Consider the following 57671-nt stretch of genomic DNA (forward strand, 5'->3'; position numbering starts at 1 on the left):
GGATGCGAGGTACCGGCGCCCACCTCCATGTCGAAGGGTTGCATGATGACGCACCCTTGCTCGTTCCAATAATTCTGGAGGGTAAGGATGATTTCCTGGAAGGTAAGCATAGACGTGGGGTAGCGAGTAAAAAGTCAAAGGTCGATTCTACCGCCTAGCGTCCCCGGCGCAAAGCAAGGCAGTGGCTGAAAGCTGCCGTGCGTTGTGCATTGCATGAAATCAGGCGGTGCATGTGCCGCCTGCATACCAGGGTGTTGATCAACCCAGGCTGAAGAGACGCGGGCATGAAAAAACCGGCTCACGCCGGTTTCGATAAACATCAGGCTGTGCCCTGGCTGCTTCAGTTCCAGTCCAGAATCACCTTGCCGCTCTGACCGGACAACATGGCGGCGAAGCCCTGCTCGAAATCATCCACCTTGAAGTGATGGGTGATGATGGGGCGGATATCCAGCCCGGACTGAATCAGCGCCACCATCTTGTACCAGGTTTCAAACATCTCGCGGCCATAGATGCCCTTGATTTCCAGACCCTTGAAGATGACCTGGTTCCAGTCGATGGCGGTATTGGCCGGCGGAATGCCCAGCAGCGCAATCTTGCCGCCATGGTTCATGGTTTCCAGCATCTGGCGGAAGGCCTGCGGGTTGCCGGACATTTCCAGGCCCACATCAAAGCCTTCACACATGTGCAGCTCGCTCATCACCTGTTTCAGGTCTTCACGCGCCACGTTCACCGCACGGCTGGCACCCATCTGGCGTGCCAGATCGAGGCGGTAGTCATTGACGTCGGTAATCACGATATGGCGTGCACCCACATGCTTGGCAATGGCCACCGCCATGATGCCGATGGGGCCGGCACCGGTGATCAGCACGTCCTCGCCCACCAGATTAAAGGACAGCGCGGTATGCACCGCATTGCCGAAGGGGTCGAAGATGGCAGCCAGATCATCGGAGATGTCGTCCGGAATCGGGAAGGCATTGAAGGCCGGAATCACCAGGTATTCGGCAAACGCGCCTTCGCGGTTCACGCCCACGCCCACGGTGTTGCGGCACAGGTGACGACGGCCGGCACGACAGTTGCGGCAATGGCCGCAGGTGATGTGGCCCTCGCCGGACACGCGCTGGCCGATTTCAAAACCACGCACTTCGGAGCCCATGGCCGCCACTACGCCCACGTATTCATGGCCGACGTGCATGGGAACCGGAATGGTCTTCTGCGCCCATTCGTCCCAGTTCCAGATATGGATGTCGGTGCCGCAGATGGCGGTTTTGCTGATCTTGATCAGCAGGTCGTTATGGCCGATTTCCGGTTGCGGCACATCATTCATCCACAGACCGGGAGCGGATTTCAGTTTGGAGAGTGCTTTCATTGCGTTTGCCTGCCTGTGCTACGCCCGCCAGGCTTGTGGCCAGCGGGCAGATATATGGAGGATCAGTCGATCACTTTCAGTTCACGGCCCACCTTGATGAAGGCGGCCACCGCACGCTGCACCTGCTCCACCGTGTGACCAGCAGACATCTGGGTGCGGATGCGCGCCTTGCCCTTGGGCACCACCGGGAAGGAGAAGCCGATCACGTACACGCCCTCCTGCAGCAGGCGGGCGGCCATTTCACCGGCCAGACGGGCATCGCCCAGCATTACCGGGATGATGGGATGCTGGCCCGGCACCAGGGTGAAACCGGCAGCGGACATCTCGTTGCGGAACAGTTCGGCATTGCGTTTGAGCTGGGCACGCAGGCACTGGCCTTCGGACTGGATCAGCTTGAGCACTTCCAGGCTGGCCGCGGCAATGGCCGGTGCCAGGCTATTGGAGAACAGATAGGGGCGCGAGCGCTGACGCAACAGGTCGATGATGGGTTTGCGGCCGGACACATAACCGCCGGAAGCCCCACCCAGCGCCTTGCCCAGCGTGCCTGTGTAGATGTCCACCTTGTCAGCCACGCCGCACAGCTCTGGCGTACCGGCACCGTTTTCACCGATGAAGCCGACGGCATGGGAGTCGTCCACCATCACGATGGCACCGTGACGGCCAGCCACTTCGCACAGGGTTTTCAGGTCGGCAATGATGCCGTCCATGGAGAACACGCCGTCGGTCACGATCAGCTTGAAGCGCGCACCGGCCGCCTCGGCGGCAATCAGCTGGGCTTCCAGATCGGCCATGTCGTTGTTCTTGTAACGGAAACGCTTGGCCTTGCACAGGCGCACGCCATCGATGATGGAGGCGTGGTTCAGCTCGTCGGAAATCACCGCGTCTTCTTCGCCCAGCAGGGTTTCGAATACCCCACCGTTGGCATCGAAACAGCTGGAATACAGAATGGTGTCGTCCGTGCCGAGGAAGCCGGAAATGGCTTGCTCCAGATCCTTGTGCACCTGCTGGGTACCACAGATGAAGCGCACCGAGGCGCAGCCATAACCGTACTCATCCAGCCCGCGCTTGGCGGCGTCGATCAGGCGGGCATCGTCGGCCAGACCCAGATAGTTGTTGGCACAGAAATTGAGTACATGGGCTCCACCGGACAGGGCAATATCGGCACGCTGCGGGGTGGCAATCACCCGTTCCGGCTTTTCAAAACCATCAGCGCGGATTTGGGCCAGCGTGGCTTCCAGGTGGGCAAGATAGGTATGGTTCATGGCAGGGATGTCCTTGTAGGCCAATCGTGAGGCGCCGGGACTGCAGTCGCAGCGGGATCACCGCGCGCCGGAAACTGTCATCCATTCTAGCCCAGCGTATCCGGCTTTATCAGTGACAGTTGTCAAGGATTTCACCGGCCAGCTGTCACCTTGCGGCAAGCCGCCTGGGAACAACTGTCATCATACCCCTGGCAGAAACGTTCACACGGGGGCATGGCAGGCCGGTGGCCTGCCACCACTCACAGGTCCAGCACCAGGCGGGAACCGCGGGCCCGCGATACACAGATCAGCAGGCTGTTTTGCGCCTGCTTTTCTTCTTCACTCAGGTATTGGTCGCGGTGCTCGGCCTCGCCCTCGACAATGCCTACTTCACAGGTGCCACACACGCCTTCGCGGCACAGGCAATCCACCGCCACAGCACCATCCGACTCGATGGCTTGCAGGATGGTTTGTTCTGCCGCCACCGGGATTTCGCGCCCGGAACGGGCCAGCACCACGGTAAATGCCTCCCCGCTTTGCGTACTGGCCGAAAACTGCTCCCAATGCAGATGCGCTGGCGGTATGCCCTGCTCTGCTCCGGCCTGCTGTACGGCCTCGATCAAGGACTGCGGCCCGCAGACATAGACATGGTCCGGCTCGGCCATGTGCTGCAGCAAGCCGGCGACATTGCACAGCTCGCCTTGGGCGGCATCATAAAAATGGCAGTGCATGCCGTAACGGGCCGCCAGTTCATCAACAAAGGCTGCCTGCTCGCGACTGCGAAAGGCATAGTGCAGTTCAAACGCTGCGCCGCTGGCCTGTAGCTCTTCCATCTGCGCCATGAACGGCGTGATGCCGATGCCACCGGCAATCAGAATCTGTCGCCCCGGCGTGGCATGCAGCGGGAATAAATTGTTGGGCGGCGATATCTGCAAGATGTCCCCCTCAGCCACATGTGCGTGCATGAAAGCCGAGCCACCACGGGAGGCATCCTCGCGCCGCACGGCAATCTGGTACTGCTGCAGCTGAAAAGGCGAGCCAAGCAGCGAATAGGCATTATGGATAAGACCGCTGGCGGTAGGCATTTGCACAATGATATGGCTGCCACCACTGAAGGATGGCAGCGGGCCGCCATCTGCCGCCTGCAGGGTAAAGCGTTTGATCAAGGGGCTGGCTTGTTCGATCCGCACCACGCGGACATTCATATTCGGGGACTGAAGGCTCATGTCGATTCATGCTCGGGGTTGACTGGAAAAGCCGGCGGCAGTGCTCAGCACGCCATGCACAGATATTTGGACTCAAGATAGTCATCAATGCCGTAGCGGGAGCCCTCACGCCCCAGGCCGGATTGCTTGATGCCGCCAAAGGGGGCCACCTCGTTGGACACCATGCCGGTATTGATGCCGACAATGCCGTATTCCAGTTGCCGCGCCACGCGCCACACCCTGGCGATATCCCGACTGTAGAAATAGGCGGCCAGGCCGTAAATGGTGGCATTAGCCAGTTGCACGACCTCTTCGTCACTGGCAAACGGCATCACCGGTGCCAGCGGCCCAAATATTTCTTCTTCAAGCAGTCGCATGCCTGGTTTCACATCGGCAATGACAGTGGGCGGAAAGTACTGCGGCCCGGCAGCCAGGCTGCACCCTCCGCTTAGCAAGCGGGCTCCGCCCTGTAGCGCATCGTCCAGCAGGGATTGCACCTTGCTGACGGCTCGGGCAGAAATCAATGGGCCGATCTCCGTTGCTTCGGCAAAACCATTCCCCACCCGCAATTCGGCGACGCGGGCGCAGAAGCGCTCCAGAAAGCTGGCATACACTGACTGGTGAACATAAAAGCGGTTGACGCAGACACAGGTCTGGCCGGCATTGCGGAATTTGGCCTGGATGGCCCCTTCCACCGCGGCATCCAGATCGGCATCGTCAAATACGATGAACGGCGCATTGCCACCCAGTTCCAGCGATACTTTCTTGATGGTGCTGGCGCACTGCCCCATCAGCAGCCGGCCTATCGGCGTGGAGCCGGTAAAACTGAGCTTGCGCACCAGTGGATGGGTACTGAGTTGCCAGCCGATGGCCTGGGCATCACCAGTAACGATATTGAACACACCCGGCGGAATACCGGCGCGGTCGGCCAGCTCCGCCAGCGCCAGCGCCGACAGCGGGGTTTCGTTGGCCGGTTTGATGACGATAGTACAACCGGCGGCCAAGGCTGGTGCCGCCTTGCGGGTAATCATGGCGGAGGGGAAATTCCATGGCGTGATGGCGGCACAGACGCCGATCGGCTCGCGCATCACCAGCAGTTCCTGCTCCTTGCGGGGCGAGGGAATCACGTCGCCGTACAGACGCTTGGCTTCCTCGGCGAACCATTCGACAAATGAAGCGGCGTAGCGGATTTCTCCCCGCGCCTCGGCCAGCGGCTTGCCCTGCTCCCAGGTCATCAGCCGGGCCAGATCATCCTCGTGCTGCTCCAGCAGGAAAAACCAGCGGCGCAATAACCGGGCGCGCTCTTTTGCGGTCAGGTCGCGCCAGGCCGGCAGGGCTGCATCGGCGGCCTGAATGGCGCGGATGGTTTCCTGCTCACCCATCAGCGGCACATGGGCAATGCGCTGACCGGTAGCCGGGTCGTGTACGGCGAAAGTGTCCGCCTGGTCGGCAGCGCACCACTGACCATTGATATAGGCGTGCTGCCGCAACAGCAGGGGGTCATTCAGTTTCATGCAGGACTCTCCAAGCGGAATAGCGGCAGCGCGGACGCGCTGCCGCGAAGGATGGACTTACTCGGCGTGCTGCTGCGCCACCAGATTGTGGAAATGCGCAATGCCGTGCTCACTGATGCCGCTGCGCTGGCGGTCGGTCATGATGCGGCCCTGGCCACGATAGCCACGCGATTTCAGCCCGCGCTGCACGCTTTCCACCAACCGCAGGTCTTCCGGCCGGAACACGGTGCGATACCACTCCACCAGTGCCTGTTGCTCAGCAGTCAGCTCCTTGTTGCGGAAGTAGATGTCGTAGTGCTGCAAGGTGGTCTCGGCATCCACCGGGTATTCATAGATAACCGTCATGAAGTCGGCACCCGGCGGTACATTGAACATGGTGCAGGGCCAGGCCCAGTAGCCGCTGAAGCTGGGGTCCTTGACCGAGGGGTCGATCTTGAAAGATTTCTCGGAGGAGCGGGCCAGGCCAAACTGCAGTGACCAATTGCCATGCAGGGTGTGCGTGTATTTGTCCACCTGCACCGAGTCGGCAAAACCCGGATGGGCGGGCGCACAGTGGTAGCACTCCATATAGTTGTCAACGATGATTTTCCAGTTGGCCGGCGTGGCGGTAACAAAGCGCTCCGCCAGATGCAGCTCGTCGATCACCGGACATGCCTTGCGCAAGCTGTCGGCCAGGCCGGGCAATTGCTGCTCCACCGGCTTGGCCGACAGATTCATGTTGATGAATACAAAGCCGGCATACTCCTCCACCTTGAGCGGCGACAAGGTAGCCTTGTCCGAATCAAAATCGACCACGTTTTCGCAATTACGGGCATGGCCCAGTTGACCGTCCAGTTTGAAAGTCCACGCGTGATAGGGACAGGTAATCACGTTCTTGGCCCTGCCACTGCCTTGCAGTAACTGGTGCCCCCGATGCGGACAGACATTGTAAAAACTGCGCAGTACACCATCCCGACCACGCACCACGATGATGTTTTCACCAGCAACCTCGCGGGTGATGTAGTCGTTGGATTCGGCCAGCTCACTGCCATGCGCCACGCAAATCCAGCTATGGGCGAAAATCTTCTCCTTCTCAAACTGATAGACCTTGTCCGAGGTGTAATACGCGGCGGGCAGGGTCCAGGCACGTTCGGGATCGGCACAGAAATCCGGGCTCAATTTGGTGTAGTCATTCATGGAGGTTCTCCTCTGCTTGGGGTCGTCACAGGGCTGCAAATGCCTGCCCTTTTCTTGTCCGGTCATGCCTGACGAATAAGCATGGCAAGCCGGGGGGAAGGTGGCGCAGCACCACATGGCATGCCGCTGCGCCACCAATGTCATGTCTGGTCAGCAAGCATGTGAGCAATGGCCGTGACCAGTGCGCGGTACATGCGGGCTGTCTCAGGCCCCTGCGGCCAGAAGCGCAGGCAACCATGCACCAGGCCACGGCCCAGATGGCACTCAGCCACAGCACCACTGGCCAGCAGGCGCTGGACATAGCGCAGGCCATCGTCACGAAGCGGGTCGTACTCCGCCACTGCTACAAAGGCTGGTGGCAAACCTTGCAGGTTGGCGGCTGCCAGCGGTGCCAGACGTGGATCGGCATGCATGGCCGGATCCGGCGCGTACTGCGCCAGGTAATAGGCCATGTCGTCGCGACTAAGCAGCGGGGCATCTGCATGTTCGCTTGCCGCAGGCTCTGTCGGTACGGCCGCCAGTGCGGGGTAGATCAGTGCCTGCCCACACAAGGGCGGTCCTTCCCGGCTACGCGTAGCCAGGCATAGCGCTGCAGCCAGATTGCCACCGGCACTGTCTCCTGCCACCACGACACGAGCAGTGTCGATACCCAGTTCCAGGCTATCCACGCGCAGCATGTCCCACACCGCCAGGCAATCTTCAAAAGCAGCCGGAAAGACATGTTCCGGAGCCAGACGGTAATCAACCACCAGCACGGCTGCGGCGCAGTTCTGCGCCAGTGGTGCTGCGATAACGGCATGTGAATCCAGACCGCCCAGCATCCAGCCACCACCATGCAAATACAGCACACAGGGCCAACCGGCTGGCGGCCTGGCAGCAGTTGGGCGGTACAAGCGCAGCGGGATATGTCGTCCGGCCACCGGCAGCATATGGTCCTCACGCTGCAGCCCATCCGGCAGTGCCGGGGTGAAGTAACGGCACTGGGCATCGTAGGCCGCACGCATCTCTGCCAGGCTGTCATCTGCAGGCTGGAACAAGGCGCTCTGGTTGACAAAAGACTGCATTTCCGCAGAAAGCTGATAAAAGCTCGCCATGGCCGAACTCATGAGCCGGACTGGTTGCTGGCCACAGCAGGGGGTGGCTGTTCGCCTATCTGATATGCCGGGACATCACCATAATCTTCACGCAACCACTTGAGCAGGCCATACACCATGACCAGCGTAATCAGCGCAAAGGGAATGGCCGTCACAATCACCGTGGTCTTCATGGTATTGAGTGGGGCTTTGGCAAAAATCATCGCCAGCGGTACCAGCGTCAGCATTACGCACCAGAACAAACGATCGACGGGTGACGGGTCTTCGCCTTCAGCCAGATTGCGGGTACAGGTGGCGGTTACCGCATAACCCACGGCATCCATATGGGCTGCCAGAAATATCGCCATCACTGCCAGGAAAAAAGCCATTACCCAACGACCAGCCGGCAATAAGTCCAGCAATTTGCCAATCGCCACCTCACCACCCTGCTCACTCAGCACTTGTGGCACATTGATCAGACCGCTGATGAAGCTGTGCACGCTATAGCTTTCCAGTACGCCATAGACGCACCAGATACCGGCACAGCCCCCTACTACCATAGCCAGCAGTACTTCGCGAATGGTGCGGCCACGCGATACCCGGGTCACAAACAACGCGACTCCCGGCGCATAGGAAATCCACCACAGCCAGTAGAACACCGTCCACTCCCGGGTGAACTTGCCATCGCCCATCGGATCGGTGAACAGACTCATGTCCACAAAGCTGCTCAGCATCAGTCCCAGACTGGACAGCGCATTACTGGTAATGAACTGGGTGGGACCGAATAAATAGATGTAGCAGGCCAGCACCACTACGCCCCAGCACACCAGTTGGCTCAGGCGCTTCATGCCGCCATCCATACCCACCCAGGACGACAGGGTAAACAGCACGGAGACCGCCAGAATAATGATCAGCTGCGTGGTGAAACTGTCGGGAATGCCAGTCAGGATTGACAGCAGTCGGGCAAAGGTTGTTGCGGTCAGTACCAGCGAGATGGTCAATGCCCCGAACATGCACAGCATGAACAGCAAATCCACCAGCCGCCCCAGGGCTCCGTCAGGCTTGCGGCCGGTGATGGCACCGATAATCGCCGCCAGACTCAGCCCTTTGTTTTTGCGTACGTGAAAGTGATAACACAGAGCCACCGCCCCCAGCGCATACATGGCCCAGGCGCTCAGGCCGGAATGAAAAAACGAGTAGGCCACACTGTATTTCAATGCCTGCGGCGAGGACGGCGGCAAATTCAGGCCTGGCGTCTGATAGTAATAGGCCCAGTCAAGAAAGCCCCAATACAGCGTGGACGAACCCAGCCCGGACATGATGAACATGAAAATCCATGTCGATGTTGAGTAGTCCGGCCCGCCCTCCCCCAGTCGGATCTGCCCGTACTTGCTCAGGCCCAGCCAGATGACAAACAGGACCGAACAAAAGGCAAACAAGAGGATGGGGGAGGCAAACACCGTGGTACACCAGTACATCAACCGGTCTGCAACCGCGATGGAAGCCTGCGGCATGAGGGTCATGACAAGCACCATCGCAAACACAATCACCAGGCTGACTACTGCCAGCGGAATATCCCGCCGGCCTTGCTTGTTGTTGTCCATGATTTCTCCTTTGTGCCGGCAAAAACACCGGTTTGTCTTTCTCATGCACGACGCCCGGCCCTTGCCTTGCGGCAAGGCGGTGCGTAATAACCGACCTTCGGATCTATGCCTGACCAAGCGTGCTGGCCACCGCATCGGCAATGGCCTGTCCCACCTGCGTCGTACTCGCCCGCCCTCCCAGGTCTGGTGTGCATGGCCCATGCAACAGGACGGCCTCAATTGCCTGCATGATCAGGTCATGCGCCTGGCGGCAAGGTCCCGTGCCGTTACCGAGGAAATCCAGCATCAAGGCCCCGGACCAGATCATGGCGATGGGGTTGGCAATATTTTTGCCGAAGATATCCGGTGCCGAGCCGTGTACCGGCTCAAACAGGGAGGGGAAACTGCGCTCGGGATTGAGATTGGCAGAGGCGGCCAGACCAATGGTGCCGGTACAGGCCGGCCCCAGATCGGACAGGATGTCGCCAAACAGATTGGACGCCACCACTACATCGAAACGGTCGGGCTGCAATACAAAACGGGCAGCCAGAATATCCACATGCTGCCGCTCCCATTGCACGTCCGGGTAGTGCTGTGCCACCACCGCCACACGCTCATCCCAATAAGGCATGCTCACGGCGATGCCATTGGATTTGGTGGCGGCAGTCAGCTTTTTGCGCGGCCGGCTTTGTGCCAGGGCAAAAGCATGGTGCAGGATGCGGTCCACCCCATGGCGGGTAAATATCGATTGCTGTAACACCAGCTCCCGCTCCGTTCCTTCGAACATGCGGCCACCAACAGCAGAGTACTCACCCTCGGTATTCTCGCGCACCACCAGGAAATCGATATCGCCCGGCTGGCGATTGGCCAGCGGACAGGGCACCCCAGGCAATAGGCGCACCGGTCGCAGATTGACGTATTGGTCAAACTCGCGGCGAAACTTCAGCAGTGAACCCCACAGTGATATGTGATCCGGTACTTGATCCGGCATGCCGACAGCACCGAAATAAATGGCATCAAAACCCTGCAAAATGGCAGACCAGTTGTCCGGCATCATCTTGCCGTGTTGCAGGTAGTAGTCACACGATGCCCAGTCAAACAGCGTCACGGACAGCTCAATGTCAAAACGCCGGGCAGCCGCATCCACTACACGCAAGCCTTCCGGCAGCACTTCCTTTCCAATGCCATCTCCCGCAATGGCAGCAATCCTGTAAGCCTGCATCTTGCTCTCCTCTGTTCTTTCGCCGTAATGACCTTGTACTGCGAGGCCTAGCATGGCGGAAAACAAAGCCCTGATAATCGGCAATTCCGTGCATACAGAAGACACGAAGCATGAAGGATCTGCTGCAGCTTGAAGATTTGCGTGTTTTTTGCCTGGTCGTCCGCAAGGGCGGATTTACCGCGGCTGCCGAAACCATGGCCGCTTCACCAGCCTATGTCAGCAAGCGCATCCGGGTACTTGAGCAATGTCTGGGCTGCCGACTGCTGGATCGCACCACCCGGCGCATTGCCATGACCGAACGCGGCGAACACATCTATACCTGGGCCGGCAAGATACTGCAGGATGTGGAACAGATGAGCGTGGAGATAGGGGCTGCACGGCAGCAGCCGCGCGGCATCATCCGCATCAGCAGCAGCTTCGGCTTTGGCCGGGTTCATCTGGCACCGGCACTGGGCGAACTGGCGCAGCATTATCCGGAACTGAGTATCCGCTTTGAGGTGGCAGACTGTCTGATCGACTTGGCTCAGGAGGGAATCGATCTGGACATCCGGGTGGGCAACGAGATTGCCCCGCAATTGCTGGCGCGCAAGCTGGCCAACAACCGGCGCATCCTGTGTGCTGCGCCAGCTTATCTGGCGCGTCATGGCACCCCAGAGCAACTCAGTGCACTAGGCAAGCATAATTGCCTGGTGATCAAGGAAAGGGATCACCCTTTCGGGGTGTGGCGTCTGAATGGTCCGCAGGGGGAATGCAGTATCCGGGTGCAGGGGGCGCTCGCAGCAAACCATGGAGAGGTAGTGCACCAGTGGGCCTTGCAGGGCCATGGCATCATGTTGCGCTCGCTATGGGATGTTGAGCGCGAGCTGAAACTAGGACTGCTGGTACAGGTACTACCTGACTATTACTTACCGGCGGATATCTGGGCAGTGTATCCGGAAAAACTGGCAAGTTCGGCCAAACTGCGGGTCTGTGTTGAATTCATCCAGCAGTATTTCCGGCGTGGCGGGCTGGCGTGATACCAGCCCGTACGCTACCAAAACGGATATCGTCCCTTATTTAGGCTTGCGCAAGCTGGCCGGGGTATGGCCGGCAGGGCTGTCGGCATCATCCTCGTCGTCGTCGTCCGCATAGGGCTGCGACTTTACCCCCGGCAGGTCAACCGGCGGCGGGGCCTTGGACAGTCTGGCCAGCGAGCCGATGGTGGACATTACCAGTGCCACGATGACAAACAGCCAGAACCAGGTGGAATGCAGAATATCCATCATCTACTCCTTCATTGATCAGCTACCGCCCCGCCACGGGCAGGCCGGTAGCAGCTAAGCGCTCAAGTGCGGCGCAATACGCGGGCCGCGTCCAGCGCAAAGTACGTCAGGATGCCATCAGCACCGGCACGCTTGAAAGCCATCAGGCTTTCCATCATGCACTTCTCCTCGTCCAGCCAGCCGTTCTGGAAGGCGGCCTTCAGCATGGCATACTCCCCGGACACTTGGTAAGCATAGGTCGGCACGCGGAAGGTGTCCTTCACGCGGCGGATCACATCCAGGTACGGCATGCCCGGCTTGATCATCACCATGTCGGCCCCTTCTTCCAGATCCATCGCCACTTCCTGGATGGCTTCATCCAGATTGGCCGGGTCCATCTGGTAGTTGTTCTTGTCCGCCTTGCCCAGATTGCTGGCCGAACCCACGGCATCACGGAAGGGGCCGTAGAAGGCAGAAGCATATTTGGCCGAGTAGGCCAGAATCTTGGTATGGATGAAGCCTGCTTCTTCAAATGCATCACGCAATGCACCGATACGCCCATCCATCATGTCGGAGGGGCCGAACACATCCACGCCGGCTTCGGCATGGCACAGGCCCTGACGGATCAATACTTCGGTAGTTTCATCATTCAGCACATAGCCGCTGTCATCGATCAGGCCGTCCTGGCCGTGCACGGTATACGGGTCCAGCGCACCGTCAGTCATCACCCCCAGCTCGGGAAAGCGCTGCTTGAGGGCACGAACAACCGTCGGCACCAGGCCATCCGGGTTGTAGGCTTCCTGCGCGGCATTGTCCTTGCCGGTTTCAATCACCGGAAACAGCGACAGCATGGGGATGCCCAGCTCCAGCGCCTGCTCGGCGGTATACAGCAGCTTGTCTAGGCTTTGGCGCACAACACCCGGCATGGAGGCGACTTCCTGCTCGCGATTCTCACCTTCCAGCACAAACACCGGATAGATCAGGTCATTGGTGGTCAATACGTTCTCGCGCATCAGACGACGGGAGAAATCATCCTTGCGCATGCGACGCATGCGGGTGGCCGGGAAATAGCGATTGGCAAAAATCATGGTGTTTCCATCACAGGGGACAATGGCAATGGCGGGAATTGTACGCCTGTTGGCCCTGACTGGCAGCGGCATTCCCCACTTGGCCATCAAGGTCTGCCCGATTTTGATCACCTGCCTCGCAGATTGGACAACTCCGCCCTCCTGCATGATGACCAGCGGCCACCCCATGCGTAAAAATCATATCAATCATTCTTGACACTCATGGCAGGCCCCGATTTTTGTGGTGTAAAAGCTGCATTTTTTCAGGACAAAATGTCCGATTTACTAAAATACAACAGCCTTTAATGCGTAAAAAACAGATGTTTGAAATTACCAGAATCAATGAAAAACAAAAATTAACGAACTGTAAACCTATAGAAAAACAAATTTATATTATTGATTTTTATGATTTTTTACTGCAATTCACAATAAAAATTTTCTGGTGAATCTGATTGAGACAACTGGCAAACCGGGTAGTTTGTTAAGAAATGTTCGTTGACGCTATCGGGTGCGTTTCGCACACTCAGCCCCGTCGGTGAAATCAAGTTTTTACATGGCTTGAGTACGCCAGCAGCCAGCCTGTCATCAGATCAGGCGGACACAGAAATTACTATTAAAGGATTTAGAGGAATGAAAAAACTCGTACTCGCTGCTGCCATTGCAGCAGCCCTGCCGGTACTGGCACACGCTGATGTCACCATCTACGGCTCCATTCGTGCGGGCCTGGATAGCATGAAGAGCACTGACACCAGCTTCAAGTCGAGCACCGGTGTGGACGACTTTGCCAGCCGTATTGGCTTCAAGGGTAATGAAGAGCTGGGCAATGGTCTGAAAGCCATCTGGCAGGTTGAAACCGGCATGAACGTGGATGGCGTTGCCACCAGCGGCACCGGTTCCGGCACCTTTGCCAACCGCACCAGCTTTGTCGGCGTGGAAGGCAGCTTCGGTAAGGTTCGTCTGGGTTACATCGACGACGTACTGGGCGAAACCGAATCCACTGACAACCTGTACGGCCCGCGCCGTGATGCCAGCACTGGCATCGCCTTCCCGCTGTATGAAGGTACCGACATCTTTGGTGCCTACGGTGACAGCCGCGTGAAAAACGGTGTGCGCTACGACAGCCCGGACCTGAACGGCTTCAACGCCATGGTTCAGGTTGGCTCCGGTGAAGCACAGGTATCCGGCGGCAAGAAAACCGGTAACACCCTGGGAACCCGTCTGGCCTACGCCAACTCCGGCTTCTTTGGTGCCTACGCCTACATGGCCAAGTACAACACCGTGGCAGACCACAACAGCGGCATTCACCGCGTTGAATTCGGCTACGATGCCAACAATCTTTACCTGGCTGCCACCCTGCAACGCAGCAGCCTGTGGGGCAATGCCTGGGCGACCAATAGCGACGGCAGCCAGGCAGTTGCCGGCATCGCCAATACCACCGTTGCCAACACCGGTGCCAACAAGCTGACCAGCAATGTCTGGGCCGTGAATGTTGCCTACACCATCGGCGCCTTCAAGCCGTCCTTTGTCTACTCCAAGCGCAGCAGCGTGAAGGTTGACGGCCAGTCGCAAGATTGGGGTGCTACGCAATGGGCTGCCGCTCTGGATTACAGCCTGAGCAAGCGCACCATGGTTGAAGCCGGTTACGGTCAGGTGAAGGAAGACAAGGGCGCGCAAACCGCAATGGGCTGGGCTCAGGACAAGGCCACCATTACCTGGGTGATGCTGAAGCACAACTTCTAAGCACTGCCCACTGGCTGGTTCCTTTGAAGAAAGTCATTTGCCACCGCACTGCCGCGGTGGCTTTTTTCATTCTGCAGCCATGCACACGCCTGAAAAACAAAACCCCCGGAAAACCGGGGGTTGATCAACAACCTGCAAGCAGGCTCAAGCCCTGTATTTCGGCTTATTCAAAGAAATCGCGCAGCTTGTCCATGAAGGACTTGGAACGCGGATTATGCATGGCAACGTCACCCTGGCTGATGGCTTCAAACTCACGCAACAGTTCGCGCTGGCGCTCGGTCAGCTTGACCGGGGTCTCCACCACCACATGGCAGTGCAGATCGCCATAGTCAGTGCCACGTACCGCTTTCACACCCTTGCCACGCAGACGGTATACCCGGCCACTTTGCGTTTCTGCGGCAATCTTCACCTTGGCCATGCCATCGAGCGTAGGAATCTCGATCTCGCCACCCAGTGCAGCCGTCGCGAAGGAGATGGGCATTTCGCAGTGCAGATCCATGCCATCACGCTGGAACACCGCGTGCTGCTTGATGTGGGTAACGACATACAGATCGCCGGACGGGCCGCCATTCTGCCCAGGCTCGCCTTCGCCAGACAGGCGAATGCGGTCACCCTCATCCACGCCTGCCGGAATCTTCACGTTCAGCGTCTTGTTGGTCTTTTTCTGACCGGCACCATGGCAGCTGGTGCAGGGGTCGCTGATCTGCTTGCCGCTGCCGTGGCAGGTGGGGCAGGTTTGCTGGATGGAGAAGAAGCCTTGGCTCATGCGTACCTGACCGTGGCCACCGCAGGTGGAGCAGGTCTTGGGCTGGGTACCCGGCTTGGCACCTGTACCGTGGCACACTTCGCAGTCTTCATGCGAGGGGATACGGATCTGCTTTTCGCAGCCACGCGCCGCTTCTTCCAGCGAGATATCCAGGTTGTAGCGCAGGTCGGCACCCCGGTAGACGTTGGAGCGGCCACCGCCAGCACCACCACGGCCACCGCCGAAGATGTCGCTGAAAATGTCGGCGAAATCGCCAAAGCCACCAAAGCCGGCACCGCCGCCGCCAGCACCGGCCTGCGGGTCTACGCCGGCATGGCCAAACTGGTCGTAGGCACTGCGCTTCTGGCTGTCGGAGAGGATTTCATACGCCTCTTTGACTTCCTTGAACTTTTCTTCCGCTTCCTTGCTGTCCGGATTACGGTCCGGGTGATACTTCATCGCCAGCTTGCGGTAAGCCTTTTTGATGTCGTCCTCGGAGGCGTCCCGATTGACGCCGAGTACATCATAAAAATCTTTTTTGGACATGGTGTTTCACTCTCTGGCCGTGACCAACCGGTACGGCAGGCAATGATCTTCTTAACATGGCAAAGGCACAGAGGCCGGTGGAGCATTCTCCGCCATTCCCTGTGCCTCGTTCAGTCTACAAGCCCTGGGCTTACTTCTTGTCTTTTACTTCTTCGAACTCGGCATCCACCACATCACCTTCGTCCTTGGCATGGCCGGCATCGGCAGCGCCCTGGCCGGCTTCAGCCTGCTGCGCCTGTGCATACATGATTTCGCCCAGCTTCTGGCTGGCCTTGGCCAGTTCTTCGGTCTTGGCTTCGATGACGGCCTTGTCTTCGCTCTTCACCACTTCTTCAGCAGCTTTGACGGCATCTTCGATCTTGGCCTTTTCGGCGGCGTCGATCTTGTCGCCATGCTCGGACAGGGACTTCTTCACGCTGTGGATCAAACCTTCAGCCTGATTACGCGCAGTCACCAGCTCGTGCAGCTTCTTGTCTTCCTCGGCATTGGCTTCGGCATCCTTCACCATGCGCTGGATTTCCTCTTCGGACAGACCGGAGGAAGCCTGGATGGTGATGTTGGCTTGCTTGCCGCTGGCCTTGTCCTTGGCCGATACGTGCAGGATACCGTTGGCGTCGATGTTGAATTCCACTTCGATCTGCGGAATGCCACGCGGTGCCGGCGGAATGTCACCCAGATTGAACTGACCCAGGCTCTTGTTGGCGGCCGCCTTTTCACGCTCGCCTTGCAGCACGTGGATGGTCACCGCAGTCTGGTTGTCATCAGCCGTCGAGAAAGTCTGCGAAGCCTTGGTCGGGATGGTGGTGTTCTTCTGGATCAGCTTGGTCATCACGCCGCCCAGGGTTTCGATACCCAGCGACAGCGGGGTTACGTCCAGCAGCAGCACGTCCTTGCGATCGCCGGACAGTACCGAACCCTGGATCGCAGCGCCAACAGCCACGGCTTCGTCCGGGTTCACGTCCTTGCGCGGTTCCTTGCCGAAGAATTCCTTCACCGCTTCCTGCACCTTGGGCATGCGGGACTGACCGCCGACCAGGATCACGTCGGTGATGTCGGACAGCGATACACCGGCGTCCTTCAGGGCAACACGGCACGGCTCGATGGAGCGGGTGATCAGGTCGTCAACCAGGCTTTCGAACTTGGCACGGGTAATCTTCATGGCCAGGTGCTTCGGACCAGTGGCATCCATGGTGATGTACGGCAGGTTCACTTCGGTCTGGGTGGCGCTGGACAGCTCGATCTTGGCCTTTTCAGCAGCTTCCTTCAGACGTTGCAGGGCCATTACGTCGTTCTTCAGGTTCACGCCCTGTTCGCGCTGGAACTCGGTCACGATGTAATCGATGATGCGCTGGTCGAAGTCTTCACCGCCCAGGAAGGTGTCACCGTTGGTGGACAGCACTTCGAACTGGTGCTCGCCGTCTACGTCGGCGATTTCGATGATGGACACGTCGAACGTACCACCGCCCAGGTCGTATACGGCAATCTTGCGGTCACCTTCCTGCTTGGCCAGGCCAAAGGCCAGGGCGGCGGCAGTCGGTTCATTGATGATGCGCTTGACTTCCAGACCAGCAATACGGCCGGCATCCTTGGTAGCCTGACGCTGGCTGTCGTTGAAGTAGGCCGGTACGGTAATCACCGCTTCGGTCACTTCTTCGCCCAGGTAGTCTTCGGCAGCCTTTTTCATCTTGCGCAGCACTTCTGCGGAGATTTGCGGCGGAGCCAGTTCCTGATCGCGCACCTTGACCCAGGCATCACCGTTGGGAGCCTTCATGATCTGGAAAGGCATCAGGTCGATGTCTTTTTGTACTTCCTTGTCTTCGAAGCGGCGACCGATCAGGCGCTTGGCTGCGTAGAGGGTGTTTTTCGGGTTGGTGACAGCCTGACGCTTGGCCGGTGCGCCAACCAGGATTTCGCCGTCTTCCATATAAGCAATGATGGACGGGGTAGTGCGTGCGCCTTCGGCGTTTTCAATCACCTTGGGGTTACCACCCTCAACGACGGCTACGCAGGAGTTAGTGGTGCCCAAGTCGATACCAATGATTTTGCCCATATTCAGTATTCCTTTATCTCAATTTGTTGCGACTGCGGCCGAAAGCTGATAGCCGTGGCCTGTTGTCTTCATAGGTATTGGCTATGCTGTCTTTTTCAAGTGGCTGCCAAGAACCTTTTTATGATTTTCGGGTCAGGCACGCGCCTTGGCCACGATCACCATGGCCGGACGCAGCGTGCGCTCAGCCAGCTGATAACCTTTCTGTAGCACCCGTAACACCGTATTGGCTTCGGCATCGGATTCTTCCGCGCTCATGGCCTGATGCTGGTGCGGATCAAGCTTGTCGCCCACTGCAGGGGAAATTTCCTTGATCTGCGCCTTGTCAAAGGCGGCCACCAGTTGTTTCAGCGTCATGTCCACACCCATTTTCAGAGTGTCGATCTGGCCGCTCTGGTCTAGCAGGGCCATTTCCAGGTAGTCCTTTACCGGTACCAGCTCCTGGGCAAACTTGTTGATGGCGTACTTCTGGGTGTTAAGCAGCTCTTCAGCATTGCGACGACGCTGGTTTTCCTGATCTGCACGACTGCGCAGCAACTGATCCTGCAGTTCGGCAACCTGTGCCTCCAGTGCGGCGATGCGCTGTTCGGCGGTTTGCTCGACAGCCTGTTCGCTGGCTGCAGCGTTGATGGTTTCGTCGACCGCGGCTTCGTTGGTCGCGTTGTTCTGGTTTTCCTGCATGGCAAGACCTCAAGTGAATCAGCTTTAAACGATGTCCTGATGCCAGATAAGGTCTCTCTACGGGAATTCAAGTCCCAGGTCTTGCCCCACGGTCACAGCCACTGTTACCGGACCTCACCGCGCTGTGCGTTTTCGGACTTTTGTTTTCGCAACTGCAACAAAATGCACGCATTATGGTCTTCACTTTTCGCCATGATTGTTAGCTTTTGAACATCGGTTTTTTTTCGGTGTTGCACTGCACACAAGCCATTTTTTTTGTGCATATAATGGCTCACACATGCTAAGTGACCCACCCGGAAAACCGTCATCCACGGGCCTCCGGTGGTCAACAGGGACAATGGCTATAACCCGTTGTCAACAAAATCAGTCCGGAAAAACCGGACCGTCATTTAGCCCGAGGATTGCCGGAATTCGCCGGTCTGCAGAGAAAACTATTCGAGAAGGGTTTGAACATGACTACTCGCGAACAACGTATCGCCGCCATTCAACATGACTGGGACACCAACCCGCGCTGGAAAGGTATCAAGCGTGGTTATACCGCTGCCGACGTAGAGCGTCTGCGCGGTTCGGTACAAGTGGAACACACCCTGGCCCGCCAAGGCGCCGAGAAACTGTGGAACCTGGTCAACAACGAACCCTACATCAACTGTCTGGGCGCACTGACCGGTGGTCAGGCCATGCAGCAGGTGAAAGCCGGCATCAAGGCCATCTACCTGTCAGGCTGGCAAGTAGCTGCCGACAACAACGAATACTCCGCCATGTACCCGGACCAGTCCTTGTATCCGGTGGATTCAGTGCCGAAGGTGGTTGAACGTATCAACAACGCCTTCACCCGTGCCGACGAAATCCAGCACTCCAAGGGTGTTGAAAAGGGTGCTGCCGGTTTTGTTGACTACTACGCTCCCATCGTGGCCGATGCCGAAGCCGGTTTCGGTGGTGTACTGAACGCCTACGAACTGATGAAGGCCATGATCCGCGCTGGTGCCGGTGGTGTTCACTTTGAAGACCAACTGGCTTCGGTTAAAAAGTGTGGCCACATGGGCGGCAAGGTACTGGTACCGACCCAGGAAGCCATCCAGAAGCTGATCGCTGCCCGTATGGCTGCCGACGTGTACGGCGTGCCGACCCTGGTGATTGCCCGTACCGACGCTGAAGCTGCTGATCTGATCACCAGCGACTACGATGCCAACGACAAGCCCTTCCTGACCGGTGAGCGCACTGCCGAAGGCTTCTACAAGACCAAGAAGGGTCTGGAACAAGCCATCAGCCGCGCCGTAGCCTACGCTGACTACGCCGACTTGGTATGGTGCGAAACCGGTACGCCGGATCTGGAATTTGCTCGCAAATTTGCCGAAGCCGTACATGCCAAGCATCCGGGCAAACTGTTGGCTTACAACTGCTCGCCATCCTTCAACTGGAAAAAGAACCTGGACGATGCCACCATCGCCAAGTTCCAGCGCGAACTGGGTGCCATGGGCTACAAATACCAGTTCATCACTTTGGCTGGTATCCACAGCATGTGGTACAACATGTACGACCTGGCACAAGACTACGTGGCACGCGGCATGTCGGCCTACGTCGAGAAGGTACAAGAGCCGGAATTCGCAGCGCGCGACCGCGGCTACACCTTCGTGTCGCACCAGCAGGAAGTGGGCACTGGCTACTTCGACGATGTCACCACCGTGATCCAGGGCGGCCAGTCCAGCGTTACCGCACTGACTGGCTCCACCGAAGAAGAGCAGTTCCACTAAGCAGTCTGTACCTGGGCCGGCTTGCCGGCCTTGGCTGCCACGCCCGCCGGCTTCACGCCTGCGGGCGTTTTGCTTGCTGTCTGCCGTTTATTAAATCTGGCTAAACAATCAATTCATCAAAAGCTACTAGTACTGACACGAACAATCACTATACTGGACGCTGCTATTCTTTTTGGCGCGTCGGTCACGGCACGTCACTCCTTCCCGACTCATCTGCAGAAAAGGCATACACCATGACCAAGGTTGTCGTTGTCTATCATTCCGGCTACGGCCATACCCAACGCGTTGCCCAGCAAGTGGCTGTCGGTGCCAATGCCGAACTCATCGCCATTGACGCAGAAGGCAATGTCGCAGACAGCGCATGGGATCAACTGGCCGCTGCCGATGCCATTATCTTTGGCGCGCCCACCTATATGGGCAGCCCGAGCTGGCAGTTCAAGAAATTTGCCGATGCCACGTCCAAGGCCTGGTTCACCCGTGCTTGGCAAGACAAGGTATTCGGTGGCTTTACCAATAGCGCCAGCCTGAACGGCGACAAGCAGGTTGCCCTGATCACCCTGCAAACCCTGGCTTCGCAACATGGCGGCATCTGGGTCAGCCTGGGTTTGCTGCCGAGCAATACCAAGGCCGCGCAACGTACTGACATCAACAATCTGGGCGGCTCGGTCGGCCTGTTGGTGCAATCCCCGGCAGATGCCAGCGCGGATGAAATCCCGCAGGGCGATCTGGACACCGCCAAACAATATGGCGCACGTGTCGCCGCCATCGCCGCCAAGCTGCGCGGCTGATTTTTCCGCATTGCAGATACAAAAAAGCCACCTCGCGAGGTGGCTTTTTCTTTGGCAGGTACCGAAGCAAGTACGGAATCAGGCCTGCTTGTGCAAGTGGGAATTCTTGCGCGAGTAGCCGAAGTACACCACCAGGCCAATCACCAGCCACACTACGAAGCACAGCCAGGTCAGCATGGACAGCTGCGCCATCAGGAATACGCAGAAGATGACGGCCAGTGCCGGCACATAGGGCACGCCCGGGCACATGAATTTGCGCGGCAGATTAGGCTCGGTCTTGCGCAGCTTGATGATGGCAATAGCAATCAGCGAGAACGCCGCCAGCGTACCAATGTTCACCAGCTCAGCCAGGGTATGCAGCGGAATGAAACCGGCAATCAGGGCGATGATGGTGCCAATCAGCCAGGTGGCCTTGTACGGCGTGCCGTATTTCGGATTCACTTCGGAGAAGACCTTGGGCAGCAGGCCGTCACGGCTCATGGCAAACAGAATACGGGTTTGGCCGTAGGTCATCACCAGAATCACCGTCAGCATGCCCAGAATGGCACCAAGATCGACAAAACCGGCAAACCAGTCCAGCTTGGCCACTTGCAGGGCCAGCGATACCGGATGGTCGATACCGGCAAACTGGGCGTAAGGCACGATGCCGGTCATGATGGCAGACACGATCACATACAGGATGGAGCAAATAGCCAGCGACCAGATCACACCCTTGGGAATGTCACGGGCCGGGTCTTTCACCTCTTCGGCCGCACAAGTTACTGCGTCAAAGCCCAGGAAGCTGAAGAACACGATGGCCGCACCATGGAATACACCGTTCATGCCATAAGGCAGCGCCGGGCTCCAGTTCACCGGTTTTACATGCCACACACCGATGGCGATAAACATCAGCACCACCGCCACCTTGATCAGCACCACGATATTGTTTACCCGCTTGGACTCCTTGATACCAAAGGCCAGCAAGGCGGTAATCAGCATGGCAATGGCAAAGGCTGGCAGGTTGAAGATGGTACTTTTACCCGGAGCAGCACCGGCAGCAGCCGTCAGCGCATCTGGCAGATGGATGCCGAAACCACCCAGCAGGCTCTGGAAATAACCGGACCAGCCTACCGAAACAGCAGACGATGCCAGCAGGTATTCCAGCATCAGGTCCCAGCCGATGATCCAGGCCACCAGCTCACCCAGGGTGGCGTAGGCATAGGTATAGGTAGAACCGGAAATCGGCAGCATGGCCGCAAACTCGGCATAACACAGCGCGGCAAAGCCACAGGCAAAGGCACCAATGATGAAAGACAGCACCAGGCCAGGCCCGGCAACTGTTGCCCCTGTACCGGTCAATACGAAAATGCCAGTACCGATGATGGCACCGATACCCAGCATGGTCAGGTCGAAAGCCGACAGCTCCTTGCGGAGCCCCTTGGCGGTCTGGGCAAATTCCAGCATGCCCTGAACGCTCTTCTTGCGCATCAAACTCATGTTCAGACTATCCTGTGTGCACCGGTGCCGCCGCCATGTTTGGGCGACAGGACAACCGGCCTAGATGATCATACTCAGCCCATCCACAGCTGCCCTGTCCGTGCCGGTTCGTGACCGGCAACTCAACGCAGAACACTGCCGCGGAAAACGCGCGATCTTACAGGAAGGGGGGAACAGTTCAAGCCAGAAAGTTGGACAAAGTGTATCCATTATCCATTCATGGACAAATCTGACAGCAGGATTTGCCCCCGAATTGTCATACCATCAAAAAAATCAGCAGCAAATGGCACGATACCGTCACTTTTTCAGTATTTATTGCCATAGAAACGCAATGCCATGCCTATTTAACATGTATTTGCGCTGTTTCAAACCTCCTGCTGCCTATCTATAAGCAAAGCCCGAGAAATTCTACGCTGCATTCATGGGCAAGGTGATCACACCAATCACCAGCAGTACATGCTGTAATCATGCCCAGCGCATTCCGGACAGCGGCTAATCCCAATAACCGGCTGCGGTATAAGTCTGGCGCAGATGATCGATAAAATGCCGTACTCGCGCCGGCAGGAAGCGCCGCTGTGGCACCACGGCATATACCGGGTAGTCGGGTGAGGCAAACTGGTCCAGCACCGTTACCAGCCGCCCCTCGGACAGGTCATCCTTTACTTCCCACAGCGAACGCCAGGCCAGGCCCAGCCCCTGGACCGCCCAGTCGTGCAGTACGGCGCCATCATTACACTCCTGCCGACCAGCCACGCGCAGATTGATCAGCACGCCATCACGTTCAAAGCTCCAGCCACGACTTTGGCTCTCGCCAAGCGACAGGCAGTTGTGAGCGGCCAGTTCCTCCAGCGTATGCGGAATGCCATGCCGCGCCAGATAAGCGGGCGATGCCACCACCACACGGCGATTTTCTGCCAGCCGCATGGCCACCAACGAGGAGTCGGCCAGATCAGAAATGCGGATGGCACAGTCAATACGCTCGCGCTGCAGATCGATCAGACGGTCGGACAGATCCAGCATTACCCGGATATCCGGATGCGCCTGCTGGAATGCCGCGATATGCGGTGCCACATGACGGCGGCCAAAACCGGCCGGGGCGGATACCCGCAAATGACCGCGCGCCCGGCCACTGCCGGAAGCCACCGCGGCCTCGGCTTCGGACAATTCGGTCAGAATGCGCTGGCAATCCTCGAAGAAAGCGCTACCCTCCTGCGTCAGGGTAACGTTGCGCGTGGTGCGCACCAGCAGTTTCACCCCCAGCCGCTCCTCCAGCGCATCCAGCCGCCGGCCTATCATGGCCGGCACAACCCCCTGCTGGCGTGCGGCCGCGGACAGGCTACCGTGATTGACCACGGCAACAAAGGTTTCCAGCTGTTTGAGTTCGCTCATTGCGTACTTAAAAGTAAAAGATGTTATGCCTATTTATGCATTTTTTTTTACTGTTTGGCTAGATACACTGCTTACATCGCAATGCAGCATTTTGTTGATCAAAGGCAGCGGTTCTGCCGTATAAACGCATTTACTTCAGGAGCAAGCACATGGCTGTCACCCTTCCGCAAGGCGTGGAAATCCTCGCCCCGCTGACCCCGGCGTTTGAAGAAATCCTCACCACCGATGCCCTGGCTTTTGTCGCCAAACTGCACCGCCAGTTCGAAGGCCGTCGCCGTGAGCTGATTGCCGCCCGCGTGGTACGCCAGGCCGAACTGGATGCCGGCAAACTGCCGGATTTCCTGCCGGAAACCGCCGCCATCCGTGCCGGCGACTGGAAGATTGCTCCACTGCCGCAAGACTTGTTGGACCGCCGCGTGGAAATCACCGGCCCGGTTGATCGCAAAATGATGATCAATGCACTGAACTCCGGTGCCAAGAGCTTCATGGCCGACTTTGAAGACTCCAACTGCCCGAGCTGGGAAAACCAGGTCAGCGGCCAGATCAATGTACGCGATGCCTACCGCAAGAACATTTCCTTCGCCAACCCGGACGGCAAGCAGTACAAGCTGAACGACACCATCGCCACGCTGATCTTGCGTCCGCGCGGCTGGCACCTGATGGAAAAGCACGTCACCGTGGATGGCCAGATCGTCTCCGGCTCGCTGTTCGACTTTGCCCTGTCCTTCTTCCACAACATTGCTTATCTGCAAAGCGTGGGCAGCGCTACCTATTACTATCTGCCCAAGATGGAAAGCCATCTGGAAGCGCGCCTGTGGAACGATGTGTTCGTGTTTGCACAAAACGAGCTGGGTATCGCCCAGGGCAGCATCAAGGCCACCGTGCTGATCGAAACCATTCTCGCGGCTTTCGAAATGGATGAAATCCTCTACGAACTGCGCGAACACAGCTCCGGCCTGAATGCCGGCCGCTGGGACTACATCTTCAGCTGCATCAAGAAGTTCAAGCAGAATCGCGACTTCTGCCTGGCCAACCGCGCACAGATCACCATGACTGTCCCCTTCATGCGTGCCTATGCCCTGCTGCTGCTCAAGACCTGCCACCAGCGCAACGCCCCGGCTATCGGCGGCATGGCGGCACTGATTCCGATCAAGAATGATCCGGTGGCCAATGACAAGGCGCTGGGCGGCGTAAAGGCTGACAAGGACCGCGACGCCACCGACGGCTACGACGGCGGCTGGGTTGCCCACCCGGGCCTGGTGCCGATTGCCAATGAAGCCTTCAGCCGCGTGCTGGGCGATGCGCCCAACCAGATCGCCAAGCAGCGTCCGGACGTGAACGTGACTGCCGCCGACCTGCTGAACTTCCAGCCGGAAGCGCCGATCACCGAAGCCGGCCTGTCCATGAACATTAATGTAGGTATCCAGTATCTAGGCTCCTGGATTTCCGGCAACGGCTGCGTGCCCATCCACAACCTGATGGAAGATGCCGCCACCGCAGAAATCTCCCGCTCACAGATCTGGCAATGGATCCGCAGCCCCAAGGGCGTGCTGGAAGATGGCCGCAAGGTCACGGTAGAACTGTTCCGCGAACTGCAAGCAGTTGAAGTAGCCAAGCTCAAGGCGGAATACGGCAATCGCTGGACCAAGCAATATGAAGACGCAGCCGGCATGTTCGACCATCTGACCACCTCGGATGACTTTGTCGAATTCCTCACCCTGCCGGGTTACGACTACATCGACTAAACGATCGACCCAATGGTTGGCAATTTGCCAGCTTACACTCATGCGGCCCGTGATCCGGGCCGCTTTTTTTTCGCCTGCGCGACGAACCGGCAACTTCCTGTCTCCAATATCCAATCTCAGCCATTTTATTGCGCATCGCAGCAAGAAAAATCTTGCAATTTGGAATAAAATTGCGCGAAATATTCATTTTCCAAAAAAATCTATCCTGACTCACAAGGAATTGCCATGTCCCTACGCCATCGCCAACTGCTGGCTGCCGCTGCAGCCGTGCTGTCCCTGTCTGCTTCCGCTGCCGAACTCAAGTCGGTTGCCATTACGGCAATTGTTGACCATCCGGCGCTGGATGCTGCACGCAAAGGGGTGACCGACGAGCTCAAGGCCGAAGGCATGGGTGAAGACAAGGTCAAGGTGCAATACCAGAGCGCCCAGGGTAACCCGGCCACTGCCGGCCAGATCGCCCGCAAGTTTGTTGGTGACAAGCCGGATGTAGCCGTGGCCATTGCAACCCCGTCTGCACAGGCACTGGTTGCTGCCAGCAAGACGCTGCCCATCGTATTCACCGCCGTGACTGACCCGGTTGCCGCCAAGCTGGTCAGCAACTGGAAAGCCAGCGGCACCAATGTAACCGGCGTATCCGACATGCTGCCGCTGGGTCCGCAGGTAGACCTGATCCTGAAGGTGAAACCGGGTGCCAAGCGCATCGGCATGGTATTCAGCCCGGGTGAAGTCAACTCCACCATCGTGGTGAAAGAACTGAAAGCAGAGCTGGCCAAGCGTGGCATGAGCCTGGTGGAAGCACCGGCACCGCGTACCGTAGACGTAGCCCCAGCCGCCAAGAGCCTGATCGGCAAGGTTGATGCCATCTACACCAGTACCGACAACAATGTGGTGTCCACCTATGAGTCGCTGGTAGCCGTGGCCAATCAGGCCAAACTGCCGCTGATTGCCTCCGATACCGACTCGGTCAAACGTGGTGCCGTCGCTGCGCTGGGGATGAACTACTACGATATGGGCCGCCAGACCGGCAAGATCGTGGTTCGTATCCTGAAGGGTGAAAAGCCAGGTGCCATTGCACCTGAAGTGGGTAGCAAGCTGAGCCTGACCGTGAACCCGTCTGCCGCCATGAAGCAAGGTGCACCGCTGTCCGCAGCCCTGCTCAAGGATGCGCAGAACACCGTCAAGTAAGCGGTTACCAGCCTGACTGCCCGGATGGTTTCACCGCCATCCGGGCTTTTTCCGTCTCAACAGCCCGGCCTCACCCAGGCCAGGCTTGCCGGCCACTACCCTGACAAGCCGGCATGTCGCAGAGGTGTTCATGTCCCTGATTTCAATGATGGGCGCGCTGGAAATCGGCCTGATCTTTGCGCTCGTCGCACTGGGCGTACTGATTTCCTTCCGCCTGCTCAACTTCCCCGACCTTACCGCCGACGGCAGTTTTCCGCTGGGCGGCGCGGTGGCTGCCGTGCTGATTGCCGGTGGCCACGACCCATGGCTGGCCTGCGGCCTGGCCGCCATTGCCGGTGCCGCGGCCGGCTGGCTCACAGCCTGGCTCAATGTGCGCCTGGGCATCCTGCAATTGCTGGCCAGCATTCTGGTGATGATTGCGCTGTACTCCATCAACCTGCGCATCATGGGCGCACCCAATATCGCGCTGATCGGCCTGCCCACGGTATTTTCCCCCTTCATCAGCACGGTCAGTGACAACGCCTGGCTGATCCAGCCTGCCGTGCTGGCGGTCATCGTGGTGATTGCCAAGCTGCTGCTGGATGCCTTCTTCGCCTCCGAAACCGGCCTGGCGCTGCGTGCCACCGGTGCCAATCCGCGCATGGCGCGGGCCCAGGGCATCTCCACCGACCGTATGACCCTGGCCGGCATGGCGCTGTCCAATGCGCTGATTGCACTGGCCGGCGCGCTGTATGTGCAAACCCAGGGCGGTGCCGACATTTCCATGGGCATCGGCACCATCGTGGTGGGCCTCGCCGCCGTCATCATCGGTGAAACCCTGCTGCCACCGCGCAGCCTGTGGCTGATCACCCTGGCCACCGTACTGGGAGCACTGCTGTACCGCCTGTTGATTGCCCTGGCGCTGAATGCCGATTTCATCGGCCTGCAAGCGCAAGACCTGAACCTGATTACCGCCGTGCTGGTGGGCCTGGCGCTGGTACTGCCCAAAATCAAGGGCAAGCTGCGCAACAAGCAAGGAGGAAAATCCGCATGATGCGCGCCGACAATCTGTTCAAAACCTTTAACCCCGGCACCCCCTTGGAAAACCCAGTGCTGCGCGGCCTGTCGCTCACCATCGAGTCCGGCCAGTTTGTCACCGTGATCGGCAGCAATGGTGCCGGCAAGTCCACTTTCCTGAATGCCATCAGCGGTGACATCAGCCCGGACACCGGCAGCCTGTTCATTGACGGGCAGGATGTCACCCGTCAGTCCGCCTGGCAGCGTGCTGCACTGGTTGCCCGCGTATTTCAGGACCCGCTGGCCGGTACTTGCGAAGGACTCACCATTGAAGAAAACCTGGCGCTGGCCATGCAGCGCGGCCAGGGACGCGGCCTGTCGCGCGCCGTCAAGGCCAGTTACCGCGAAGCCTTCCGCGACAAGCTGTCCACACTCAAGCTGGGCCTGGAAAACCGCCTGGGCGACCGCATGGGCTTGCTATCCGGTGGTCAGCGCCAGGCCGTCAGCCTGCTGATGGCCTCCTTGCAGCCTTCCCGCCTGCTGCTGCTGGATGAGCACACCGCTGCGCTCGACCCCAAAACCGCCGCCTTCGTGCTGGAGCTGACCGACCGCATCGTGACGGAAAACAAACTGACCGCCCTGATGGTGACCCACTCGATGCGCCAGGCGCTGGATCACGGCCATCGCACCGTTATGCTGCATCAGGGCCGCGTAGTACTGGATGTCAGTGGCGATGAACGCAGCCGCATGGACGTGCCAGATCTGCTGGCCATGTTCGAGCAGACCCGTGGCGAAAAACTGGATGACGACGCCCTGCTACTGGGCTGAGTGCAGGCACCGACATGCCGGGTGATCGTCTGTGCCCGGCATGCTTTCCCCCACCGATACTGGCCATTTCCTGGCCAGATATGCGAACCTTCTGCCTTACCCCCGCTCAAAAGCCTGTTTGTCTACCTTTGCAGGAGTTTGCATGAAGACCGCACTTATCCACTCCATGATGGCAGCCAGTCTGCTCATCGCCCCGGTCATGGCCAAAGCAGCCGATGGCATCGAACTGCGCCTGTCAGGCTCGGCCCAACAGGAAGTCGCCAACGACCAGCTGCAAGCCACACTCTACCTGCAAGAAAAAAGTGAACAGCCCGCCACACTGGCCAATCGCCTGAACAAGGGTATTGCCCTGGGCATGGCGCTGGGCAAGAACTACCCACATGTGGAAGTAAGCAGCGGCAGCTACAACAGCTGGCCCAGCTACGACAAGAACGGCAAGATACAAGGCTGGCAAGGCCGGGCTGAAATCCGCCTGAAGAGCCGGGACATGACCCAGGCCGCGGAACTGGTGGCGCAGTTGCAAAAAACCATGCTGCTGGAAGGCGTGCAGTTCACCGTATCTGATAGTGCCAGGCGTGCTGCAGAAAAAGCCATGATTCCTGCCGCGTTAGCCGAAATGCAGGCCCAGGCCAATATCACCGCACAAACGCTGGGTAAGAGCCGCATCACCATCAAGGAACTGGAGTTCGGCAATGCAGCCCCGTCCTTTCGGCCTCCCATGTTAATGCGCGCTGCCGCAGCACCCATGGCCAAGGAAGCCGATGTGGCCCAGCCAGACTGGCAACCCGGCCAAAGCCAGTTGCAACTCATGATCAATGGCAAGATCGAACTCAACTAGCCCTTTATGCTGTAGCGACCTTGCGCTACAGTAAGCAACACAACGGGCTGAACATATCAGCCCGCTTTTACGACCCGCCGAGCACTCTACCACCATGAAACTGATTGCCTCATTCACTAGCCCGTATGCCCGCAAGGTACGCATCGTGCTGGCCGACAAGAAGATTGATTGCCCGCTGGAAGAGGACGTGCCGTGGAACCCGGACAGCCAGGTCGCCCGGTACAACCCGCTGGGCAAGGTCCCAGCGCTGGAACTGGACGATGGCAGCATCTTGTTCGATTCGCGGGTCATCGTGGAATACCTGGACAATATTTCCCCGGTAGCCCGCCTGTTGCCGCAGGAAAACCGCCGCCTGATCAATACCCGGCGCTGGGAGGCGCTGGCCGATGGCATTACCGATGCTGCGGTTGCCATCGTACTGGAACAGCGCCGCCCGGCTGACAAGCAAATGCCGGAATGGATCGCCCGCCAGCAGGACAAGATAGACCGGGGTCTTGCCGCGATGTCGGCCGACCTGGGCGAACGGCAATGGTGCAATGGCGAAGGCTACAGCCTGGCCGATATTGCCGTCGGCTGCTGCCTGGGCTATCTGGATTTCCGCTTTCCAGCCATTGACTGGCGCGAGTCCTATCCCAATCTGGCCAACTTGCTTGAACGGCTGTCAGCCCGGCCATCGTTTATCGATACCCGGCCACCGGCCTCTTGATCGCACTGACAAAAAAACCGGGCATTGCCCGGTTTTTGTTTCAGCGCAAGCCGCACTCACTACGGTCTGGGTGCAAGCATGATGATGGCCATGCCCATCAAGGCCAGCGATGCTCCCAGCAAGTCCCAGCTACTCGGTCTGACACCATCAACCAGCCATAGCCACAATAAAGCCACCACAACATAAACACCACCGTAGGCAGCATAGACACGCCCGGCTGCTACAGGATGCAAGGTCAATAACCAGACAAACAGCAGCAGCGACAAGGCCGCCGGTAACAATAACACTATCGAACCCTGCTGCTTCAGCCACAACCAGGGCAGATAGCAGCCGGTAATCTCAGCCAAGGCAGTCAGGCCAAACAGCAACAATAACTTCAGCAATGTCACCCGCATTTTCCTTGCATGCATGTCCAGTAAACAGTAGCCAGCATCAGCCGTGAGACTAGGCCAGCGCCTGCTGGTACGCTTCAACCTCCTCCGCCATCCAGCTGGCAAAATCACGCTGCTTGAGCAGGGAGCTTTCGCGCTGCGGCCACACCAGCCAATGTGGGTAGGGATACGGCACAACAATATCACTCAGTTGCACCAGCACACCTGACTTCAGCCCTGCATCCACCAAGCTGCGCCGCTCCAGTGCCACCCCCATTCCCTGCTGCACCGCCTGCAGCACCAGATTGGAATCATTGATCCACAAGCCGGCCTGTGACGGTTCATTCACGCCAGCAGCCTGACACCAGCCCATCCAACTTTCCACCGTACGCACCACTGGCCCCGCCACGATCTCGGCCGGCGTGCGCGGCAGCCTGCCCTGCTGGAAGTCCGGCGCAGCCACCACCACCAGTTCGTCATCAAACAAATGCTGTTGCTGCAAGCCTTCCCAGCCACCCTGCCCCATGCGTACGCCGATATCCACCAGTCCCTGACGCAGGTCCTGGATGTCCAGGCTGGCACGCAAGCTAATGCGATATTGCGGGAAGCGAGCCTGGAAGCGGGGCAAGCGCGGTAGCAGCCAGTGCGCACCAAAGGACGGCATCACCGCCACTACCAGCTCTCCATCTCGCGGCCTGGCTTGTATCAACCGTGTAGCTTCCGTTAACTCACTCAGGCCGATACGCACTTGCAGCGCATACAGTCGACCATCCTCGGTCAGCCGCAATCCCCGCCCTTCGCGCACAAACAGCACCACACCCAACAGCTCCTCCAGCTGGCGTATTTGCTGGCTAATGGCTGAATGTGTCACATGAAGCTCACTGGCAGCCTGCGTAACACTTCCCAGACGGGCCAGGGCTTCAAAACTGCGCAGGGCAGACAAGGGGGGTAGTAGTCTCATGTTAGAAAAACTAACATGAATTCCAAATAAATATCAATTTTCACCGTAGCTGCCACTGCTTATAGTGAACTCACCCCCACGGAAGGAGATGATCATGTCCCATTCATTACGGCTGGAACTGGCTGATGGTGAACTATTGGTCTTGCAGCTGTCCCGTCGTTGCCGGATATATGCACGCAGCGGCGCACACTGGTTAACGGTTGACGGCCAGGACATCTGCTTGCAAGGTGGAGAATACGCACTGTTGCCAGCAGGCAAGCTGCTACTGGAAGGACATGGCCAGCTGGAAATGCAACCCTTCACCGATACCCCCTTGCGCTCCTGGCTTAGCATTGCCAGTCATTACCAAACCGTTTGAACAGAAAGGCAGATCATGCAACTGATAGGCATGTTGGACTCTCCCTATGTGCGCCGTGTTGCCATCAGCATGCGCTTGATGGCAATTCCCTTTACCCATCGGGCTGTATCGGTATTTCGTCATCTTGCCGAATTTCAGGCCATCAACCCGGTAGTGAAAGCCCCGACCCTGATTCTGGATGATGGCAGCACGTTAATGGATTCGACCCTGATTCTGGACTATCTGGATGCTCTGCACCCGGAGCGCAGCCTGATGCCGAAGACCCTGCCACAGCGGCAACGCACGCTACGCTTGCTGGGGCTGGCCTTGGCGGCAATGGAAAAAAGTGTACAGCTGGCCTACGAGCAGAACTTGCGTCCCGAGGACAAACGACATCAGCCCTGGCAGGAACGGGTCAGCGCCCAGTTGCTGGCCGCCTATGGCTTGCTGGAGAAGGAACTGGCTATTGAAGCACTGTCGTCCACACCACTAGACCAAACGGGTATCAGTATCGCCGTGGCCTGGCGCTTCAGTCGGGAAATACTGCCACAGCAATTGGCCTGGGATGATTTTCCTCTGTTGCAGCAATGGAGCGCACAGGCAGAGGCACAACCAGCCTTTCTCGCCACACCGTTCGAGTAGGTTCACAGCGACGGGTCTTGTGCATCCAGCTGTAATAACAAGGATAGCCGCTGCTCACGGGCCACCTGCTGCCACGGCAAGTCATCCAGTGCACCTTGCAGCGCCCACAGCAAGTTGAAGCTTGCCTGGGGATGGTGTTGTTTCACCAAGCTGTAGCTGGCTACCGCACCGTACTGGGCCAGCTGTACGAACGTGACAATGCCGGCATCGGCCAGCATCTGTCGTGATGCCGGCCCCAGGTTACGCCAAGGTTTACTCATGACCACCTCTTTACCACAGTGATGAATGAAAACCGCCCCAGACTCGCGGCAAGCCGGTCATCTGGGGCGGTTTCAGTTTACTACCAGTCGCTGCTTAGGCAGACAGCTCCAGCAGCAGCTTGTTGATGCGCTTGACGAAGGTGGCCGGATCTTCCAGCTTGCCACCCTCAGCCAACAAGGCCTGGTCGTACAGCACCTGGGCCAGATCGGCAGCGCGGCCAGCGTCGGATTCTTCCGCCAGACGTTTCACCAGTACATGCTCCGGGTTGATCTCCAGCGTCGGCTTGCTGGCCTCCACCTTCTGACCGGCGGCCTTCAGCATACGTTCCAGATGCGCACTCATATCATGCTCGCCAGTCACTAGGCAGGCCGGGCTATCGGTTAAACGCACCGTGACACGCACTTCCTTCACCTTGTCGCCCAGTGCAGCCTGTACTTTTTCCACCAGCGGCTTGGCTGCTTCTTCAGCCTGCTTTTGTGCTTCCTTGTCGGCGTCGTCTTCCAATGCGCCCAGGTCCAGTTCACCCTTGGCTACCGACTGCAGCGATTTGCCATCAAATTCAAACAAGGAACCAACCACCCACTCATCTACACGGTCGGTCAGCAGCAGTACTTCCACGCCCTTCTTCTTGAATACTTCCAGATGCGGGCTATTACGTGCAGCGGCCAGGGTATCGGCAGTGATGAAGTAGATCTTGTCCTGACCTTCCTTCATGCGACCGATATAGTCGCTCAGGCTGACCGTGGGCTCATCGCCATCCACCGCCGTGGAAGCAAAACGCAGCAGCTTGGCAATACGTTCCTTGTTGGCGTGGTCTTCGCCCACGCCTTCCTTCAGTACCTGACCGAATTCTTTCCAGAAAGCCGCATATTTTTCGGACTGGTTGGCCGCCAGGTCTTCCAGCAGACCCAGCACCTTCTTCACGCAACCAGCACGAATGGCGTCGATATCCTTGCTTTCCTGCAAGATTTCGCGCGAAACATTCAGTGGCAGATCGTTGCTGTCGATCACCCCGCGCACAAAGCGCAGGTATTGCGGCATCAGCTTGTCGCTGTCTTCCATGATGAACACGCGACGCACATACAGCTTGATGCCCTGCTTGCGCTCACGGTCCCACATGTCAAACGGCGCGCGGGCCGGGATGTACAGCAGCTCGGTATATTCCTGACGACCCTCGACACGTGCATGGCTCCAGGCCAGCGGGTCGGTAAAATCATGTGCCACGTGCTTGTAGAATTCAATGTACTGCTCGTCGCTGATGTCGCTCTTGCTACGAGTCCACAGGGCAGAGGCTGCGTTGACCGCTTCCAGTTCGTCACTTTCGATCACTTCGCCGTTTTCGCCGTAGTTGCTGCCCTTCTTCATCAGGATGGGAATGGAGATGTGGTCGGAATAAGTACGTACGATGCGCTTGAGCGACCAGTCAGCCAGCAGCTCGTCTTCGCCTTCTTTCAGGTGCAGCACGATATCGGTACCACGGCTGGCTTTTTCAACCTGCTCCAACGTGTACTCACCTTCCCCCTGGGATTCCCAACGTACGCCTTCCACCGCTGCCGCACCTGCACGGCGAGTAGTCAGGCTAACCTTGTCTGCGACGATGAAGGCAGAGTAGAAACCGACACCAAACTGGCCGATCAGGTTGGCATCTTTTTTCGAATCGCCAGATAGCTGTTCAAAAAAGGCCTTGGTACCGGATTTGGCAATGGTACCAATATTGGCAACCACCTCGTCGCGACTCATGCCGATACCATTGTCAGAAATGGTGATGGTGCGGGCTTCCTTGTCGAAGCCAACAGTAATCTTCAACTCGGCATCATTCTCGAACAACTCGGGCTTGGCCAGACCTTCAAAACGCAATTTGTCGGCAGCATCCGATGCATTGGAAATGAGTTCTCGCAGGAAGATTTCCTTGTTCGAGTACAAGGAGTGGATCATCAGGTGAAGCAGTTGCTTGACTTCGGTCTGAAAGCCCAGGGTTTCTTTCTGTGCGCTCATGGTCTCTATTCATCAGTGGTTGAGTAACAATGAGCTGACAGATAAGGACAAGGTGGCCAATTTCAATACCCTTTCCCCAGCAAGGGGCAGGATTATCCCTCTTGCACGCCGCTCACCTCCCACACGGTTACCCTGGCTGGAGCTGCTGCAGTAGCTCGGCCACCACCGCAATTGCAATTGCAGCAGCTGGTCGGCTTTGCATTCCTTCTGTACCCAAACAGTGAATACTGGCAATACGTCCCAATGGTACGCGATTGATCAGCCGCAGATTAAAACTAGCCAGCTTGCTGCGACATCCCAGCAAGCCAATAAAGCGCGCATCGTTGCGTAGCAAGATCTGCTCGATCCAGTCAAAATCCAATTGATCACTATGTGTCATCACCAGCCAGCAAGCATCCGCAGGCAGGCTGTCCATTTTCTCGACAGCGCCAACGATGCCTGTGGTGTTGGCGGGCAGCTCTGCCGGCAGGAATTCCGGACGGCTATCCAGCCAGAATACCGTATAGGGTAGGTCACCTAGCAAACGGCTTACCGCCCTGCCAATGTGTCCAGCCCCACACAACACCACACGCATTGCCGGTACCGGCAGATCATCCTGCCATATTGACGGTTCTAGTTGCCGAATACCGCTCCCCCTACCGGGCAACAGATAGTATTCGACAGGAGCATCCGATTCCAATGTCACCAGACGTCGCAACACTCGCCCCTGAGCCCCTGCCAGCCAAGCCATCTCAAGCCATGGCAAGTCTCGCTCATTCAGTAACTCGAACAACAGCCATGCACTACCTGTACAGCAGCAATCTTCACAGTTCCCCAGATCAAAGCGCTCGCAACAACGCAAGAAAACTGGCAAGGACAACAGTTGCCGGGCTCTCAGTCCTGCCTGTATCTCCAACCAGCCGTCACCCAGCGTATCTGCACTCCAATCGCATCCCACCGCCATTCGAGCACCAACTTCCCGTGGCACATGGCCCTGGCTGCGCACCAAGGTAATCAGAATGGCAGCTTTCTGCAGTGCCAGTTGCTGACGTAATACGCTCAACCAATCACCATCCAGCAGCATCGCCTTTCCCCTGTGCAATGCCAGCGACCACCAGATACAAACACCTTGCCTTATCAGTGCCCTGGCACGGACATAACCTCTGTAGTACTGGCATCAGACAGATCTGCCTCCCCAAGCCCATTGAAGAATGCATTCAAGGCCACGGCAGTCAGGCTTGCCAGCAAAATACCGCTATGCAGCAGCGGGGCCATGCCCGCCGGCATCTGACCAAAGAAATCCTTGGCCACAGTGGGAATCATGCCCATGCCCAAACTGATGGCGACAATATAAAGGTTGTAGCGATTGTGAAAATCCACCCTTGATAACACCTTGATTCCGGTGGCCAATACCATGCCGAACATCACGATCCCAGCCCCTCCCAGCACAAAGGGAGGGATGGAGGCCACTATAATGGACATCTTGGGTACCAAACCGAAAACGATCAGGATAAAGCCTGACATTACGCATACCCAGCGACTGCTGACGCCGGTAATGCTGACCAGACCGATATTCTGTGAAAACGAAGTATGTGGAAACGTATTGAACATACCCCCAAACATGGTACCCAATGCATCCACCCGCAATCCGCGTACCAGATCCTGTCTTTTTACTGGGCGATTGACGATCTCCCCCAAGGCCAGAAACATACCCATGGACTCGATGAAAACGATCAGCATTACCACAGTCAGCGTCACGATGGACCATAGCTCGAACCGTGGCGCACCAAACTTGAAGGGCAGGATCATGGCAAACCAGCTGGCATCGTGCAGCCCATCAAAATCGACCTTGCCTAGCGACAAGGCAATGATGAAGCCGAACAACAAACCCAGCAGGATGGATATATTGGCCAGGAAGCCGGATGCAAAGCGAATGATCAAAAGAATGAACACAAGAACAGTCAGCGAGATACCCAGATATACGGGACTGCCATAGTCAGGAGAGCCCAGCCCGCCCGCCGACCAATTTATGCCAACACCGATGATGGACAAACCTATCGATGTAATGACCACTCCGGTTACCAATGGGGGAAAAAAGCGGATCAGTCGCCCAATCAAGGGCACCAGCAACAAAGACACCAGCCCCGCTGCCATGGTGGCACCAAAGATGCCAGGCAGGCCCAGCTCTTGGTTCTGACCGATGGCAATCATCGGTCCTACCGTGGCAAAGGTAACCGCCATGATCACCGGCATACGAATACCAAACCCCTTGAATCCCAGGCACTGTAATAAGGTAACCAAACCACAGCAGAACAGGTCGGCACTGACCAGAAAAGCAATTTGCTCTTTGGGCAGCCCTACCGCTCCGCCGACAATCAGCGGAACTGCCACCGCTCCGGCATACATCACCAATACATGCTGCAATCCCAGAGTAAACAACTGCAGTATGGGCAGCTTTTCATCCACCGGATGAATGGTTTGTGTCGAGTTCATCAAGTATCTCCTTTGCCTTCTTCGTGCAATAACACCTTCATGTTGTGCACGGACGTGACGGGGCCACCTATTGCCTTAGCAACAAGGAAAATTGCAAGGATTACGGAAACAGCCTAGAAAGGTGCTTCGATTTGGTAGATCTGAGAGAGCGTGATTTCGTCGCAGTTATGCCCACTTCCAACACGATCCACCACAATGAAATCCCCCTCATGCTCCAAACTGATCAAGGGGTGATGCCAGCAACCGCGCAGATAGTTTATCCCCTGATCGGAATTGGCAAGAAAAGCACGCAGAGCACGCTCATCCGGCTGACCATCCGGTCGACTGGGAGCAACCACGACAATGAAAGAGACGCCATTGCATGGAATAAATGACTGACTGCCCAATGGATGGCGTTCCAGCATACTGATACCAACAGGGTAGTGAAAAGCAGCCCCTCGGGCCATGCTGATGGCAGGAAGACCGCCATCTCCACCAATATCTACCAAACCAAGTTTGTGGTAACGACGGGTGCTACCATTATTGATGGGAAACCAGTCACTACCAGCAATCTCAATTACATCACCAAAAGGGGAAAAGGATTCTTTGGTCAGGGTTTCCAAGATTAGCAAAGCCATGGTATTTCTCCTCGTTCAAATAGTCTTGTGACTTTGCTAATCAGCCAAACGGCCCCAGATTCTCAACCGGCTTACCCCTCCATCTGGAAAGATATTGAGTCGTACATGATTGATAGGCCCCAATTGGCGGATTAATTCAGTGTCATAGTAATGTTGGGTGTCCATGGTTGTTTTCTGCTCGGGTAATAGCGTTTCCCAGAACATTGCCTGCGTCACGATAGATTGGTCAGTCCCCTGATGGACTAATGCAGCCTGGATGGAAATACTATCTGGATAGTTACCCTTGAAATGCGCCGTATCAACTTCGATACGCTCGACAATCGCAGCATGTCCGAGTTGAACAATGCACCAGTCATTGCCAGGTTCACGTCGACGCCGTGTTTCCCAGCCATCACCCATATTGATACCACGTCCTGGCATAATCAGTCTAAAAGGCACACCAAAGTGAGCATCGTTATATGCAACAATCCGGCCTCCTTGCTGCAGGGCAGAGACTTCATATAAGGCATCCCGGTCTTTATCTTGCCAATAGCCATCTATTTGCCCGTAAACCCGTAACCTGGCCACCCCGCCATCTGGATAAATATGCAAACGTAAATGGGTCCAGACCCGTGAATCATTGATGGTGAAAAAATGGTGGGCACTCCCCCCCAGGGAAACAGCTGGCAAGATCTCAGTCCACTCCGTATCCGGACTGGGGGAACCAGCCTCAGAACAGGCCTCCAAAACAGCAGCCGGTGGAAAATTACCAGTAAAGTGGCTGGTATCAATGTCCACTCCTTTGATTTCACCTGGCAAACCTAGCTGAATGACCGCATAGTCATGGCCACCATTGCGCCGCCGCCGCGTTTCCCAGCCATCCATCCACTTACCATTATCATCAAACTTATCCACGATAAATACGGGGGCTGCTGAACACAGCATGCGCTCAGCAGGTGCAAACCACTCATCTGTGCAGAACAGAATCCTGGCACCTAAATCCGCATCGGCCAGGTTGACATGACGCTGGGCAAAATCAGGCAACTCCACTGGAGCTGCATGCCGCACTGCAGACGACAGGTTGGAATCAAAACTCATGGTGTCTCTCCTTTATTATTGCAATACGGACAATCAATATTCTCAGCTCACAACACTGACCAGTATCTGGCCAATCAACACGCTACCCATCACAACAAAACACGATGCGGATATCATCAAAAAAAACTGACGTATAACAGCCATATTGGCCAAGAGACGACTAGCCAACAGCCCATACCCAAGCTTGCATAACAGATCAATCACTATCCAGGCCACCACCATCCACAACAGTTGCGGAAACAAGGGCTGATCCTGGACCATAAACTGCGGCAGTAAAGCCAGAAAAAAAACGATATCTTTAGGATTGCTGATTCCTAGCAGAAAGGCTTTGGAGAAGAGCTGTACCCCGGCTTGACGACGTCCAGCAGCAGCATAGGCTTGTCTATGCCGCTGCTGCCAAGTTCGGAAACCTAGATAAAGCAGATAGCAGGCACCAAGCAATTGCAGCACAGCAAACAGACCTGCAGATGCCAGTAACACAGACCCAACTCCCAGAGCCGATAACAACAGCAGGATGACGGAAGCCAGCACACCACCAGCGACACCAGGCCAACTGCGCCATACACCGTATTGCACGGCATTACTGACCATGTACAACGAAAGTGGCCCCGGAACGACAATAACTACAGTGATGGCCAGTAGGTATAAGCCCAGCATTTCGATATTCATGAATCAGAATCTCCGACGACGATCGCCTCCAGCCGCAAACGTGCAATACGGTAAATCTGTCGCAAGCATTCTCGACGCTCCTCTTCCACTTCAGAGGCCAAACGGCGTTCAAACTCACCGAGGATGCTGCTACGGTCATGCCCGCGAACTGCCAGAATGAATGGAAAACCAAACTTACTTTGGTAAGCATCATTGAGCTTGGTCAAGCGTGAAAACTCCTCCTGGCTGCATTGGTCCAGTCCGGCACCCGCCTGCTCAATCGAGGACTCTTTTGTAAGCTCGCCACATATCGCAGCCTTTCCTGCCAGTTCTGGGTGGGCTCTGATTAATACCATTTGAGCAGCATAGCCAGCCTTTTCCACTTCACCGGTCATCGCGGCAGCCAGCTCCTCCACAGAATGGAAAGGGCGCAGGGCTGCAGTTCGCTCCGCGACCCAGCCAGAGTGTTCGAATACTCCACCTAATGCAGCGACAAAGGAATCGAACGGCAGGCAGTTCAACTGTTGCAAGGTAAAAAGTGGCTTCATTGGCAGGGCTCCATTTTAGGGTAAGGGTAATGATGCAACCAATGCTTGGCGATATCGACCCGACGGCACACCCAGACCCAAGGATGCTGCTGTACATAATCAAGAAAACGCTGCAAGGCAGCAAAGCGACCAGGCCGTCCAATCAAACGGCAATGCAAACCAATCGATAGCATGCTGGGCGTTAATTCCCCTTCGGCATAAAGAACATCAAAACTATCCTTGAGATATTGGAAAAAATGCTCGCCAGTATTAAACCCCTGCGCAGAGACAAATCGCATGTCATTTGCATCAAGAGTATATGGGACAACCAGGTGCGGTTTACCCAGCCCATTACTCATGCTCACCTCAGTCCAAAATGGCAATTCGTCACCATAATAATCGGAGTCATACAAGAACCCGCCCTCCTCCACCACCAGTTGCCGGGTATTAGGGCTATCTCTACCGGTATACCACCCGGCAGGATGTTCCCCTGTCAATTGACGTACAACCTCAACGCAACGCTGCATGTGCTCACGCTCCAACCCACGGTCTGCATGCTGATAATGCAACCAGCGATAACCATGACAAGCTATTTCATGCCCCTGCTCCACAAAGGCTGCGGCGGCTTCTGGGTTACGTTCCAATGCCATGCCGACAGCAAATACAGTCAATGGTAATTCACGTCGTTTGAACTCACGCAAAATACGCCAGACACCAACCCGTGAGCCATACTCATATAGACTTTCCATCGACATATGCCTGGTGGAATAGGCAGCAGCTCCGACGATTTCTGATAGAAACTGCTCGGATACTGCATCTCCATGCAAGACACTGCTCTCGCCACCCTCTTCATAATTGAGGACAAATTGAACCGCTACCCTGGCTTGGCCGGGCCAAAACACTTGCGGTCGCCGTCGTCCATAACCGACCATGTCTCGTGGATAAGCCTGCTGCATGAGATGAACTCCTTCGTCTTGAAACGCCTAACACTGGCGATGAAACAAGGTCCATGGATCCTGCGGATTACGATCCTTAAAATGCATGTGATACTCGCAGTCCTGCAGATGCTGCTGCATCGCATGCAGAACGCCATCACTATCCCTTCTGGCCAGAAGTTTCAGAATCTGCTCATGCTCATCGAATGAGCAGCTACTTTGTCCTGGCCTATCGTACAGAGCGATGATGAGCGCTCTGTGGCAATACAAACTATTCATCCATTCGGTCAGTGCATTTTTCTCTGCCAGCAGTACCAATTGAACATGAATTGGATTGGATAATCGGATCCAACCCACTCGGTCATGCAGTTCGAATTCAGTACATTCCTACTCGATCATCAGTCCTAACCGCTCCAATTTAACCAATAAATTAGGCAAACTCAGTAGTATTTACAGAATTATCCCATCCACCATGCGTTGCATCTCGAACACATTCCGACTTTCCGAGATACCAAATTGGGCGACATAGGCCCCATGATTAGGCAGCTATTCTACAATCCGATCATGTTCCAGCAGGCCAATGCTGAATAAACTGTACTACGTGAACAGAAAAATACGTCATCCAGTGCTGTATCGGATAGCTTCACTCCTGGCTGCAAGCGCTGATAGATCACCGCATCATCAATGTCAGCAAACTTGAAATCGGTGGGACTTGAGTAATGGAATCTCTTCTTGCTTCTGCCCCCCTGATGATCTGTCATTTTATTAATCTCCACAATACGGAAACCGATTCCATAGGATCATTGACAATTATCCGCAAAATAAAACAATATCGTCAAACTTGCTACTTAAAAGATTTTAATTAAAAAATAGCCACCTGTACGATAAGACAGCATCTACTCATCTGGAGAAATAAATGGGAAAACTTTCCACACACGTACTTGACACAATGCATGGACGAGCAGCCGCCGGTATGTACTTCGAGCTACACCGGATAGAAGGGGGGGAAAAAACGCTGCTACGCCATCTACATACCAATGAAGACGGCCGTAGCGAGAGAGCTTTACTGAGTGAAGAAGAGATGCAGTCTGGCATCTACGAATTGATATTTTACGCTGGTGATTATTTTCTCTCTCAGGGTATTAATCTGCCGAAACCCTGTTTTATAGATCAGGTTGTACTGCGCTTTGGGATTGCTGATCCAGAGCAAAACTATCACGTTCCATTAATAGTGACGCCATGGACATATTCAACTTACCGCGGCAGCTGAATCCCATTATTTAGATCAGGAAGCTTACTCATGGAAAGCTATCTCTTAGAGTTTTGCAACCTACTGCTACGCTGGTTGCACGTCATCGCTGCCATAGCCTGGATTGGCGAGTCAATTTATTTCGTCATGCTGGATAACAGTTTGACCAGCCCACAAGGAATACAAGATCAGCGTTACGACTTGCTGGGTGAAATGTCATCTGTGCATGGTGGCGGCTTTTACCATAACCAGAAATATCTGAGCCGACCACCCTTTCCACTAGATGACAAATTGCACTGGTCTTTCTGGAAGTCTTATACCACCTGGCTTTCCGGATTTTTCCTGTTCTGCTTGCTGTATTTGAGCAATGCCTCTATCTATCTGGTGAATCCGGCCAGCCCATGGGCTTGGGCTGCAGTACTAACCCCGACTGAGGCTAGTATTGCTGCGGTAGCACTGCTTATATTCGGTTGGCTAATATATGATGAACTGTGCCGTCGTATCAGTCCGGAAATGCAACGTGATGGCATCTTAAGTGTGGCTGTCGCCTTGATGATGACCGGAGTTGCTTATTTCAGTAGTCATGTATTCCAGGGGCGGGCTGCCTTTCTGCTAACGGGAGCAGTCATGGCAACCTGCATGTCTGCCAATGTATTCTTCTGGATAATTCCGGGGCAAAGGCGCATGGTGGCAGCACTACAGGCTGAAGAGTCACCCAACCCACTGGATGGCAAACGTGGCAAACAACGATCAGTACATAACACCTACTTTACCCTTCCGGTGGTATTCCTGATGATCAGTAACCACTACGCTTTTGCTTATAGCAATGAGACGGCGTGGTTCATCATGACATTGTTCATTCTGGCAGGTGCTCTTATCCGACAGTATTTCGTACTACGTCACCGTGGCCATAATGTTCTGACCTTACCCGCCGCTAGTGGAATCCTGTTATTAGTCATCGCGATGATAGCTGCACCATCCTCCACTCCAGCCGCACAAGAGGAACAAAAACCAACAACTGGCAGTATCAGCAGTACGATGCCAACAAGCAATGATATGCGTGCGGTGACAAACATCCTGCATGAACGCTGCACCACCTGCCATGCGGCCAAGCCCACCCAGGCTGGCTTTACCGCTCCTCCAGCAGGAATCCGGCTGGATAATGATCTGGACATTCGTCTACATCACATCAAGATCAAGCAGGCAGTGGCCAGCAAATATATGCCGCTAGCTAATTTAACCAAGATGAGTGACGAAGAACGCTTATTGATTTCCCAATGGCACCCCTGAACAGCCTCTAAGTAAAACACAATGGGCGGAAGCTTTCTGGAGACTCGACCAGAAAGCACTCCGTCTATTGTGCTGTAAATTTTCAGATACGGTAGATTGAATTTCTTTATATTTCATGAGAAAAAACACCTTTAACTTGATGTTGCCATCAGTCGCCTTAAACTCAGCAGGCAATGGGACTCCTGTGTATTGTGCCGGTAATATCCATTGCAAAGCAGACTCACACGTACACCCAATTGGATAATAGTGACCACATTTGGTGCAGCAAGATTGGCAACATGAAATGTGTCAGACTCCAAGCATCTTAGGAAGCTGGGGCCGGTGCATTCGGTTGAAGATATCTGCTCTAACACCCATTGGCAGCCAATCAGATTGGATCGATTCATCTCGTTGACAACAAGATAACAGAAGACAGCTCAATCAGGAGACAGACCGTTTCCTGATAGTTCCCCCACTTAATCCAATAAATCAAAACAAAAAACTTATATTGAATTATCTAGCATGAAGAGTGCTAGAGCGAATATTGCTTGATCACTATGCTGACTACCCAGATAGTTATCTAAGTCTGATGGAGAGAATGCAATAATAAACGGGCCAAGACATCTTTTAGCGATTTGACGCCAGTGATTTAAAAAACTTACTAGCAGAGAAATCAGGTAAATTAATATTAAAAGCCAAAGCCATTTGCTATCAAAAGCAGGAGGGGACGGGGACAGGGCAATAAGTCGAGGGGATTGCTCCACCCCGACTTATTAATTCACTATAGTTTGCTACAAATGCAATCTACTGCCCCGGGATTGAAAAATCTGATAACTGCTCCAGCGCCCGCACCATGGCGCTATGATCCCAAGCCGCTCCTCCTTGGGCAATACAACTGCTTAACAGTTGCTGAGCCAATGCCGTAGCAGGCAATGCCAGCGCCATTTTCTGTGCACTGGACAAGGCAAGATTGAGATCCTTTTGGTGTAAAGAAATGCGGAATCCAGGATCAAAAGTACGCTTCACCATACGTTCGCCATGTACTTCCAGAATTTTCGATGAAGCAAAACCACCCAGTAATGCTTGCCTTACCTTTGCCGGATCAGCACCTGCACGAGCAGCAAATAACAACGCCTCACCAACAGCCTCAATGGTCAGCGCCACAATAATCTGGTTTGCCACTTTGGCCGTCTGACCATCTCCATTTTCACCAATCCGGGTGATGTTCTTCCCCATCAGTTGAAAAATCGGCAGCAACTGCTCAAACACATCCTGCGGCCCCCCAACCATGATGGACAGGGTTGCAGCCCTGGCGCCTACCTCCCCCCCGGACACCGGTGCATCCAGATAATGTCCTCCCAGTTTCTCGATCTGGAGGGCAAACTGCTTGGTTTCAATGGGGGAGATGGAAGACATATCTACCACCACCTTACCTCTCAGTTCTGCTTCCGCAACACCGTGAGCCCCAAACAATACCTCCTCCACATCTGGTGTATCCGGCAACATGAGAATGATTACATCCGCGAGTTCAGCCACCTGCCTAGCCTTGTCACAAGCTGTCACTGGAAATTCCGCCAGTGATTGCGGCAAGCTGCTACGTGAATTGACGAACAAGACATGCCCGGCCTGTGCCAAGTGCCCAGCCATCGGAGCCCCCATGATTCCTAGTCCGATAAATCCAATTTTCATTTTAGCCTCCTCCTAATATGACTTACAGATACTGACTAACCCACCCCAAGCCAGCCACAGTCCCGGCTTTGGGTTTATATTCGCAGCCAACCCAGCCCTGATATCCAAGTCGATCCAACAATCCGAACAGGTAGGGGTAATTGATTTCCCCTGTACCGGGCTCGTGGCGTCCCGGATTGTCAGCCAACTGGATATGTGCGATGTGCTGTAGTTGTGATTGGAGGGTCAGAGCCAGCTCCCCTTCCATCCGCTGCATGTGATAAATGTCGTATTGGACAAATAGGTTGTCACTACCAATATCCCGTATCAGTGCTAGTACCTGGGGCGTGCGGGTAATGACAAACCCAGGGATATCAAAGGTATTAATGGCTTCCACCAGCAGCTTGATGCCTTCTGCCTTCAAGGCTTTGGCTGCAAAACGCAAATTGTTATACAAGGTCTCCTGCACCACATCGGCCTCTACACGGGCTGGGCGTATACCAGCCAGTACATTCAGCTGACTACACCCCAAGGCCTTCGCATAAGCAATTGCCTCACCAACCCCATCCTGAAACTCCCCAACACGATCAGGCAAGCAGGCAATCCCTCGTTCCCCTGCTGCCCAGTTACCGGCAGGCAGGTTGTGCAGGACTTGTACCAAATGGTGCTTATCCAATAGCTCTGCTAACTTTTGTTTGTCATAGTCATAGGGAAACAAGTACTCCACTCCGCTAAAACCAGCCTTGGCTGCAGCCTGGAAACGGGAAAGGAAATCAACTTCGCCAAACAACATGCTCAAATTAGCGGCAAATCTTGGCATAAGGCTCTCCTACAAAATGATGGTCGGGCAAGACTGCCGGCCACAGGGTAATGGCCGGATTACACCGGCAGATCAACAATATCTTCAAACTCATTGATGGAATTGATCTCCGCACCCATAGAGATATTGGTAACTCTCTCCAAAATCACCTCGACCACCACCGGTACCGAATACTCATTCATCAATCGACGCGCCTCGGCAAACCCGGCTGCCAGTTGCTCAGGATCTGTCACACGCACGGCTTTGCAACCCAGTCCTTCCACGACTTTGACATGATCTACGCCGTAACTACCCAGTTCGGGTGCATTAATATTTTCAAAACTCAATTGAACGCAGTAGTCGATATCGAATTGGCGTTGCGCCTGACGAATCAAGCCCAAATAGCTGTTGTTGACCAGTACATGGATATACGGAATACGGAATTGAGCACCGACAGCCAACTCCTCCACCATAAACTGGAAGTCATAGTCGCCGGAGATCGCTACGACATCCGAGGTGGGCTCCCCGACCTTGGTCCCAATTGCCGCTGGAATGGTCCACCCCAGCGGGCCTGCCTGGCCACAGTTGATCCAATTGCGTGGCTGGTAGACATGCAGGAACTGGGCTGCCGCAATCTGCGACAGGCCTATCGTGCTGACATAGCGAACATCCCGACCAAAATACTGGTTCATTTCCTCATATACCCGCATCGGTTTGATTGGCCTGTCAGCATGGTCAGAGCGACGCAACATGCTAGCTTTTCTACGCTGGCACTCGCTCACCCAGTCTTGGCGTTCCGGTAGACGCCCTTGAGCACGCCATTCATGGGCAATCTCGATCAATAGTTCCAAGGCAGCTGCAGCATCGGAAACAATGCCGAAATCGGGAGCGAAGACCCGGCCTATCTGAGTGGGTTCAATATCGATGTGAACGAATTTTCGTCCCTGGGTATAGACGTCCACCGAGCCGGTATGGCGGTTGGCCCAGCGATTGCCAATACCAAAGACAAAATCGGCAGCCAACACAGTGGCGTTGCCATAACGATGCGATGTCTGCAGGCCAGCCATACCAGCCATCAAGGGGTGATCATCAGGAATGCAGCCCCAACCCATCAATGTAGGAATCACCGGAAGCTGCACAATTTGTGCAAATTCGGTCAGCAGTGCTGAAGCGTTGGCATTGATTACTCCACCACCTGCCACAATGATCGGTCGCTCCGCTTGCAGCAGCATGGACAATGCTTTCTCCACTTGTGCGCGGGAGGCCTGCGGCTTGAACGCTGGCAGCGGTTCGTAGGTTTCCGGATCAAACTCAATCTCCGCCATCTGTACATCGAAAGGCAAATCCAGCAATACCGGCCCGGGACGGCCGGAGCGCATCAGATGAAATGCTTGCTGTAACGCACCGGGGAGTTGGGCTGGTTCCATGACGGTAGTAGCCCACTTGGCAACCGGGCGGGCAATTTCTTTGATATCAACCGCCTGGAAATCTTCCTTGTGCAAACGTGCACGCGGTGCCTGGCCAGTTATACAGAGAATGGGAATGGAATCGGCTGCCGCGGAGTACAAGCCAGTAATCATGTCGGTACCGGCAGGACCAGAGGTCCCGATACAAACCCCGATATTGCCAGGAGCTGCCCGGGTAAAGCCTTCTGCCATATGCGTAGCTCCTTCCACATGGCGAGCCAGCAGATGGCGTATGCCACCAATTTTTTTCATTGCCGCATACATGGGGTTGATTGCCGCACCCGGCACGCCAAATGCCGTCGTCACCCCCTCCTTGATAAGCACATGCACAGCCGCCTCGATTGCTCGCATTTTGGCCATTGAATAGCTCCTGAGTTAAGAGGGCCTCACCACACTGGTTATGACCCGGATATTCGGCAACTATCCCGCAATGCAAAGCATCAGTCAACAAAAAATGGAAACTGTTTCCATTTTTTTGAAATTTAACAATTATCTGTTATATTTCATGATGTTAACTAAATAATAAAAAAGGAAATAAATCCCAAAAATAGATATAAATGAGCAAAAGAGATCCATCACTGAGCGACAACTACTCCCAACTGTACCTAAGGCGTAAAATTGCAGCTGTTAAGAGCGACCAATCCACAATCAGCAACGAGGATTTATGAGCAAAGCCGATACCCCTACTCGCAGCAATGTACGCAAGCGCAATGAGGGGGGCGCAGCAAGCACCGGCCAAGTGCAATCGCTAACCCGAGGATTGGTCTTGTTAGAGCGGATAGCCGAAGCACCTGCCGGTATCATGCTGACCGATCTTTCCATGCAGGTTGGCCTACCGAACTCCACCACGCACCGACTACTGACAACGATGCAGCAGATGGGCTTTGTTCAGCAGACTGGCGACCTTGGTCTATGGAGTATTGGTGTGCGTGCGTTTACCGTTGGGAGCGGTTTTCTGAGCAGCCGCGACCTGTCCACGATGGCAATGCCGATTTTGCGGCAGGTCATGGAGGCAGCAGGAGAAACCAGCAACCTGGTAGTGTTCGATACCGATGCTTGGCAAAGCGTTGTAGTAGGGCAAGTGCAATGCCGGGAGCTGATGCGCATGCTCGCCCCGATTGGAGGTCGGCTGCCCTTGCATGCATCCGGTGCAGGCAAGGCTTTTCTAGCCGCACAGGATGAGTTCCACCTTGGTCGTATTCTGCAGAAAACCGGCCTGCCGCAATACACCGAACAGACCATCACCGCACCAGCAAGACTGAAACAGGAAATCATGCAAATCCAGAAACAAGGATTTGCTTTTGATGACGGGGAGCATGCGATAGGCCTGCGTTGCGTTGCCAGCTGTATTTATGATGAGTGCGGCGAGGCTTTTGCTGCCATCTCGGTCTCAGGTCCCAAGTCGCGCATACCGGATGAGCGCATCACCCACCTGGGTTCACTGGTCATGCGTGCAGCCAGCGAAGTTACTCACCACTATGGTGGCAAACTGAAACAAACCAGCTGATATGCTGGTCTTGTGACATGAAAAAAGGCTCTGTAGTTGCAGAGCCTTTGCTTTGGTCAAAATGGGTTATTGCTGATCACGCAAACCTGGCGGTAGGGCAAACACGGTAGACTCTTCCACCCCGCTCAGCTCGGCCACGGTTTCTGCGCCGTAACTCCGAATCTGCTCGATCACGGCCTGCACCAACACTTCCGGCGCACTGGCACCTGCGGTCACACCAACTCTGACCTTACCGTCAAACCACTCAGGTTTGAGTAACGATGCATTGTCCACCATATACGCATCCACTCCCCGCAACGCGGCAACTTCGCGCAGGCGATTGGAGTTGGAGCTATTGGGCGAGCCAACCACTACGATGATGTCGCACTGGTCTGACAACGCCTTCACGGCATCTTGGCGATTCTGCGTGGCATAGCAGATATCGTCCTTTTTGGGGCTAGTGATGGCGGGAAAGCGCTGTTTGAGTGCCTCGATGATCTCCCGGGTTTCATCGACAGAAAGTGTGGTCTGGCTGACATATGACAGGGCTGAAGGATTGCGCACTTCAAGGCGGGCGACATCCTCAACACTTTCCACCAGATACATGCCGCTATCAACCTGGCCCATCGTCCCTTCCACTTCCGGGTGGCCGGCATGACCGATCATGATGATTTCCATCCCGGCCTTGTGCATGCGCTTGACTTCGACATGCACTTTGGTGACCAGCGGACAGGTTGCATCGAACACCAGCAGCCCGAGCGCCTCGGCTTCTGCACGTACCGAGAGTGGTACGCCGTGCGCGGAATACACCAGCGTGCTACCCGCCGGAACATCTTTCAGTTCCTCGATGAAAATAGCACCCTTGGCACGCAGGTCCTCCACGACAAAGCGGTTATGTACCACCTCATGTCTCACATAAATCGGCGCACCATACTTCTCAATAGCGCGCTCGACGATGGCGATGGCCCGATCCACCCCGGCACAAAAGCCGCGCGGGTTGGCCAGCATGATGGTCTTCGTCATCAGTAATCCTTGCAAAATACCATCATGCAGCGATGGCAAAAAACGGGTTCAGTGCGATTTGGCTTGCTTCATGCTGTCGAGCACCATCAGCACGGCACCGATGCAAATAAAGGAGTCAGCCAGATTGAAAGCCGGGTAATACCAGCTGTGCTGATAGTGGACGAGGATGAAATCGACAACATGGCCATATGCCAGCCGGTCGATCACATTGCCGATGGCTCCACCGATGATGAAGCTGGCTGCCACATTCATCAGGCAGCTGAAACGTCCTTTGACGATATTCCATCCCAGGTAGCCGGATACCGCCAGTGCCAGCAGGGTAAACAAATACTTCTGCCAACCGCCGGCATCACGCAGAAAACTGAAGGCGGCACCCGGATTGTAGATCAGAGTGAAGCCAAAATAGCCGGGTATCACATCCTGTACCGCACCATACTGGTACTGACTATTGAAATAGATTTTGGAGATTTGGTCCAGAACGATGACCAGCAACGCCAGCCCCATCCATTTGCTCCAACTTCTGGCTTGAGGCACCTGCATGACGGATTCCATTTGATTACATCCTTACCGGTCGACACCCCCGGCACAAGGCCGGGGGCAGACTAAGGGTCGATCAGGCATGCGCCCGGGCTTCACCTTTGCCATCGATATTATCGACGCAGCGTCCACATACTGCGCCATGACCGGCATGAGACCCGACATCGGCACGATAGTGCCAGCAGCGATCACATTTCTTATAAGTAGAAGGCGTCACAGCGATACGGGTTTCCTCCGCTTCACGGACACGCGCTGCCGAAACGATCAGTACGAATTTGAGATCCTCACCCAGGCTGGCCAGTTGCTGGAACAAGTCACCAGCGGCATCGATATCCAGTTCGGCCTGCAGGGAGGAGCCCAGCTGATCGGCACTACGCAGCTCTTCAATCTGCTTGTTGACCTGCGCCCGCAGGTTGCGAATAGCCTGCCACTTCTGCTGCAAGGCTTGCTCACTGGCAGCAGTAAGCGCCGGGAACTCATGCCAGGTGTGATAGAGGGTCGATTCCTCTTCGCTCTTGGTCAGCACTTCCCAAGCCTCATCGGCGGTGAAGCACAGTACCGGAGCAATCATCAGCAACAGACTGCGGCTGAGATGATACAGCGCGGTCTGGGCACTGCGGCGCGCACGACTATCGGCCTTGGTGGTGTACAGACGGTCCTTGATGATGTCCAAATAGAAGGCACCCAGATCCTCGGAGCAGTAGTTCACCACCTCTTGCATTGCATGGTGGAAGGCATAACGGGTATACAGTTCGCCCACCACCTTTTCCTGCACCTGACGTGCCATCAGCAAGGCGTACTGATCCAGCTCCAGCATTTCACCAAACGGTACCGCATTTTCCAGCGGGTCAAAATCCGACAGATTGGCCAGCAGGAAGCGCAGGGTATTGCGCAGGCGGCGGTAGCTTTCGGTCACCCGCTTGAGGATTTCATCGGAAATCGCCAGTTCGCCGGAATAATCGGTGGAAGCCACCCACAGGCGCAGGATGTCAGCACCCAGGCTGTCATTCACCTTTTGCGGTGCAACGACATTGCCCTTGGACTTGGACATCTTCAGGCCCTTGCCATCCACCACAAAACCGTGGGTCAGCAATTGCTTGTACGGAGCGCGGCCAATGGTGGCGCAGCCAGTCAGCAAGGAGGACTGGAACCAGCCACGATGCTGGTCACTGCCTTCCAGATACAGGTCGGCAGGCCAGGCCAGTTCCGGGCGTTGTTTCAGTACGGCAAAGTGGGTTGAGCCGGAATCGAACCATACGTCCAGCGTGTCCGTTAGCTTGCGATACTCTGCGGCTTCGGCTCCCAGCAGCTCTTGCGCATCCAGGCTGAACCAGGCTTCGATACCCTGCTGCTCGATACGCAGTGCCACCTCTTCCAGCAAGGCCAGCGAGCGTGGATGCGGCTCACCCGTTTCCTTGTGCACGAAGAAGGTCATCGGCACACCCCAGTTACGCTGGCGCGAGACACACCAGTCCGGACGGTTGCCAATCATGGCCTCAAGGCGTGCACGCCCCCATGCGGGGAAGAATTCGGTTGCATCGACTGCGCTCTTGGCACGCTCACGCAGGGCAACGCCATCCTTGCTCTGCTTGTCCATGCCAATAAACCATTGGGCAGTCGCACGGAAAATGATGGGTGTCTTGTGACGCCAGCAATGCGGGTAGCTATGCAGCAAACGGGCCTGATGAATCAGGGTGCCATGCTGTTCCAGCGTTTCGATGACCTTGGGATTGGCCTCCCATACCGACAGGCCGGCAAACAGTTCGGTAGTGGACTTGTAACGTCCATCATCCGCCACCGGGTTGTCAATCGGCAGGCCATATTGCTGACCAACCTGGAAGTCTTCCAGACCATGTGCCGGGGCAGTATGCACCAGACCGGTACCGGCATCGGTAGTGACGTGGTCACCGCAGATGACTGGCACGCTGCGGCCATAGAACGGATGTTGCAGTTGCAGCATCTCCAGCTTGTCGCCAGTAGTTTCTGCCAGCATCTTGGCATCGGCAAAACCGTAGCGTTGCAGCGCAGACTCGGCCAGCTCCTTGACCAGGATCAGCTTGCCCTTAGGCGTGTCGATCAACTGGTAGGTCAGCGCGGCACTGACTGCCACCGCCTGGTTGGCCGGCAGTGTCCACGGGGTGGTCGTCCAGATAACGGCCATGGCACCGGCCACCTGTTCGGCAGTCAGACCGAATGCGGCCGCCAGCTTGTCCTGATCCAGCACACGGAAACCAACATCGATTGCCGGAGAGTTCTTGTCTTCGTACTCGACCTCGGCCTCTGCCAGTGCGGAACCGCACTCGATACACCAGTGCACGGGCTTTTCACCCTTGAACAAGTAACCATTGCTGTAAATCGTGCCCAGGGTGCGCACGATGTCAGCCTCGGTCTTGAAATCCATGGTCAGGTAGGGATTTTCCCAGTCGCCCAGCACGCCCAGACGAATGAAGTCTTTCTTCTGACGGGCAATCTGCTCCTTGGCATACTCACGGCACAGCTCGCGAAACTTGGCGGCAGGAATGGCTTTGCCATGCAGTTTTTCCACCATCAGCTCGATCGGCAAACCATGGCAGTCCCAGCCCGGCACATAGGGGGCATCGAAACCAGCCAGCGTCTTGGAGCGGACGATGATGTCCTTCAACACCTTATTGACCGCATGGCCGATATGGATGTCGCCATTGGCATACGGCGGGCCATCATGCAGTATGAATTTCGGGCGACCGGCAGACAATTTGCGCACTTTGTCATAGCGCTTCTGTTCCTGCCAACGCTTGACCCAGGCAGGTTCGCGTTTGGCCAGATCCCCTCGCATGGCGAACGGGGTATCCAGCAGGTTGACGGTTTTACGGTAATCGATGCTCATGCCTGCTCTCGCTGCAAACTGGTCAAATAAGTATGGGCACTGGCGGCGTCACGTTCTATCTGTGCCACCAGTGCCGGTAAATTGTCGTAGCGCTCTTCATCGCGCAATTTTTTCAGGAAATGCACCGTGACACGCTGGCCATAGAGATCGCCAGCAAAATCAAACAGGTGCGCTTCCAACTTGTAATCACTGCTACTGCTGACCGTAGGATTGAGCCCAAGGCTGGCTACTCCCCCCTTACGCCCTTGTGATGTGTCTACTTCTACCACAAACACACCCTGCAAGGCGGGTTTCAGATGTGGCAAATGCACATTGACGGTGGGAAAACCAATGGTCCTGCCCAGTTTCTGCCCATGCATGACCTTGCCGGATACCTGATAGCTACGTCCCAGCAAAGCATTGGCCGCGTCAAGATCTCCTACAGCCAGGCGATCACGCACCAGCGTACTGGATGCACGTTCCCCTTGAACCAGTACCGATGGCATCGCCTCGGTAACAAAATGTGGGCAGGCTGACAGCAGGTCAAAATTTCCCTGGCGTGCAGCACCAAATTGGAAATCATCCCCTATCAGCAGATAGCGGGTTTTCAGATCGCGAACCAGCACATCCTGGATGAAGTCCTGCGCGCTCATGCTGGCAAAATGCTGATTGAAACGAAAGACAAACACGTAATCGACCAGCCTGGATGCTCGCAAAACATTCAGTTTGTCACGCAAGCTGGATAAACGGGCCGGCGGATTGCTCCGGATGAAGAACTCACGAGGATGCGGCTCGAACGTCAGCAAGGCAGTTGGCAAGGACCGGGCATCAGCCTCGCTCTTAAGACGCCGCAGCATCTGCTGATGGCCAAGATGCACGCCATCAAAGTTTCCGATGGTCAATGCACAGCCAGCGAGCCCGAAACGTCGTGGATCTCCTAGAAATACCTGCATCTGACGCCTAGCATCCTGAAAACTTACGATTGTAGCCGTGGGTAAGCGGTAGCGTCCAGCCGTGAAGCCGGATGAGACAAAACAAAAAAGCCCCACATCCGTGGGGCTTTCGGGGTTTACCAAAGCAGATTACTGCTGGGTGGTAACCTTGACTGCATCGATCACAACGTCAACACGACGATCCGGCTCGATGCAGGCCTTGATTTCAGCATTCTGCTTCTTGTTCTTGGCGTATTTCGGGAACTTGGCCTTGCACTCGTCAGTCATCTTGGCATCAGCCTTGCCCTTGCCTACGGCAGTAACCTTCTCAGCCGGTACACCAGCGTCAACGAAGTAAGCCTTAACAGCATCAGCACGCTTCTGGGACAGGGCGTTGTTCAGCTTGTCGGAACCCATGAAGTCGGTGTAGCCGTCGATTTCAACACCGTTCAGATGACCTTCGCCAGCATGTGCCTTCAGCTTGGCAACCAGCGGATCCAGTTCGCTCTTGGCATCCGGACGCAGGGTAGCCTTGTCGAAGTTGAACAGAACCTTGGCGGACAGGGTTACATGTTCCTTCACGGAAACCGGAGCAGCCTTCGGAGCTTGCGCTACCGGAGCAACCGGCTTGGCAGCTTCGCGATCACCACACTCAACCAGGCCTTCCTTGGCCTTGTCGAAGTAAGCGGTATGCCAGCATTCGCCGTAGTTGTTACGGGAAACGGCATCGGTGGTTTGATCTACGGTGTAGCCCGGCTTAGCTGCGAACGCGCTAGCGGAAACCAGCAGAGCAGCAACCAGGGCGCTCAGTTTCAGCTGTTTAGTCATATTATTCCCTCTTTTATCTATGAATCGGTATTGATGCGGTTGACGCAAACACCACGCGGACAATTCTACTGCAAACAACAGGGTAAGCGCCAAACTGTGTTTATGCAGTTAACGGGCACTATAGAAATGCGCCTACCCGGTGTCAACACAGCACGACGGCTGATGTTGATGAAATGTTGCAGAAAAGCATCACAATTCCCGAGCAACCCGGCAATTCTGTGTCATTAACACGACACTATCACAGTGATGTTACACGCCGACGAAACAGGGGAACCGGCTCACGATGCGTCGACTGATAGCGTTCCGTGAAAGTGTCATATCCGGACAATGCCCCATCAAGGTCTTTGCCACCCTTGATTTCGAAGGCATTGAAGCCAACCTGCCAGAGATAGTGCAGCAAATCCACCCACACGTCGCCCAGCGCTCTTAACTCACCGGCATAGCTGTAGCGTTCCCGCAACAGTCGGCCGAGGCTGTATCCACGGCCATCGGTAAATGCCGGAAAATCGACAGCCACCAGCGGAAGGCTGTTCAGATCAGCAGCCAGCTGCTGCGGATCCTCGTCCGGAGCCAGCCAGACTGCAGTCTGGCCGGCGCGGGCCTGCCATGCCGCCTTGTCTGCCAGCCATAGTGCCAGCGGGATGATGACATCAACATCAGCAGCCACAGCCGGGTATTGGCCCTCGGCATCCGCACGCAATACCTGCCAGCAGTCCTGCGCTACCTGCCCATCTTTAATGATGCTTCGCATATACACGTTCCTTGAAGGGGTCGAGGCCAATGCGGCGTACGGTTTCAATAAAGCGCTCCCCGTCTGTGCGCTGCTCCAGATAGACCGCCATGATTTTCTCAAACGCCAGCGGTACATCTGCCTGTGCAAAGGATGGTCCAATAACCTTGCCGATGGTGGTATGGCTGCCCTGGCTACCGCCCAGGGTAATCTGGTACCACTCTTCGCCATTCTTATCCACACCGAGAATACCGATATTGCCGATATGGTGATGTCCACAGGCATTCATGCAACCGGAGAAATTGCAGTCGATTTCACCCAGGTCGAACAGGTAATCCAGATTGTCAAAGCGAGTCTGGATGGCTTCGGCAACCGGAATGGAACGTGCATTGGCCAGGCTGCAGAAATCACCGCCCGGGCAGCAGATGATGTCGGTCAGCAAACCGACATTGGGGGTGGCAAAGCCTTGGCTCTTGGCCAGCTGCCATACTTTGTAGAGATCGCGTTCACGCACATCGGGCAGAATCAGGTTCTGTTCGTGTGCCACGCGCAGTTCGCCATAACCAAAATGGTCTGCCCAATCAGCGGCGGCATCCATCTGCTCTGCAGTGATATCACCCGGCGGCACGCCGGTTTTTTTCAAAGACAATACAACCGAACGATAACCTGCCTGCTTGTGCGGACGGGTATTGCGCTCCAGCCAGCGCGCGAAAGCGGGTTCGGTAGCTTGCTTTTCCACCAGTTCGGGTGGATTGGATGGCAGCAGGTCATAAGCCGGATCGGTGAAAAAACTGGCGTAATGGGCGACATCGGTATCCCGCAAAGTGGATGGGCCATCTTGCAGATGCAGCCATTCATCTTCGACCTTGGCGGCAAAGCCGGCCACGGTCATGGCTTTGACCAGAATCTTGATACGTGCCTTGTATTTGTTGTCGCGACGGCCAAAACGGTTATAGACGCGCAGCACCGCATCCAGGTAGGTCAGCAAATGCCGAGTGGGCAGAAATTCCTTCACCACCTCGCCAACAATGGGGGTACGGCCCAGACCACCACCCACAATCACCTTGAAGCCGACTTCACCCGTCTCATTGCGGACCACATGCAGTCCGATATCGTGTACTTGCGTTGCGGCACGGTCTTCCACGCTACCCGATACGGCAATTTTGAACTTGCGCGGCAGGAAGGCAAACTCCGGGTGCAGGGTACTCCACTGGCGGATGATTTCGCAGTAGGCACGCGGGTCCAGCACTTCGTCTTGGGCTACGCCAGCAAAGGCATCCGTCGTGGTATTGCGTACGCAATTGCCGGAGGTCTGGATAGCATGCATTTCAACTTCTGCCAGCTCTTCCAGGATATCCGGTACGCGCGCCAGTTCTGGCCAGTTGAACTGGATGTTCTGGCGCGTGGTGAAATGCGCGTAGTTCTTGTCGTACTTGCGGGCAATATGGGCCAGTTTGCGCAATTGCCGGCTTGCCAGATGGCCATAGGGTATGGCAACACGCAGCATGGGAGCATGGCGCTGCACATACAGTCCATTCATCAGACGCAGCGGGCGGAACTCGTCTTCAGCCAGCTCGCCAGAAAGAAAGCGCTGTGTCTGATCGCGAAACTGTTCGACACGCTCGCGCACGATGCGATGGTCGACTTCATCATAACGGTACATGGTTGAATGTCCTTGGGTAAGGTTGGCCTGATAGGGCCGGCCAGCCTTATGCTGGGCGCTTGAGGGGGCTGGACTTGATGTGCAGCCCACACTCTTTGGATTCCGGATTTTCCCACCACCAGCGACCTGCCCGCACGTCTTCGCCAACCGTGATGGCGCGGGTGCAAGGGGCACAGCCAATAGAGGG

Annotated in this window: 54 protein-coding genes (1 of these 54 running past the window's edge); 15 read left to right on the top strand and 39 right to left on the bottom strand. The window is 55.9% G+C overall.

Annotation, left to right across the window (positions count from 1 at the left end):
• From QVF59_RS16470 to QVF59_RS16510, 9 genes are all read right to left on the bottom strand, one after another.
• Positions 1 to 110, bottom strand: a 110-nt coding sequence (locus QVF59_RS16470; protein WP_287881460.1) for a glycine--tRNA ligase subunit alpha, incomplete at its 3' end; no start/stop codon positions are given.
• A gap of 230 nt (positions 111 to 340) precedes the next feature.
• The gene (gene tdh / locus QVF59_RS16475; RefSeq protein WP_287881332.1) at positions 341 to 1366 is read right to left on the bottom strand and encodes an L-threonine 3-dehydrogenase; all 1026 of its coding nucleotides are present in this window, start codon (positions 1364 to 1366) and stop codon (positions 341 to 343) included.
• Positions 1367 to 1428: 62 nt separating this feature from the next.
• Complete coding sequence (locus QVF59_RS16480; protein WP_287881333.1) at positions 1429 to 2628, bottom strand: glycine C-acetyltransferase; 1200 nt, start codon at positions 2626 to 2628, stop codon at positions 1429 to 1431.
• Positions 2629 to 2867: 239 nt separating this feature from the next.
• Positions 2868 to 3833 carry a PDR/VanB family oxidoreductase gene (locus tag QVF59_RS16485; protein WP_287881334.1) on the bottom strand — a complete coding sequence of 322 codons (966 nt, stop codon included), beginning with the start codon at positions 3831 to 3833 and terminating at the stop codon, positions 2868 to 2870.
• 44 nt (positions 3834 to 3877) lie between these two features.
• A complete protein-coding gene (locus tag QVF59_RS16490; RefSeq protein ID WP_287881335.1) occupies positions 3878 to 5326 on the bottom strand; it encodes an NAD-dependent succinate-semialdehyde dehydrogenase in 1449 nt (482 codons plus the stop codon).
• Positions 5327 to 5383: 57 nt separating this feature from the next.
• A complete protein-coding gene (locus QVF59_RS16495; protein WP_159875192.1) occupies positions 5384 to 6502 on the bottom strand; it encodes an aromatic ring-hydroxylating oxygenase subunit alpha in 1119 nt (372 codons plus the stop codon).
• A 140-nt stretch (positions 6503 to 6642) separates the two neighbouring features.
• Positions 6643 to 7596, bottom strand: a complete 954-nt coding sequence (locus QVF59_RS16500) for an alpha/beta hydrolase (protein ID WP_287881336.1) — start codon at positions 7594 to 7596, stop codon at positions 6643 to 6645.
• An 8-nt stretch (positions 7597 to 7604) separates the two neighbouring features.
• A complete protein-coding gene (locus tag QVF59_RS16505; RefSeq protein WP_287881337.1) occupies positions 7605 to 9179 on the bottom strand; it encodes a BCCT family transporter in 1575 nt (524 codons plus the stop codon).
• A gap of 103 nt (positions 9180 to 9282) precedes the next feature.
• The gene (locus QVF59_RS16510; protein WP_287881338.1) at positions 9283 to 10380 is read right to left on the bottom strand and encodes a tartrate dehydrogenase; all 1098 of its coding nucleotides are present in this window, start codon (positions 10378 to 10380) and stop codon (positions 9283 to 9285) included.
• A 110-nt stretch (positions 10381 to 10490) separates the two neighbouring features.
• Between QVF59_RS16510 and QVF59_RS16515 the strand changes: the two genes are divergently transcribed.
• Positions 10491 to 11396, top strand: coding sequence for a LysR substrate-binding domain-containing protein (locus QVF59_RS16515; RefSeq protein WP_287881339.1), 906 nt, complete (start codon positions 10491 to 10493; stop codon positions 11394 to 11396).
• A gap of 36 nt (positions 11397 to 11432) precedes the next feature.
• Here QVF59_RS16515 and QVF59_RS16520 read toward each other — a convergent pair whose 3' ends face one another.
• Together QVF59_RS16520 and hemB are read right to left on the bottom strand one after the other, a co-directional pair.
• Complete coding sequence (locus QVF59_RS16520) at positions 11433 to 11642, bottom strand: hypothetical protein (RefSeq protein WP_287881340.1); 210 nt, start codon at positions 11640 to 11642, stop codon at positions 11433 to 11435.
• 62 nt (positions 11643 to 11704) lie between these two features.
• Positions 11705 to 12709, bottom strand: coding sequence for a porphobilinogen synthase (gene hemB / locus QVF59_RS16525; RefSeq protein ID WP_159875187.1), 1005 nt, complete (start codon positions 12707 to 12709; stop codon positions 11705 to 11707).
• 609 nt (positions 12710 to 13318) lie between these two features.
• Here hemB and QVF59_RS16530 point away from each other — a divergent pair.
• On the top strand, positions 13319 to 14428 hold the full coding sequence (locus QVF59_RS16530) for a porin (protein WP_159875185.1): 1110 nt from the start codon (positions 13319 to 13321) through the stop codon (positions 14426 to 14428).
• A gap of 163 nt (positions 14429 to 14591) precedes the next feature.
• On the opposite strand, the gene dnaJ is transcribed toward QVF59_RS16530, so the two are convergent.
• The 3 genes from dnaJ to grpE form a co-directional block, all read right to left on the bottom strand.
• Entirely contained in the window at positions 14592 to 15719 is a 1128-nt protein-coding gene (gene dnaJ / locus QVF59_RS16535) for a molecular chaperone DnaJ (protein WP_159875184.1), read from the bottom strand.
• Positions 15720 to 15849: 130 nt separating this feature from the next.
• The gene (gene dnaK / locus QVF59_RS16540; RefSeq protein ID WP_287881341.1) at positions 15850 to 17769 is read right to left on the bottom strand and encodes a molecular chaperone DnaK; all 1920 of its coding nucleotides are present in this window, start codon (positions 17767 to 17769) and stop codon (positions 15850 to 15852) included.
• A 132-nt stretch (positions 17770 to 17901) separates the two neighbouring features.
• Complete coding sequence (gene grpE / locus QVF59_RS16545) at positions 17902 to 18447, bottom strand: nucleotide exchange factor GrpE (RefSeq protein WP_159875182.1); 546 nt, start codon at positions 18445 to 18447, stop codon at positions 17902 to 17904.
• A gap of 452 nt (positions 18448 to 18899) precedes the next feature.
• Here grpE and aceA point away from each other — a divergent pair, with 452 nt between their 5' ends.
• Together aceA and QVF59_RS16555 are read left to right on the top strand one after the other, a co-directional pair.
• Complete coding sequence (gene aceA, locus QVF59_RS16550) at positions 18900 to 20198, top strand: isocitrate lyase (RefSeq protein ID WP_103523347.1); 1299 nt, start codon at positions 18900 to 18902, stop codon at positions 20196 to 20198.
• Positions 20199 to 20431: 233 nt separating this feature from the next.
• Positions 20432 to 20986, top strand: a complete 555-nt coding sequence (locus tag QVF59_RS16555) for a flavodoxin family protein (RefSeq protein ID WP_159875181.1) — start codon at positions 20432 to 20434, stop codon at positions 20984 to 20986.
• A gap of 78 nt (positions 20987 to 21064) precedes the next feature.
• Here the strand turns inward: QVF59_RS16555 and bcaP are convergent, their stop codons facing one another.
• Complete coding sequence (bcaP, locus tag QVF59_RS16560) at positions 21065 to 22462, bottom strand: branched-chain amino acid transporter BcaP (protein WP_159875180.1); 1398 nt, start codon at positions 22460 to 22462, stop codon at positions 21065 to 21067.
• A gap of 492 nt (positions 22463 to 22954) precedes the next feature.
• Positions 22955 to 23851 (bottom strand): LysR family transcriptional regulator, encoded by an 897-nt coding sequence (locus QVF59_RS16565; RefSeq protein WP_287881342.1) that lies wholly within the window; start codon positions 23849 to 23851, stop codon positions 22955 to 22957.
• Between the two features lie 149 nt (positions 23852 to 24000).
• Between QVF59_RS16565 and aceB the strand changes: the two genes are divergently transcribed.
• The 6 genes from aceB to QVF59_RS16595 all read left to right on the top strand — a co-directional run bounded on the left by aceB (position 24001) and on the right by QVF59_RS16595 (position 30149).
• The gene (gene aceB, locus QVF59_RS16570) at positions 24001 to 25596 is read left to right on the top strand and encodes a malate synthase A (RefSeq protein WP_287881343.1); all 1596 of its coding nucleotides are present in this window, start codon (positions 24001 to 24003) and stop codon (positions 25594 to 25596) included.
• Positions 25597 to 25821: 225 nt separating this feature from the next.
• Positions 25822 to 26781: an ABC transporter substrate-binding protein gene (locus QVF59_RS16575; RefSeq protein ID WP_287881344.1), complete on the top strand. Its 960-nt coding sequence runs from the start codon at positions 25822 to 25824 to the stop codon at positions 26779 to 26781.
• Between the two features lie 130 nt (positions 26782 to 26911).
• On the top strand, positions 26912 to 27814 hold the full coding sequence (locus tag QVF59_RS16580; RefSeq protein ID WP_287881345.1) for an ABC transporter permease: 903 nt from the start codon (positions 26912 to 26914) through the stop codon (positions 27812 to 27814).
• Positions 27811 to 28605, top strand: a complete 795-nt coding sequence (locus QVF59_RS16585; RefSeq protein WP_287881346.1) for an ABC transporter ATP-binding protein — start codon at positions 27811 to 27813, stop codon at positions 28603 to 28605. Before QVF59_RS16580 ends, QVF59_RS16585 begins: the two co-directional genes overlap by 4 nt.
• Positions 28606 to 28747: 142 nt before the next feature.
• Positions 28748 to 29443 carry an SIMPL domain-containing protein gene (locus QVF59_RS16590; protein WP_159875174.1) on the top strand — a complete coding sequence of 232 codons (696 nt, stop codon included), beginning with the start codon at positions 28748 to 28750 and terminating at the stop codon, positions 29441 to 29443.
• Positions 29444 to 29537: 94 nt separating this feature from the next.
• Entirely contained in the window at positions 29538 to 30149 is a 612-nt protein-coding gene (locus QVF59_RS16595) for a glutathione S-transferase (RefSeq protein ID WP_159875173.1), read from the top strand.
• Positions 30150 to 30208: 59 nt separating this feature from the next.
• Here the strand turns inward: QVF59_RS16595 and QVF59_RS16600 are convergent, their stop codons facing one another.
• On the bottom strand, positions 30209 to 30544 hold the full coding sequence (locus tag QVF59_RS16600; RefSeq protein WP_205677490.1) for a YnfA family protein: 336 nt from the start codon (positions 30542 to 30544) through the stop codon (positions 30209 to 30211).
• Between the two features lie 49 nt (positions 30545 to 30593).
• Positions 30594 to 31481, bottom strand: a complete 888-nt coding sequence (locus tag QVF59_RS16605) for a LysR substrate-binding domain-containing protein (RefSeq protein ID WP_287881347.1) — start codon at positions 31479 to 31481, stop codon at positions 30594 to 30596.
• A 94-nt stretch (positions 31482 to 31575) separates the two neighbouring features.
• On the opposite strand from QVF59_RS16605, the gene QVF59_RS16610 reads away from it, so the two are divergent.
• Together QVF59_RS16610 and QVF59_RS16615 are read left to right on the top strand one after the other, a co-directional pair.
• Positions 31576 to 31839, top strand: a complete 264-nt coding sequence (locus QVF59_RS16610) for a hypothetical protein (protein ID WP_287881348.1) — start codon at positions 31576 to 31578, stop codon at positions 31837 to 31839.
• A gap of 15 nt (positions 31840 to 31854) precedes the next feature.
• Entirely contained in the window at positions 31855 to 32460 is a 606-nt protein-coding gene (locus QVF59_RS16615) for a glutathione S-transferase family protein (protein ID WP_287881349.1), read from the top strand.
• Positions 32461 to 32462: 2 nt separating this feature from the next.
• On the opposite strand, the gene QVF59_RS16620 is transcribed toward QVF59_RS16615, so the two are convergent.
• From QVF59_RS16620 to QVF59_RS20865, 10 genes are all read right to left on the bottom strand, one after another.
• On the bottom strand, positions 32463 to 32720 hold the full coding sequence (locus tag QVF59_RS16620; RefSeq protein ID WP_287881350.1) for a TfoX/Sxy family protein: 258 nt from the start codon (positions 32718 to 32720) through the stop codon (positions 32463 to 32465).
• A gap of 94 nt (positions 32721 to 32814) precedes the next feature.
• Positions 32815 to 34716, bottom strand: coding sequence for a molecular chaperone HtpG (gene htpG, locus QVF59_RS16625; protein WP_287881351.1), 1902 nt, complete (start codon positions 34714 to 34716; stop codon positions 32815 to 32817).
• Between the two features lie 127 nt (positions 34717 to 34843).
• Positions 34844 to 35779: a xanthine dehydrogenase accessory protein XdhC gene (xdhC, locus tag QVF59_RS16630; protein WP_287881352.1), complete on the bottom strand. Its 936-nt coding sequence runs from the start codon at positions 35777 to 35779 to the stop codon at positions 34844 to 34846.
• Positions 35780 to 35832: 53 nt separating this feature from the next.
• Entirely contained in the window at positions 35833 to 37188 is a 1356-nt protein-coding gene (locus tag QVF59_RS16635; protein WP_287881353.1) for a nucleobase:cation symporter-2 family protein, read from the bottom strand.
• Positions 37189 to 37301: 113 nt separating this feature from the next.
• Positions 37302 to 37805 (bottom strand): ureidoglycolate lyase, encoded by a 504-nt coding sequence (locus tag QVF59_RS16640; protein ID WP_159875166.1) that lies wholly within the window; start codon positions 37803 to 37805, stop codon positions 37302 to 37304.
• Between the two features lie 36 nt (positions 37806 to 37841).
• A complete protein-coding gene (gene alc / locus QVF59_RS16645) occupies positions 37842 to 38882 on the bottom strand; it encodes an allantoicase (RefSeq protein ID WP_287881354.1) in 1041 nt (346 codons plus the stop codon).
• A gap of 42 nt (positions 38883 to 38924) precedes the next feature.
• Positions 38925 to 39551 carry a LysE family translocator gene (locus QVF59_RS16650; RefSeq protein WP_287881355.1) on the bottom strand — a complete coding sequence of 209 codons (627 nt, stop codon included), beginning with the start codon at positions 39549 to 39551 and terminating at the stop codon, positions 38925 to 38927.
• Positions 39548 to 40078 carry a 2-oxo-4-hydroxy-4-carboxy-5-ureidoimidazoline decarboxylase gene (uraD, locus tag QVF59_RS16655; RefSeq protein ID WP_159875163.1) on the bottom strand — a complete coding sequence of 177 codons (531 nt, stop codon included), beginning with the start codon at positions 40076 to 40078 and terminating at the stop codon, positions 39548 to 39550. Before uraD ends, QVF59_RS16650 begins: the two co-directional genes overlap by 4 nt.
• On the bottom strand, positions 40075 to 41013 hold the full coding sequence (gene puuE / locus QVF59_RS16660; RefSeq protein WP_287881356.1) for an allantoinase PuuE: 939 nt from the start codon (positions 41011 to 41013) through the stop codon (positions 40075 to 40077). Before puuE ends, uraD begins: the two co-directional genes overlap by 4 nt.
• Positions 41014 to 41040: 27 nt before the next feature.
• Positions 41041 to 41349, bottom strand: coding sequence for an FCD domain-containing protein (locus tag QVF59_RS20865; protein ID WP_353851350.1), 309 nt, complete (start codon positions 41347 to 41349; stop codon positions 41041 to 41043).
• 559 nt (positions 41350 to 41908) lie between these two features.
• On the opposite strand from QVF59_RS20865, the gene uraH reads away from it, so the two are divergent.
• Together uraH and QVF59_RS16675 are read left to right on the top strand one after the other, a co-directional pair.
• A complete protein-coding gene (gene uraH / locus QVF59_RS16670; RefSeq protein ID WP_287881357.1) occupies positions 41909 to 42262 on the top strand; it encodes a hydroxyisourate hydrolase in 354 nt (117 codons plus the stop codon).
• A 30-nt stretch (positions 42263 to 42292) separates the two neighbouring features.
• Positions 42293 to 43531 carry a urate hydroxylase PuuD gene (locus tag QVF59_RS16675; RefSeq protein WP_287881358.1) on the top strand — a complete coding sequence of 413 codons (1239 nt, stop codon included), beginning with the start codon at positions 42293 to 42295 and terminating at the stop codon, positions 43529 to 43531.
• Between the two features lie 783 nt (positions 43532 to 44314).
• On the opposite strand, the gene QVF59_RS16680 is transcribed toward QVF59_RS16675, so the two are convergent.
• From QVF59_RS16680 to gcl, 3 genes are read right to left on the bottom strand one after another with little or no spacing between them, the layout of a single operon-like run.
• Positions 44315 to 45199: a 2-hydroxy-3-oxopropionate reductase gene (locus QVF59_RS16680; protein WP_159875158.1), complete on the bottom strand. Its 885-nt coding sequence runs from the start codon at positions 45197 to 45199 to the stop codon at positions 44315 to 44317.
• Positions 45200 to 45221: 22 nt separating this feature from the next.
• Positions 45222 to 45998 (bottom strand): hydroxypyruvate isomerase, encoded by a 777-nt coding sequence (gene hyi, locus QVF59_RS16685; RefSeq protein ID WP_287881359.1) that lies wholly within the window; start codon positions 45996 to 45998, stop codon positions 45222 to 45224.
• Positions 45999 to 46057: 59 nt separating this feature from the next.
• Positions 46058 to 47803 carry a glyoxylate carboligase gene (gene gcl / locus QVF59_RS16690; RefSeq protein WP_287881360.1) on the bottom strand — a complete coding sequence of 582 codons (1746 nt, stop codon included), beginning with the start codon at positions 47801 to 47803 and terminating at the stop codon, positions 46058 to 46060.
• Between the two features lie 304 nt (positions 47804 to 48107).
• Between gcl and iclR the strand changes: the two genes are divergently transcribed.
• On the top strand, positions 48108 to 48950 hold the full coding sequence (gene iclR / locus QVF59_RS16695) for a glyoxylate bypass operon transcriptional repressor IclR (RefSeq protein WP_287881361.1): 843 nt from the start codon (positions 48108 to 48110) through the stop codon (positions 48948 to 48950).
• 66 nt (positions 48951 to 49016) lie between these two features.
• On the opposite strand, the gene ispH is transcribed toward iclR, so the two are convergent.
• The 8 genes from ispH to QVF59_RS16735 all read right to left on the bottom strand — a co-directional run.
• Positions 49017 to 49952, bottom strand: coding sequence for a 4-hydroxy-3-methylbut-2-enyl diphosphate reductase (gene ispH, locus QVF59_RS16700; RefSeq protein ID WP_287881362.1), 936 nt, complete (start codon positions 49950 to 49952; stop codon positions 49017 to 49019).
• 48 nt (positions 49953 to 50000) lie between these two features.
• Positions 50001 to 50492: a signal peptidase II gene (gene lspA / locus QVF59_RS16705; RefSeq protein ID WP_287881363.1), complete on the bottom strand. Its 492-nt coding sequence runs from the start codon at positions 50490 to 50492 to the stop codon at positions 50001 to 50003.
• A gap of 73 nt (positions 50493 to 50565) precedes the next feature.
• The gene (gene ileS, locus QVF59_RS16710; protein ID WP_287881364.1) at positions 50566 to 53352 is read right to left on the bottom strand and encodes an isoleucine--tRNA ligase; all 2787 of its coding nucleotides are present in this window, start codon (positions 53350 to 53352) and stop codon (positions 50566 to 50568) included.
• The gene (locus QVF59_RS16715; protein WP_159880722.1) at positions 53349 to 54284 is read right to left on the bottom strand and encodes a bifunctional riboflavin kinase/FAD synthetase; all 936 of its coding nucleotides are present in this window, start codon (positions 54282 to 54284) and stop codon (positions 53349 to 53351) included. Before QVF59_RS16715 ends, ileS begins: the two co-directional genes overlap by 4 nt.
• 129 nt (positions 54285 to 54413) lie before the next feature.
• Positions 54414 to 55091, bottom strand: coding sequence for an OmpA family protein (locus QVF59_RS16720; RefSeq protein ID WP_287881365.1), 678 nt, complete (start codon positions 55089 to 55091; stop codon positions 54414 to 54416).
• 238 nt (positions 55092 to 55329) lie between these two features.
• Positions 55330 to 55842, bottom strand: coding sequence for a DUF934 domain-containing protein (locus tag QVF59_RS16725; protein ID WP_287881366.1), 513 nt, complete (start codon positions 55840 to 55842; stop codon positions 55330 to 55332).
• A complete protein-coding gene (locus tag QVF59_RS16730; protein ID WP_287881367.1) occupies positions 55826 to 57484 on the bottom strand; it encodes a nitrite/sulfite reductase in 1659 nt (552 codons plus the stop codon). The genes QVF59_RS16725 and QVF59_RS16730 overlap by 17 nt, the downstream gene beginning before the upstream one ends.
• Before the next feature lie 46 nt (positions 57485 to 57530).
• On the bottom strand, positions 57531 to 57671 hold the final stretch of the coding sequence (locus QVF59_RS16735; RefSeq protein ID WP_159875148.1) for a phosphoadenylyl-sulfate reductase. The gene runs 564 nt beyond the window's last position; only the last 141 of its 705 coding nucleotides appear in the window; its start codon lies beyond the right edge, outside the window; it ends in the stop codon at positions 57531 to 57533.

Origin of the sequence: Aquitalea sp., assembly GCF_030150775.1 — a bacterium.
Lineage (GTDB): Bacteria > Pseudomonadota > Gammaproteobacteria > Burkholderiales > Chromobacteriaceae > Aquitalea > Aquitalea denitrificans.

Bases quoted from the DNA above. Each gene is read 5' to 3' on its own strand.
- tdh (WP_287881332.1), bottom strand. From the start codon at position 1,366: ATGAAAGCACTCTCCAAACTGAAATCCGCTCCCGGTCTGTGGATGAAT.
- QVF59_RS16480 (WP_287881333.1), bottom strand. From the start codon at position 2,628: ATGAACCATACCTATCTTGCCCACCTGGAAGCCACGCTGGCCCAAATC.
- QVF59_RS16485 (WP_287881334.1), bottom strand. From the start codon at position 3,833: ATGAGCCTTCAGTCCCCGAATATGAATGTCCGCGTGGTGCGGATCGAA.
- QVF59_RS16490 (WP_287881335.1), bottom strand. From the start codon at position 5,326: ATGAAACTGAATGACCCCCTGCTGTTGCGGCAGCACGCCTATATCAAT.
- QVF59_RS16495 (WP_159875192.1), bottom strand. From the start codon at position 6,502: ATGAATGACTACACCAAATTGAGCCCGGATTTCTGTGCCGATCCCGAA.
- QVF59_RS16500 (WP_287881336.1), bottom strand. From the start codon at position 7,596: ATGGCGAGCTTTTATCAGCTTTCTGCGGAAATGCAGTCTTTTGTCAAC.
- QVF59_RS16505 (WP_287881337.1), bottom strand. From the start codon at position 9,179: ATGGACAACAACAAGCAAGGCCGGCGGGATATTCCGCTGGCAGTAGTC.
- QVF59_RS16510 (WP_287881338.1), bottom strand. From the start codon at position 10,380: ATGCAGGCTTACAGGATTGCTGCCATTGCGGGAGATGGCATTGGAAAG.
- QVF59_RS16515 (WP_287881339.1), top strand. From the start codon at position 10,491: ATGAAGGATCTGCTGCAGCTTGAAGATTTGCGTGTTTTTTGCCTGGTC.
- QVF59_RS16520 (WP_287881340.1), bottom strand. From the start codon at position 11,642: ATGGATATTCTGCATTCCACCTGGTTCTGGCTGTTTGTCATCGTGGCA.
- hemB (WP_159875187.1), bottom strand. From the start codon at position 12,709: ATGATTTTTGCCAATCGCTATTTCCCGGCCACCCGCATGCGTCGCATG.
- QVF59_RS16530 (WP_159875185.1), top strand. From the start codon at position 13,319: ATGAAAAAACTCGTACTCGCTGCTGCCATTGCAGCAGCCCTGCCGGTA.
- dnaJ (WP_159875184.1), bottom strand. From the start codon at position 15,719: ATGTCCAAAAAAGATTTTTATGATGTACTCGGCGTCAATCGGGACGCC.
- dnaK (WP_287881341.1), bottom strand. From the start codon at position 17,769: ATGGGCAAAATCATTGGTATCGACTTGGGCACCACTAACTCCTGCGTA.
- grpE (WP_159875182.1), bottom strand. From the start codon at position 18,447: ATGCAGGAAAACCAGAACAACGCGACCAACGAAGCCGCGGTCGACGAA.
- aceA (WP_103523347.1), top strand. From the start codon at position 18,900: ATGACTACTCGCGAACAACGTATCGCCGCCATTCAACATGACTGGGAC.
- QVF59_RS16555 (WP_159875181.1), top strand. From the start codon at position 20,432: ATGACCAAGGTTGTCGTTGTCTATCATTCCGGCTACGGCCATACCCAA.
- bcaP (WP_159875180.1), bottom strand. From the start codon at position 22,462: ATGAGTTTGATGCGCAAGAAGAGCGTTCAGGGCATGCTGGAATTTGCC.
- QVF59_RS16565 (WP_287881342.1), bottom strand. From the start codon at position 23,851: ATGAGCGAACTCAAACAGCTGGAAACCTTTGTTGCCGTGGTCAATCAC.
- aceB (WP_287881343.1), top strand. From the start codon at position 24,001: ATGGCTGTCACCCTTCCGCAAGGCGTGGAAATCCTCGCCCCGCTGACC.
- QVF59_RS16575 (WP_287881344.1), top strand. From the start codon at position 25,822: ATGTCCCTACGCCATCGCCAACTGCTGGCTGCCGCTGCAGCCGTGCTG.
- QVF59_RS16580 (WP_287881345.1), top strand. From the start codon at position 26,912: ATGTCCCTGATTTCAATGATGGGCGCGCTGGAAATCGGCCTGATCTTT.
- QVF59_RS16585 (WP_287881346.1), top strand. From the start codon at position 27,811: ATGATGCGCGCCGACAATCTGTTCAAAACCTTTAACCCCGGCACCCCC.
- QVF59_RS16590 (WP_159875174.1), top strand. From the start codon at position 28,748: ATGAAGACCGCACTTATCCACTCCATGATGGCAGCCAGTCTGCTCATC.
- QVF59_RS16595 (WP_159875173.1), top strand. From the start codon at position 29,538: ATGAAACTGATTGCCTCATTCACTAGCCCGTATGCCCGCAAGGTACGC.
- QVF59_RS16600 (WP_205677490.1), bottom strand. From the start codon at position 30,544: ATGCGGGTGACATTGCTGAAGTTATTGTTGCTGTTTGGCCTGACTGCC.
- QVF59_RS16605 (WP_287881347.1), bottom strand. From the start codon at position 31,481: ATGAGACTACTACCCCCCTTGTCTGCCCTGCGCAGTTTTGAAGCCCTG.
- QVF59_RS16610 (WP_287881348.1), top strand. From the start codon at position 31,576: ATGTCCCATTCATTACGGCTGGAACTGGCTGATGGTGAACTATTGGTC.
- QVF59_RS16615 (WP_287881349.1), top strand. From the start codon at position 31,855: ATGCAACTGATAGGCATGTTGGACTCTCCCTATGTGCGCCGTGTTGCC.
- QVF59_RS16620 (WP_287881350.1), bottom strand. From the start codon at position 32,720: ATGAGTAAACCTTGGCGTAACCTGGGGCCGGCATCACGACAGATGCTG.
- htpG (WP_287881351.1), bottom strand. From the start codon at position 34,716: ATGAGCGCACAGAAAGAAACCCTGGGCTTTCAGACCGAAGTCAAGCAA.
- xdhC (WP_287881352.1), bottom strand. From the start codon at position 35,779: ATGCTGCTGGATGGTGATTGGTTGAGCGTATTACGTCAGCAACTGGCA.
- QVF59_RS16635 (WP_287881353.1), bottom strand. From the start codon at position 37,188: ATGAACTCGACACAAACCATTCATCCGGTGGATGAAAAGCTGCCCATA.
- QVF59_RS16640 (WP_159875166.1), bottom strand. From the start codon at position 37,805: ATGGCTTTGCTAATCTTGGAAACCCTGACCAAAGAATCCTTTTCCCCT.
- alc (WP_287881354.1), bottom strand. From the start codon at position 38,882: ATGAGTTTTGATTCCAACCTGTCGTCTGCAGTGCGGCATGCAGCTCCA.
- QVF59_RS16650 (WP_287881355.1), bottom strand. From the start codon at position 39,551: ATGAATATCGAAATGCTGGGCTTATACCTACTGGCCATCACTGTAGTT.
- uraD (WP_159875163.1), bottom strand. From the start codon at position 40,078: ATGAAGCCACTTTTTACCTTGCAACAGTTGAACTGCCTGCCGTTCGAT.
- puuE (WP_287881356.1), bottom strand. From the start codon at position 41,013: ATGCAGCAGGCTTATCCACGAGACATGGTCGGTTATGGACGACGGCGA.
- uraH (WP_287881357.1), top strand. From the start codon at position 41,909: ATGGGAAAACTTTCCACACACGTACTTGACACAATGCATGGACGAGCA.
- QVF59_RS16675 (WP_287881358.1), top strand. From the start codon at position 42,293: ATGGAAAGCTATCTCTTAGAGTTTTGCAACCTACTGCTACGCTGGTTG.
- QVF59_RS16680 (WP_159875158.1), bottom strand. From the start codon at position 45,199: ATGAAAATTGGATTTATCGGACTAGGAATCATGGGGGCTCCGATGGCT.
- hyi (WP_287881359.1), bottom strand. From the start codon at position 45,998: ATGCCAAGATTTGCCGCTAATTTGAGCATGTTGTTTGGCGAAGTTGAT.
- gcl (WP_287881360.1), bottom strand. From the start codon at position 47,803: ATGGCCAAAATGCGAGCAATCGAGGCGGCTGTGCATGTGCTTATCAAG.
- iclR (WP_287881361.1), top strand. From the start codon at position 48,108: ATGAGCAAAGCCGATACCCCTACTCGCAGCAATGTACGCAAGCGCAAT.
- ispH (WP_287881362.1), bottom strand. From the start codon at position 49,952: ATGACGAAGACCATCATGCTGGCCAACCCGCGCGGCTTTTGTGCCGGG.
- lspA (WP_287881363.1), bottom strand. From the start codon at position 50,492: ATGCAGGTGCCTCAAGCCAGAAGTTGGAGCAAATGGATGGGGCTGGCG.
- ileS (WP_287881364.1), bottom strand. From the start codon at position 53,352: ATGAGCATCGATTACCGTAAAACCGTCAACCTGCTGGATACCCCGTTC.
- QVF59_RS16715 (WP_159880722.1), bottom strand. From the start codon at position 54,284: ATGCAGGTATTTCTAGGAGATCCACGACGTTTCGGGCTCGCTGGCTGT.
- QVF59_RS16720 (WP_287881365.1), bottom strand. From the start codon at position 55,091: ATGACTAAACAGCTGAAACTGAGCGCCCTGGTTGCTGCTCTGCTGGTT.
- QVF59_RS16725 (WP_287881366.1), bottom strand. From the start codon at position 55,842: ATGCGAAGCATCATTAAAGATGGGCAGGTAGCGCAGGACTGCTGGCAG.
- QVF59_RS16730 (WP_287881367.1), bottom strand. From the start codon at position 57,484: ATGTACCGTTATGATGAAGTCGACCATCGCATCGTGCGCGAGCGTGTC.